43 protein-coding genes, 3 tRNA genes and 2 pseudogenes are annotated in these 50,369 nt (G+C 74.1%); 33 read left to right on the top strand and 15 right to left on the bottom strand.

Annotation, left to right across the window (positions count from 1 at the left end; translation table 11 throughout):
- Positions 1-100: pseudogene (locus ABZ716_RS23685) on the top strand (IS481 family transposase); the annotation flags it as partial.
- 188 nt (positions 101-288) lie between these two features.
- Positions 289-1,503 (top strand): DUF445 domain-containing protein, encoded by a 1,215-nt coding sequence (locus tag ABZ716_RS23680; RefSeq protein ID WP_358961520.1) that lies wholly within the window; start codon positions 289-291, stop codon positions 1,501-1,503.
- Between the two features lie 731 nt (positions 1,504-2,234).
- On the opposite strand, the gene ABZ716_RS23675 is transcribed toward ABZ716_RS23680, so the two are convergent.
- The gene (locus tag ABZ716_RS23675) at positions 2,235-2,534 is read right to left on the bottom strand and encodes a hypothetical protein (RefSeq protein ID WP_358961514.1); all 300 of its coding nucleotides are present in this window, start codon (positions 2,532-2,534) and stop codon (positions 2,235-2,237) included.
- A 778-nt stretch (positions 2,535-3,312) separates the two neighbouring features.
- Here ABZ716_RS23675 and ABZ716_RS23670 point away from each other — a divergent pair.
- The 3 genes from ABZ716_RS23670 (at position 3,313) to ABZ716_RS23660 (ending at position 6,151) form a co-directional block, all read left to right on the top strand.
- Positions 3,313-3,852, top strand: coding sequence for an N-acetyltransferase (locus ABZ716_RS23670; protein WP_358961511.1), 540 nt, complete (start codon positions 3,313-3,315; stop codon positions 3,850-3,852).
- 52 nt (positions 3,853-3,904) lie between these two features.
- On the top strand, positions 3,905-4,909 hold the full coding sequence (locus tag ABZ716_RS23665) for a hypothetical protein (RefSeq protein WP_358961509.1): 1,005 nt from the start codon (positions 3,905-3,907) through the stop codon (positions 4,907-4,909).
- A gap of 108 nt (positions 4,910-5,017) precedes the next feature.
- Positions 5,018-6,151 carry a DUF3578 domain-containing protein gene (locus ABZ716_RS23660; protein ID WP_358961507.1) on the top strand — a complete coding sequence of 378 codons (1,134 nt, stop codon included), beginning with the start codon at positions 5,018-5,020 and terminating at the stop codon, positions 6,149-6,151.
- A gap of 17 nt (positions 6,152-6,168) precedes the next feature.
- On the opposite strand, the gene ABZ716_RS23655 is transcribed toward ABZ716_RS23660, so the two are convergent.
- The gene (locus ABZ716_RS23655; protein ID WP_358810125.1) at positions 6,169-7,173 is read right to left on the bottom strand and encodes an SEC-C metal-binding domain-containing protein; all 1,005 of its coding nucleotides are present in this window, start codon (positions 7,171-7,173) and stop codon (positions 6,169-6,171) included.
- Between the two features lie 47 nt (positions 7,174-7,220).
- Between ABZ716_RS23655 and ABZ716_RS23650 the strand changes: the two genes are divergently transcribed.
- The 4 genes from ABZ716_RS23650 (at position 7,221) to ABZ716_RS23635 (ending at position 10,367) form a co-directional block, all read left to right on the top strand.
- Entirely contained in the window at positions 7,221-8,093 is an 873-nt protein-coding gene (locus ABZ716_RS23650; RefSeq protein WP_358961505.1) for a class E sortase, read from the top strand.
- Between the two features lie 177 nt (positions 8,094-8,270).
- The gene (locus tag ABZ716_RS23645; RefSeq protein WP_358961518.1) at positions 8,271-8,528 is read left to right on the top strand and encodes a DUF6412 domain-containing protein; all 258 of its coding nucleotides are present in this window, start codon (positions 8,271-8,273) and stop codon (positions 8,526-8,528) included.
- Positions 8,529-8,649: 121 nt separating this feature from the next.
- Entirely contained in the window at positions 8,650-9,309 is a 660-nt protein-coding gene (locus ABZ716_RS23640) for a YidC/Oxa1 family membrane protein insertase (protein ID WP_358961503.1), read from the top strand.
- Positions 9,310-9,509: 200 nt separating this feature from the next.
- Positions 9,510-10,367, top strand: a complete 858-nt coding sequence (locus tag ABZ716_RS23635) for a fumarylacetoacetate hydrolase family protein (RefSeq protein ID WP_358810122.1) — start codon at positions 9,510-9,512, stop codon at positions 10,365-10,367.
- Positions 10,368-10,430: 63 nt separating this feature from the next.
- On the opposite strand, the gene ABZ716_RS23630 is transcribed toward ABZ716_RS23635, so the two are convergent.
- Both ABZ716_RS23630 and ABZ716_RS23625 read right to left on the bottom strand, forming a co-directional pair.
- On the bottom strand, positions 10,431-11,636 hold the full coding sequence (locus tag ABZ716_RS23630) for an ALF repeat-containing protein (protein WP_358961500.1): 1,206 nt from the start codon (positions 11,634-11,636) through the stop codon (positions 10,431-10,433).
- An 83-nt stretch (positions 11,637-11,719) separates the two neighbouring features.
- Entirely contained in the window at positions 11,720-12,832 is a 1,113-nt protein-coding gene (locus ABZ716_RS23625; RefSeq protein WP_358961498.1) for a Gfo/Idh/MocA family oxidoreductase, read from the bottom strand.
- 55 nt (positions 12,833-12,887) lie between these two features.
- Between ABZ716_RS23625 and ABZ716_RS23620 the strand changes: the two genes are divergently transcribed.
- From ABZ716_RS23620 to ABZ716_RS23565, 12 genes are all read left to right on the top strand, one after another.
- Complete coding sequence (locus ABZ716_RS23620) at positions 12,888-14,012, top strand: ROK family transcriptional regulator (protein ID WP_358961496.1); 1,125 nt, start codon at positions 12,888-12,890, stop codon at positions 14,010-14,012.
- A 352-nt stretch (positions 14,013-14,364) separates the two neighbouring features.
- Complete coding sequence (locus ABZ716_RS23615; RefSeq protein ID WP_358961494.1) at positions 14,365-15,156, top strand: hypothetical protein; 792 nt, start codon at positions 14,365-14,367, stop codon at positions 15,154-15,156.
- Between the two features lie 343 nt (positions 15,157-15,499).
- Positions 15,500-16,279, top strand: coding sequence for a GntR family transcriptional regulator (locus ABZ716_RS23610; protein WP_358810118.1), 780 nt, complete (start codon positions 15,500-15,502; stop codon positions 16,277-16,279).
- A 142-nt stretch (positions 16,280-16,421) separates the two neighbouring features.
- On the top strand, positions 16,422-17,543 hold the full coding sequence (locus ABZ716_RS23605; RefSeq protein ID WP_358810117.1) for a TIGR03364 family FAD-dependent oxidoreductase: 1,122 nt from the start codon (positions 16,422-16,424) through the stop codon (positions 17,541-17,543).
- A 41-nt stretch (positions 17,544-17,584) separates the two neighbouring features.
- Positions 17,585-18,286, top strand: a complete 702-nt coding sequence (locus tag ABZ716_RS23600; RefSeq protein WP_358961516.1) for a phosphonatase-like hydrolase — start codon at positions 17,585-17,587, stop codon at positions 18,284-18,286.
- Positions 18,283-19,332: an ABC transporter ATP-binding protein gene (locus tag ABZ716_RS23595; RefSeq protein WP_358961492.1), complete on the top strand. Its 1,050-nt coding sequence runs from the start codon at positions 18,283-18,285 to the stop codon at positions 19,330-19,332. Before ABZ716_RS23600 ends, ABZ716_RS23595 begins: the two co-directional genes overlap by 4 nt.
- Positions 19,325-20,317, top strand: a complete 993-nt coding sequence (locus ABZ716_RS23590; RefSeq protein WP_358961489.1) for a 2-aminoethylphosphonate ABC transporter permease subunit — start codon at positions 19,325-19,327, stop codon at positions 20,315-20,317. Before ABZ716_RS23595 ends, ABZ716_RS23590 begins: the two co-directional genes overlap by 8 nt.
- Positions 20,304-21,128 (top strand): ABC transporter permease subunit, encoded by an 825-nt coding sequence (locus ABZ716_RS23585; protein WP_358961487.1) that lies wholly within the window; start codon positions 20,304-20,306, stop codon positions 21,126-21,128. The genes ABZ716_RS23590 and ABZ716_RS23585 overlap by 14 nt, the downstream gene beginning before the upstream one ends.
- 32 nt (positions 21,129-21,160) lie before the next feature.
- Positions 21,161-22,249, top strand: a complete 1,089-nt coding sequence (locus tag ABZ716_RS23580) for a 2-aminoethylphosphonate ABC transporter substrate-binding protein (protein ID WP_358810113.1) — start codon at positions 21,161-21,163, stop codon at positions 22,247-22,249.
- A gap of 308 nt (positions 22,250-22,557) precedes the next feature.
- Positions 22,558-23,337: an HAD-IIA family hydrolase gene (locus tag ABZ716_RS23575; RefSeq protein ID WP_358810111.1), complete on the top strand. Its 780-nt coding sequence runs from the start codon at positions 22,558-22,560 to the stop codon at positions 23,335-23,337.
- 121 nt (positions 23,338-23,458) lie between these two features.
- A complete protein-coding gene (locus ABZ716_RS23570) occupies positions 23,459-24,061 on the top strand; it encodes a hypothetical protein (RefSeq protein WP_358810110.1) in 603 nt (200 codons plus the stop codon).
- Positions 24,058-24,720 carry a class F sortase gene (locus ABZ716_RS23565; RefSeq protein ID WP_358810109.1) on the top strand — a complete coding sequence of 221 codons (663 nt, stop codon included), beginning with the start codon at positions 24,058-24,060 and terminating at the stop codon, positions 24,718-24,720. The genes ABZ716_RS23570 and ABZ716_RS23565 overlap by 4 nt, the downstream gene beginning before the upstream one ends.
- A 77-nt stretch (positions 24,721-24,797) precedes the next feature.
- On the opposite strand, the gene ABZ716_RS23560 is transcribed toward ABZ716_RS23565, so the two are convergent.
- A tRNA-Lys gene (locus tag ABZ716_RS23560) sits at positions 24,798-24,871 on the bottom strand.
- Between the two features lie 218 nt (positions 24,872-25,089).
- On the opposite strand from ABZ716_RS23560, the gene ABZ716_RS23555 reads away from it, so the two are divergent.
- From ABZ716_RS23555 to ABZ716_RS23530, 6 genes are all read left to right on the top strand, one after another.
- Entirely contained in the window at positions 25,090-26,640 is a 1,551-nt protein-coding gene (locus ABZ716_RS23555; protein ID WP_358810108.1) for a peptidoglycan-binding protein, read from the top strand.
- Between the two features lie 1,508 nt (positions 26,641-28,148).
- Positions 28,149-29,885 (top strand): SPFH domain-containing protein, encoded by a 1,737-nt coding sequence (locus ABZ716_RS23550; RefSeq protein WP_358961484.1) that lies wholly within the window; start codon positions 28,149-28,151, stop codon positions 29,883-29,885.
- Between the two features lie 218 nt (positions 29,886-30,103).
- The gene (locus ABZ716_RS23545) at positions 30,104-30,721 is read left to right on the top strand and encodes a lytic polysaccharide monooxygenase auxiliary activity family 9 protein (RefSeq protein WP_358961482.1); all 618 of its coding nucleotides are present in this window, start codon (positions 30,104-30,106) and stop codon (positions 30,719-30,721) included.
- A gap of 26 nt (positions 30,722-30,747) precedes the next feature.
- Entirely contained in the window at positions 30,748-32,511 is a 1,764-nt protein-coding gene (locus tag ABZ716_RS23540; RefSeq protein ID WP_358961480.1) for an AMP-binding protein, read from the top strand.
- Positions 32,512-32,560: 49 nt separating this feature from the next.
- A complete protein-coding gene (locus ABZ716_RS23535; RefSeq protein WP_358961478.1) occupies positions 32,561-33,244 on the top strand; it encodes a hypothetical protein in 684 nt (227 codons plus the stop codon).
- 58 nt (positions 33,245-33,302) lie between these two features.
- Positions 33,303-33,376: transfer RNA gene (locus ABZ716_RS23530), tRNA-Lys, on the top strand.
- A gap of 72 nt (positions 33,377-33,448) precedes the next feature.
- On the opposite strand, the gene ABZ716_RS23525 is transcribed toward ABZ716_RS23530, so the two are convergent.
- The gene (locus tag ABZ716_RS23525) at positions 33,449-34,207 is read right to left on the bottom strand and encodes an IclR family transcriptional regulator C-terminal domain-containing protein (RefSeq protein WP_351885218.1); all 759 of its coding nucleotides are present in this window, start codon (positions 34,205-34,207) and stop codon (positions 33,449-33,451) included.
- 239 nt (positions 34,208-34,446) lie between these two features.
- Here ABZ716_RS23525 and ABZ716_RS23520 point away from each other — a divergent pair, with 239 nt between their 5' ends.
- Positions 34,447-35,634, top strand: coding sequence for an LLM class flavin-dependent oxidoreductase (locus ABZ716_RS23520; RefSeq protein ID WP_358810103.1), 1,188 nt, complete (start codon positions 34,447-34,449; stop codon positions 35,632-35,634).
- A gap of 271 nt (positions 35,635-35,905) precedes the next feature.
- Entirely contained in the window at positions 35,906-37,621 is a 1,716-nt protein-coding gene (locus ABZ716_RS23515) for a glycosyl hydrolase family 18 protein (protein WP_358961475.1), read from the top strand.
- Positions 37,622-37,694: 73 nt separating this feature from the next.
- Here the strand turns inward: ABZ716_RS23515 and ABZ716_RS23510 are convergent, their stop codons facing one another.
- Positions 37,695-39,656, bottom strand: coding sequence for an EAL domain-containing protein (locus tag ABZ716_RS23510; RefSeq protein WP_358810101.1), 1,962 nt, complete (start codon positions 39,654-39,656; stop codon positions 37,695-37,697).
- A 355-nt stretch (positions 39,657-40,011) separates the two neighbouring features.
- On the opposite strand from ABZ716_RS23510, the gene ABZ716_RS23505 reads away from it, so the two are divergent.
- Positions 40,012-41,211, top strand: coding sequence for a M6 family metalloprotease domain-containing protein (locus tag ABZ716_RS23505; RefSeq protein ID WP_358961473.1), 1,200 nt, complete (start codon positions 40,012-40,014; stop codon positions 41,209-41,211).
- A gap of 67 nt (positions 41,212-41,278) precedes the next feature.
- On the opposite strand, the gene ABZ716_RS23500 is transcribed toward ABZ716_RS23505, so the two are convergent.
- The 6 genes from ABZ716_RS23500 to ABZ716_RS23475 form a co-directional block, all read right to left on the bottom strand.
- Positions 41,279-41,352, bottom strand: a tRNA-Lys gene (locus ABZ716_RS23500).
- The gene (locus tag ABZ716_RS23495) at positions 41,343-41,948 is read right to left on the bottom strand and encodes a bifunctional DNA primase/polymerase (RefSeq protein ID WP_358961470.1); all 606 of its coding nucleotides are present in this window, start codon (positions 41,946-41,948) and stop codon (positions 41,343-41,345) included. The genes ABZ716_RS23500 and ABZ716_RS23495 overlap by 10 nt, the downstream gene beginning before the upstream one ends.
- 122 nt (positions 41,949-42,070) lie before the next feature.
- The gene (locus tag ABZ716_RS23490) at positions 42,071-42,415 is read right to left on the bottom strand and encodes a hypothetical protein (protein WP_351885234.1); all 345 of its coding nucleotides are present in this window, start codon (positions 42,413-42,415) and stop codon (positions 42,071-42,073) included.
- Between the two features lie 91 nt (positions 42,416-42,506).
- Positions 42,507-43,838, bottom strand: a complete 1,332-nt coding sequence (locus tag ABZ716_RS23485) for an AAA domain-containing protein (protein ID WP_358961467.1) — start codon at positions 43,836-43,838, stop codon at positions 42,507-42,509.
- Positions 43,835-45,406 (bottom strand): hypothetical protein, encoded by a 1,572-nt coding sequence (locus tag ABZ716_RS23480; RefSeq protein WP_358961465.1) that lies wholly within the window; start codon positions 45,404-45,406, stop codon positions 43,835-43,837. The genes ABZ716_RS23485 and ABZ716_RS23480 overlap by 4 nt, the downstream gene beginning before the upstream one ends.
- Positions 45,394-46,581 carry a hypothetical protein gene (locus ABZ716_RS23475; protein WP_358961462.1) on the bottom strand — a complete coding sequence of 396 codons (1,188 nt, stop codon included), beginning with the start codon at positions 46,579-46,581 and terminating at the stop codon, positions 45,394-45,396. Before ABZ716_RS23475 ends, ABZ716_RS23480 begins: the two co-directional genes overlap by 13 nt.
- A gap of 168 nt (positions 46,582-46,749) precedes the next feature.
- On the opposite strand from ABZ716_RS23475, the gene ABZ716_RS23470 reads away from it, so the two are divergent.
- A complete protein-coding gene (locus ABZ716_RS23470; RefSeq protein WP_351885245.1) occupies positions 46,750-47,346 on the top strand; it encodes a histidine phosphatase family protein in 597 nt (198 codons plus the stop codon).
- 9 nt (positions 47,347-47,355) lie between these two features.
- Here the strand turns inward: ABZ716_RS23470 and ABZ716_RS23465 are convergent, their stop codons facing one another.
- Complete coding sequence (locus ABZ716_RS23465) at positions 47,356-48,678, bottom strand: tetratricopeptide repeat protein (RefSeq protein WP_358810095.1); 1,323 nt, start codon at positions 48,676-48,678, stop codon at positions 47,356-47,358.
- Positions 48,679-48,913: 235 nt separating this feature from the next.
- Between ABZ716_RS23465 and ABZ716_RS23460 the strand changes: the two genes are divergently transcribed.
- The gene (locus ABZ716_RS23460) at positions 48,914-49,348 is read left to right on the top strand and encodes a hypothetical protein (protein ID WP_358810094.1); all 435 of its coding nucleotides are present in this window, start codon (positions 48,914-48,916) and stop codon (positions 49,346-49,348) included.
- 25 nt (positions 49,349-49,373) lie between these two features.
- Positions 49,374-50,273 (top strand): fused MFS/spermidine synthase, encoded by a 900-nt coding sequence (locus ABZ716_RS23455; RefSeq protein WP_358961460.1) that lies wholly within the window; start codon positions 49,374-49,376, stop codon positions 50,271-50,273.
- Here the strand turns inward: ABZ716_RS23455 and ABZ716_RS23450 are convergent.
- Positions 50,270-50,369, bottom strand: a pseudogene (locus ABZ716_RS23450) (IS481 family transposase); the annotation flags it as partial. The gene ABZ716_RS23455 and the pseudogene ABZ716_RS23450 sit on opposite strands and share 4 nt — an antisense overlap.

Raw genomic sequence — 50,369 nt, 5'->3', positions numbered from 1 at the left:
AGACTTCCTCCACACCTACAACCACCACCGCTGCCACACCGCACTCGACGGACACCCGCCCATCACCCGCGTCAACAACCCTGCAGGTCAATACATCTAGGCCGCGGCGCGCCGGGAACTCCCGGAGCCCCCCGGGAGTCGGATGCTATGCAGACAAAACCGGCCATCGGGGGAAGGCAGGAGCAGCACGTGAAGCAATCGGGAGCCACAGCGCCACCGGCACCGCCCGTCCGCGGCACCTTCGTCTTCAGCGAGGCGGACGAGGAACGGCGGCACGGCGTCCGCCGCATGAAGGCCACCGCGACGGGTCTGCTGATCTTCGTCGCCGTGGTCTACGCACTGGCCACCTGCGCCCGTCAGGCATGGGGGGCGGGCGCCTGGGCCGGGTACGTGGCCGCCGCGGCGGAGGCCGGCATGGTCGGCGCGCTCGCGGACTGGTTCGCGGTGACGGCCCTCTTCCGCCACCCCCTGGGGCTACCCATCCCGCACACGGCGATCATCCCCACGAAGAAGGACCAGCTGGGGGTCTCGCTCGGCGAGTTCGTCGGCGAGAACTTCCTCTCCGCCTACGTAGTACGCGCCCGCCTGCACGCCCTCGGCATCGGAGGCCGGCTCGGCGCCTGGCTCGCCGAGCCCGAGCACGCGGACCGGGTCACCGCGGAACTGGCCACCGCACTGCGGGGCGCCCTGACGGTCCTGCGCGACTCCGACGTCCAGGCGGTGCTGGGCGAGGCGATCACCCGGCGGGCGGAGGCGGCGGAGATCGCGCCGGGCATCGGCAAGACCCTGGAGCGCGTCGTCGCCGCCGGCGGCCACCACCGCGTGGTCGACCTGATGTGCGTGAAGGCCCACGACTGGCTGGTCATGCACGGGGACTCGGTCATGGACGCCGTCCAGGGCGGAGCCCCTGGCTGGACCCCGCGCTTCGTCGACCGCAAGATCGGCGACCGGGTGTACAAGGAGCTGCTGCGCTTCGTCACGGAGATGCGCGACATGCCGGGCCACCCGGCGCGCGGGGCACTGGACCGCTTCCTGACGGACTTCGCGGCGGACCTCCAGTCGGACACGGAGACGCGGGCCCGGGTGGAGCGGCTGAAGTCCGAGGTGCTGGCGCGGGGTGAGGTGCAGGACGCGATCGCGTCGGCGTGGACGGCGGTCCGCTCGATGATCATCTCGGCGGCCGAGGACGAACGCAGCGAGCTGCGCCTGCGAGTCCGGTCCTCCCTGCTGTCCCTGGGCGGCAGGCTGGCGACGGACGGCCGGCTCCAGTCGAAGGTGGAGGGCTGGCTCGAAGGCGCGGTGGTCTACGTCGTGACGACCTACCGCGCGGAGATCACCTCCCTGATCACGGACACGGTGGCCGCCTGGGACGCCGAACACACCTCCCGCAAGATCGAGGCCCACATCGGCCGCGACCTCCAGTTCATCCGCATCAACGGCACGGTGGTGGGCGCGCTGGCGGGGCTGCTGATCTACACGACCTCCCACCTGCTGGGCGGGTAGGGCGGCGGCGCTCCGCCCGAGGGCCCGCCTGCCTCACCGCCACCCCATCGCCGGCTCGGCGAAGAGGCGAGGCCGTCGGGGGCCTGGCAGACCGGGCGGACGTGCCCTCTTCGTGCCGCAGGCCCAGGCGGCCGTCCGGCGCCTGACAGCCGCCCCGGAATGAACGAGGAGACCCCCCTCCCCTCCAGCCTCGCCGGCGTCTGAGTCGCGGGCGCGGAGTGCCGTGGGGTGATCTGCGCCAGCGAAACCGGCCGTGAACGACGAGGGGCGTGGCCGCCCCGACAAGTTCAGCGCAACTGGGGGGTGCGGAGTGCCGTGGGGTGACCCGCGCCAGCGAAACCGGCCGTGAACGACGAGGGGCGTGGCCGCCCCGACAAGTTCAGCGCACCTGGGGGGTGCGGAGCGCCGTGGGGTGACCCGCACCAGCGAAACCGGCCGTGAACGACGAGGGGCGTGCCCGCCCCAACAAGACCAGCGCACCGGGGCGGCGCGGAGCGCCGGGCCTTCGGAGCCGCGACGGCGATGGAGTCGGGAACGGTGGAAGGGCGGGTAGGGGACGGCCCCGCGCAGCGGCCCGCACCCGCACCCGCACGGGAACGGACGCCCCCTCCGCCCCGACGGTGCCCGGCGCGGGAAGACCCGCACCGACACGGCCCTCACGCGAGCGACGCCACCCCCCGTGCCTCCCACCCGGACGGGACCCGGCAGCCCACCGCCCCGCAAGGGACGGGTCACCCCCGGTCGGCCACCGCCCACGCCGCGGCGGCCACGACACCCGCAGCCCCGACGACCGCCGGCCACGCGCCGACCTTCTTCGCCAACGGGTGCGCCCCTGCGAAGCCCGCCAGGTACAGCGCACCCAGGCCGGCAGCCGCCGGGACCCCACCGCGACGGTGCCATTCCCGGCCGGCCAGGACCCCGGCGGCGCCGAGCACGACCCCGCCCAGGGGCCGCTTCTTCGTCCAGCGGGCCACGGCGTAACCGCCGACCAGCCCTGCCGCCGCCACTGCCGAACTCGGTACCCGCGCCATGTCGAACTCCCTCGTCGTATCAGCCGTGCCCTCCGTACGCACCGGCGCACGCAGCCACACGGTCACGTCATGTGATGACCGTTGAACCCCCAACGAGGCTAACCCGACCCCCCGAAACCCCGCCGCACCCCCACCACACCACCCCAAAGCCCGCCCCCACGACGCCACCCGCAGGGCACGGCACCAGCACCCCACCCCGGAAGCCGATCCCGCAGCGCACCACCCCCCACAGCGCCGGGTGCGTCAGCAGCACCCACCCTGAGGCTGAACCGGAAGCCGAGCCCGCAGCCCCCACCCGCCACAGCCCCGGGCGCCACCACCGGCACGGGCATCCGCAGCGCCACGCTCCCGAGGACGCGCCGGAAGCCAAGCAGCGCCGCCCCGGCCCGGCGCGACCGACAGGGTGCGGCAGCAGCGCCCACACTGAGGGCTGAACCGGAAGCCGAGGGTGCTACGCACCACCCCCCACAGCGGGCGGCTGTGGCGCCCCGCCCCCAAGGCTGGCCCGGAGCGCGAGCCCACCCGGCTCACCCGCCAGGACGCCCAGCCCCGCCACCCGCAGCACGCGGCCGCAGCGCCCCGACCCCAAACGTCACCCCACCCGCTTCCCCCCTCCCCCCTGCGGCCGATTTGTCGGCACACGCCGGGTTCCTCCCCTCCGTGCCCCACACACCCCCCTCGCCTACTTTCGGTCTTTCACCCACAACGCCCACCCACCCCCACTCACCCAGCCACCCGCACCGCGCCCACCCACTCACCCACCCCACCGGAGCCGCACGTGATCTCCTACGGCCGCGCCGTCCTCGACCTCGCCGACGAACTCGTGGACGCCTACGCCGACGTCTTCTCCGCCCCGCCCTGGAACGAAAACGCAGAAACCATTCGCCAGTTCGCGGCCCGCCTCCAGGCCAACGTCCGCCGCCCCGGATTCCGTACTGCCTTCACCCAGTCCCCCGCCGGCATCGACGGCTTCGCCACGGCCTGGCTGACCCCCGCCCCCTTCCCCCGGGGCCGCGGCTACCCCCAGGTGGCGGCGCAACTGGGCCCGGCCCGGGTGCGCGACCTGCTGGTCGGGGCCCTGGAGGTGGACGAACTGGCCGTACGGGCCTACGCGCGCGGCACCGGCACCGGCCGGGCCCTCCTCACCGAGATCACCGCCGACGCCCCCCAGCAGCGCGCATGGCTGCTGACGTCCCGCCTGGCGGAGGACACCGTCGCCACCTACCACCGCCTCGGCTGGCACGAGGTCCCCCCGCTCCCCGGCACCGCGACGAACGTCGTCGTCTTCCTCGCCCCGGACCACCCCGGCCGCCCCTGACCACCACCCGAACGGGACGACTGGACACCGCCCGGCCGGGCATACCGGGGCCATGATCACCCACCCGGCATCCGCCCCACTCGTCCGCCGCCAGCTCAACCTGGCCACCCGCCACCAGCTCATCACCACCGGCGTCCCGGACGCCACCATCACCTCCCGCACCCGCCCCGGCGGCCCCTGGCAACGCCTCCTGCCCCGCGTCTACCTCCTCCAGACGGGCCCGCCCGACCCACGCCAACGCGCCCTGGCCGCCGTCCTGTACGCCGCCGAACCCACCGCCGACCCGCTCACCGGCGACACCGCGGCCCTCACCGGCGGAGCCGCCCTCACGCTCCTCGGCATCCGCGACGCCCCGCCCACCCCGGCCGACGTCCTGATCCGCAACCCGCGCCGGCTCACCGCCACCCCACGCGTCCGCCCCGTGACGACCTCACGCTGGCCCGGCACCCTGACCGTCGCCGGCGTCCCCACCGCCCGGCCCGTCCGCGCCGCCGCCGACTTCGCCGCCCGCTGCCCGAGCCCCGACCGGGTCCGCTCCGTCCTGGCGCAGGTCGTCCAGTCCGGCTGGTGCCACCCGCACGACCTCCACACCGAACTGCGCGGCGCCCGCCTCCTGTCCCGCCCGGCGGTCCGCGCCGCCGCCGGGGAACTCCTGGCCGGCGTCCGCTCGATCGCCGAGGCCCGCGCCCGCGACGTCCTCACCGGCACGGACCTCCCGACCCCGCTGTGGAACGCCCGCCTCTCCACCCCCGACGGCACCTTCCTGGCCAGCCCGGACGCCTACTGGCCCGACCACGGCGTGGCCCTGGAGATCGACTCGGCCGAGTACCACTACACCCGAGACGCCTGGCACGCCACCCTCCGCCGCCGCCTCCGCCTGGAATCCCACGGCGTCCTGGTCGTCAGCGCCACCCCGTCGATAATCCGCGACACCCCCACAGAAGTCCTCAAAGCCCTCCGCACCCTCCTCACCCTCACCACGACCCGCCCCACCCCACCCACCCTCACAGCAAGGGGCCACGTCCAGCTCCCCCTGCCACTGGAAGGCCGCCTTTGAGGGGAGGCGCTGTCCGGACGTCTGCTACACGGCAGCGAGATCAAGCCAGTTGTAGGTGCAACGTCTAAGGGGGGTTGACTCACGTCGATCTCTTCCTAGCGTCGTGGCATGACAATGCGGGATTTGCTTCTTGATGTTGCGCGGACTTACGACCAGAAGGCGGGCACCGGTAAGGACGTACCGGGCCAGCAGATTCTGCGCGCGATCAACGGCCGTACGGACCTGGGCGTGCTGGACGGCTGGATCGTTGCGGGATTCGGCGGCAAAGGGAGCGCGGCCAGGGCTCCTTGGGTTGGTGTGTTCGATTCGGCCATCAATACGGACCCCAAAGCCGGTCTGTATCTGGCGTACATCTTCAGCACGGACCTGACGTCCGTGACGCTGACCCTGCAGCAGGGGGTCAGCGAGTTGATGGACAAGATCAAAGAGAAGAAAGCTTTCCTCACATTCCTTGAGCGCCAGGCGACCAGGCTCTACGGTTCCCTTCCCCCGACGGTGGCCGAGGAGTGGAACCATCGTCCGTCGTTCGGCCGCGGCGAACGTCCCGAGGCGTACGAAGCGGCCAGCGTGGTGGCTCGCCCCTATGCAGTGGACGACCTGCCCACCGAAGAAGAGCTCCAGCAAGACCTACGGGTCGCGGCCAACCTTCTTCAGCGCGCCGCGGCGGCCGATGTCGCCTGGCGCGCTGCAAGGGATGCCGAACAAGATGACCTGGAGCTTGACCTGCAATCCGATCTGGAGCCAGACCAGGGACGACGCAGGGTGGTGGTCCGGCCGGCAGGCGGCTTCAAACCGCGGAACAGCAGTGGCTACGTGGCCAACATCGCTGCCCGGCAACAGCTGAAGAGCCAGAAGCACGAGGCGCTGATCGAGGACTTCGGCGCGTACATCGTGACTAGGGACTTCACCCCGACGAATCTACGGATCCACCCCAAGGACTTGATTCTTCGGCAGGGCGACGCCATGGGGCCGGGGGCACCGGAATGGCTGGTGGAAGTCAAGATCGTGAGGAACGGCGACCCCACCCGGGCCGTACGTGAAGCCGTAGGGCAACTCCGCGAGTACAGCTACTTCCTGTACCGGGAGCAGGGGGTCGCCACTCCTCACCTCATCGCCCTTTTCTCCGAGGACATCGGTGCCTACGGGCCGTACCTCGAGCACCAAGGCATCGCTGCCATCTGGCGGGACGGCGCAGGCTGGGCAGGGACGAGCACTGCTGCTGCTTGGGGCATGGTCGACTGACCACACAGGCCACGGGGTCAGCTTGCAGACACCCCGTGGCACTCCGCGTACGGCTTGCCCGAGGTGCACCAGCAGGGGGAGGTGGGGGTGGGGGGCCAGGGGGTGGCTTTGCCTCGGGCGGCCAGGGTGGTGGCGTACTCGGCCAGGAGGGACGGGGACGCCGGGGAGGACTTCTCGGAGGCGGCGAACGCCTCGTACGAGGGGACGCTGGCCGTGACGATGCCGAGGTTCGTGGTGCCCGAGGCGGCCAGGGCGCGGAGGGAGGACTCGACCTTCGTCAGGTGCGCCTCGTGGGAGGGGTACTCCGAGGTGAGGGTGGGGTAGCTGGTCAGGAGCTCGGAGAGTTCGCGGGCCGGCCAGTGGAGGATGGCCACCGGGAAGGGGCGCGAGAGGGCGGCGCGGCGGTCGCCGAGTTCGGCGCGCAGGCGGGCGATCTCGGCGCGGAGCTCCGCCGGGTCGTTGGAGCCCAGGGCCCAGATGCGCTTGGGGTCGTGGAGTTCGTCCAGCGGGATCGGGCCGATGTGGCGGGTGTCGGCGACCATGTCCCAGTCGTCGTGCGGGAGGGCGAGGAGCCGGCGGACGCGGTGGCGGCCCGTCAGGAGTGCGGTGGTGGCCTGGGTGAGGGGGGTGTCCTCCGAGGTGAGGAGGGTCGCCGCCTCCGTGAAGCACTCGTGGGAGGCTTCCAGCTCGTCGTGGGCTTCGAGGGCTTCCGCGATCACCTCCCAGGGGGCCGGGTCCGTGGGCGCTGCGGCGCGGATGCCGGAGATCAGGGCACGGGCCTCGGCCTCGTGGCCGTACTCCCACAGGTTCGCGGCCTGGCGGGCCTTGATCAGGTGGGGGTTGGCGGGGGAGGCGGAGAGGAGCCGGTCGTAGAGCGCGCTCGCGCGGTCCCGGGCGTCACCCAGTTCGAGGTGGGCCGCGGCCTGGAGGAGCAGGGGCTCCTGGTCCTCGGGGTAACGGGTCGCCGTGCGGATGAGGCGCTCGGCTTCGGCGATGTGCTCAGCAGGCGTGTCGGGGCGCATGGTTCACACCGTACTGCCGCTGGTCAGTTGAGGGGGGAAGACTTAAGGTGCCCGCCGTGCGGGATCGGGTGCGTGTGGTGGTGCAAGGGCGCGGCCGGCGGGCGGGCCGGGCGGGGCTCGCGCGGCTGCTGTGGGTGGCCGGTGAGGTGCTGACCACGGTGGGGGTGGTGGTGGCGTTGCTGGTGGTGCACCAGGTGTGGTGGACCAATCGGCAGGCCGTGGCCGGGGCGCGGGAGCAGGTCCGGGCTCTGGAGAGGGTGTGGGGGGAGGCAGGAGGGGCGGGGGACGGGGTGGGGGAGGTGGGGGAGGTAGCGCCTGGGGTGGCTGGGGTGGGGGAGGTTCCAGGGGTGGTCGAGGGGGATTTGAGCGGGAGGTCGGGGGGCGGGGCCGGTGGGGGGTCCGGCGGCGGGGGTGCGGGTGGGGGTGGAGGGAAGGGTGGGGCCCCGGGTGTCGTGCCGGTGCGGGATGAGGCGTACGGCGTGTTGCGGATTCCGCGGCTCGGGCTCGCCGTGCCCGTCGCGGAGGGGGTCGAACGGCGGGCCGTGCTGGACAAGGGGTACGCCGGGCACTACCCGGGGACGGCCCAGCCGGGTGCGGAGGGGAACTTCGCGGTGGCCGGGCACCGGAACACGCACGGGGAGCCGTTCCGGTACCTGAACCGGCTGCGGGAGGGTGACGAGGTGCTCGTCGATCTGCGGGGGCGGCGGTACACGTACGTGGTGGGGAAGGTGCTCGCGGAGACGAGCCCGGGGGATGTGGGGGTCATCGCGCCGGTGCCGCGGAGCGCCGTCAGGCCGGGGTACGGGTACGAGGCCGCGGGGTCGTACATCACCTTGACGACGTGTACGCCGGAGTACACCTCCAAGTACCGGCTGGTGGTCTGGGGCATGCTCAAGGGCGTTGTCAGTGCGGGCCGTTAGAGTCGGTGGTGTTGTCGCTCATGTCGATTAGTATCGATCTTGAGTTCGTACGGGACGGGTCTGGCGAGCGGAGTCGAGGGGGTGGTTCGTGTGGGGCGGGTTGTCGTTCGCGCGCGGTCCTTCTTCTCCTCTTCCTGCTCTTCCTCCTTCTCCCTTCCGTCCCTGCTCGCCGTGCTGCTGCTGGTGGGTGGAGCCCTCGGGCTGCTGTCCGGTGAGGCCGGGCTGACGGCCGGGGTGGTCGTGCTGGCCGCGGCGGTCGCCGTGGGCGCGGCCATGCTGGCGGCATGTCTCGTGCGGCCCGTTCCGCCGCACCGAATACGGACCGCGATCCGTGATCGCGAGCAGCGCACGGCGTTCCTGCCGCAGCGCGATCCCGACGCTTCGGGCCGGTCGCGGCCCAGGGCACCCGGCTGTCTGGTCCTGACGGCCGCGTAGGGGCGCGCAGTGTCCGCTGCCTTCTGCTCTTCTTCCGACTGAACGCTGTTGTCGCCCCTCGCGGGTCGTCACGCCGAAATGCACCTTTTCGACGTTTGACGAGACCCCTCGGAGGGCCCGCGTGTCCGTTTTCACTCATCTCGTTGCCCAGCTGGGCCGGCTCCTGGAGCCGGTACTGGCCGAGTCCGCGACCGCTGCCGCGATCGTGCTGTTCACCCTGCTCGTACGGCTCGCCCTGTTCCCGCTGGGCCGTGCCGCGTTCCGTGCCGCGACCCCGGCGGCGGGATGCCTGCCGATGCTGCTCCAGCTGCCGGTGTTCTACCTGATGTACCGGTCGTTCTCCTCGGGGGGCGAGCTGCTGGGCCACCGGCTGTTCGCCGCACCGCTGGGGGCCCGGTGGGCCGGGGCGCTGGAAGAGGGAGGCGTGTTCGGGGCGCAGGGGGTGGTGTTCCTCGGGCTGTTCGCCGGGATCGCGGTGGTGGCCGCGTGGAGCGCGGTGCGCGGACGGCGCGCCGCGGCGGCCGCGCCTGCCGTGCCGCCGGTCCTGCCGGGGGCGAAGGGCGCGGGGGCAGCGGCGGCCGTGCCGAGCGCGGAGCAGCTGGCGGCGATGCGGAAGCTGGGCGGCGTACTGCCCCTGCTGTCGTTCGGGACGCTGATCACGGCCGCCGTCGTCCCGCTGGCCGCCGGGCTGTACCTGCTGACGACGACGGCCTGGTCGGTGGCCGAGCGGGCCTGGCTCCAGCGTCGGTCGCCCCGGCCGGCCGCCGGGGCGGGGGTCTGAGCCGACGCCCGGCGGGGCTCGGAGGGGTAACCGGGGGCCGGGTGGAGGGGGGCGTTCCAGTCTGTGAACAGGGTCTTGCGGATTGATCGGACTTCTTGGAGGATCAGCCAATCCTCCGATGGCCGCAACCCATCGGCCGGCCCTCGGGGCGCTTCTGGCATGCCCGTGGGCCGACCACCCACGACCACGGGAGAATGCCCATGAAGCTGCTGCGTGTCGGACCCGCCGGGTCGGAGCGCCCCGCGCTGCTCGACCAGGACGGCACCCTTCGGGACCTGTCCGGCCTGATCACGGATGTGGACGGGGCCCTGCTGGCCGACGACTCCGTGCTGTCCCGGGTACGGGACGCCGCTGCGGGCGGCGGGCTTCCGGTGCTCGACGCGGAGGGGCTGCGCGTCGGCTCACCGGTCGGCCGGATCGGCAAGGTCGTGGGCATCGGCCTGAACTACTTCGGGCACGCCGCAGAGATCGGCGCGGAGCCGCCGGCCGAGCCGATCCTGTTCCTGAAGGCCGCGGACACCGTGGTGGGCCCGGACGACACCGTGCTCATCCCGCGCGGCAGCGTGAAGACCGACTGGGAGGCCGAGCTCGGCGTCGTCATCGGCAGCACCGCCCGCTACCTGGGCTCCGCCGAGGAGGGCCTCGCGCATGTCGGCGGGTACACGCTGGTCAACGACGTGTCGGAGCGGGAGTTCCAGATCGAGCGCGGCGGCACCTGGGACAAGGGCAAGAACTGCGAGACCTTCACCCCGCTCGGCCCGTGGCTGGTCACCGCGGACGAGATCCCGGACCCGCAGGTCCTGGACGTGAAACTGTGGGTCAACGGCGAGCTCAAGCAGGACGGCAACACCGCGGACCAGATCTTCCCGGTGGGCGAGGTCGTGCGGTACCTGAGCCAGTTCATGACCCTCTACCCCGGTGACGTGATCGTCACGGGGACCCCCGCGGGCGTGGCCATGGGCCAGCCGGAGCCGAAGCCGTACCTGCGGGCGGGTGACGTCGTGGAGCTGGAGATCGAGGGGCTCGGGCGTCAGCGGCAGGAGTTCAAGGGCGCGTAGCGCTGAGGTGTGAGAGGAGGGGCGGGCTGCTTCGGGCGGCCCGCCCTTCCGCGGTGCGGGCGGTCAGCCTTCGGACGAAGCGCGCCGGCGGCGGTTGGCCATGACCAGGCCGGCGCCCGAGGCGAGGGCGGCTGCGCCGGCACCCGCGATCCAGGTGGTCCCGGCGCCGGCGCCGGTGCTGGCGAGCGGGCCGGAGGAGGAGCCGCCGGCCGGGGCGGCGTTGCCGTTGCCCGTGCCGGTGCCCGTGGCGACGGCCGGCTGGACGCCGTCCTTGGCGCCGGTGCCCGTGCCGTTCCCCGTCCCGGTGCCGTTCCCAGTGTCCTTGCCGCCGCCCGTGCCGTGCCCCTCGTCCTTGGCCCGGGCCACGTGCTGGCCGGTCTTCAGGAAGGCGGCGCGGTCCTCCGGCGTGCCCTTGAGGGCGGCCAGGGCGGCCTTCTTCAGCTCCGGGCCGGCCTTGGTGACCATGGCCGAGATCAGCACGCTGTTGTCGTCGTCGCGCAGCTCGTGCTGAGTGGTCGTCACGAACGTGCGCAGCTGTGCGGGGCTCGGGTTGCCTTCGAGGAGCTTGATGATCCCCTCCTTGAGGCCCGGCCCGGCGTCCTTGATCATGCCGAACAGGGCCACCCGGTCGTCCTCGGCCCGGACCTTGTACTGGCCGGTCGCGACAAACTCGCGGATCTGCTCGCGCGTACCGTGGCTCATCAGGTCGTTCACCGCCTTGGTGATGCCGTTGCCGGCGCCCTTCAGCATGCGCATCATCTCGACGCGGTCGTCCTCGAGCCGGGCCGCGTGCTGCCCCTCCTTCAGGAACTCGTTGAACGCCTCCTGGGTTCCCTTGAGGAGAGCCGCCTTCGCCGCCGCCTTCACGGCGGGGCCGCCGCCGTTGTGGATCCGCGAGATGAGGACCTCGTCGTCCTCGTGCTGCTGCTCGGCCCACTCGACCGTCACGAAGTGCCGCATCTGCTCGGCCGTCCCCTGGAGCGCCTTCGTGGCCGCCTCGCGCACGCCGGGGCCGGTCGCGGGGTTGGCCAGGAGCTGCTCGATCGTGGCCCGGTCCTTCGCGGCCTGGGGGTCCTCAGCGGGCTTGTCGGCCGCCTTGTCGGACGTCGGCCTGTCGCCGGTGCCCTGGTCCGGCGTGGCCGGGGACGACGGCGTCGCCGCCGCCGCGTCCGCGGCGAAGGCGGGCGAGGAGAGTAGGACGGCCGGGGCTATCGCGGCGGTGGCCACGATCGATGCGATCCGGGGCAGCTTCACAGGCAGGGTGTCCATTCTTCACATGTGTGATGATCAGCAGCCTGTGCAGGATAGATCGTTTCCGAGGTCTCAAACCGTCGATTTTGCGACAGAGTGAGTCACAGGGCGACGACCGACCCGTCACGGGACGAAAGACGTGCCGCCTCCAGCACCGCCAGGCAGTCCGCCGCCTCAGCCGCCGTGACCGGGGCCGGCCCGCCCGTGCGCAGGGCCTCCGCGACCGCCGCGTAGTACGCCGGATAGTCGCCCGGAACCGTCGCCACCGGGTCCCCGCCGCCGGTCAACGGGGATTCGCCCGACCCGAGCCGGCCCCACAGGTGCTCCGGCTCCTCGCCCCACGCCGGCCCGTCCGTCCGGCCCGGGCGCAGGCCCTCGCGCAACGCGGCCTCCTGGGGATCCAGCCCGTACTTGACGTAGCCGGCCCGCGAGCCGAGGACGCGGAAGCGGGGGCCGAGCTGGGCGGCGGTGGCGCTGACGTAGAGGTGGGAGCGGACGCCGTTCGCGTGCGTGATCGCGATGAACGTGTCGTCGTCGGCCTCGGCGCCCGGGCGGCGTACGTCGGCCTCCGCGTAGACCCGTACGGCCGGGCCGAACAGCACCAGCGCCTGGTCGACGACATGGCTGCCGAGGTCGTACAGCAGGCCGCCGATCTCCTCCGGCGCGCCGGACTCGCGCCAGCCGCCCTTGAGCTGGGGGCGCCAGCGCTCGTAGCGGGACTCGAAACGCTGGACCTCGCCGAGTTCACCGTCGGCGAGGAGGCGGCGCACGGTGAGGAAGTCGTTGTCCCAGCGTCGGTTCTGGAAGACGGAGAGGAAGGTTCCGGTCCGCTCGGCGAGCGCGGCGAGTTCGCGGGCCTCGGCGGCGGTGGCGGCGAGGGGCTTGTCCACGACCACGGGGATGCCGGCGGTGAGCGCGGCGGTGGCGAGCGGGACGTGCGTCTTGTTGGGGGAGGCGATGACGACGAGGTCGAGGGGGTCCTGGCTGTCGCCCGTACGGGCCCACAGCTCGTCCGCGGAGGCGGCGATGCGGACGCCGGGGTACGCGTCGCGGGCCTGGGCCTGCCGGCCGGGGTCGGAGGTGACGACGGTGTCGAGGACGAGGCCCTCGGTCGCGGACACCAGCGGGGCGTGGAAGACGGAACCGGCGAGTCCGTAGCCGATGAGCGCTACGCGGAGGGGGGAGGAGGGGGAAGGGGCTGGGGTGGCGTTCATGCATCCACTTTGGCAACAGTGTTGCGTAAGTGCAAGGAGGGTGGACAATGGGCTGGTGAACAGGGGAAACGCAGGGGGCGGCCGCAGCGAGGGGTCCGGCGGCCGGGGCGGGGTGAACCTGCCGGCGCTGCGCGGGCACAACGAGGCCCTGCTGCTGGACCTGCTGCGCTGCGCGGGCCCGGACGGACTCGGCCGCGCCGAGCTCGCCGGCCGTACGGGGCTCACCCCGCAGGCCGTCAGCAAGATCACCGCCCGGCTGGCGGCGGAGGGGCTGGTGGCCGAGGCCGGCCGTGACGCCTCGACGGGCGGCAAGCCGCGGACCCGGCTCCGGCTGGTCCCGCACGCCCGGCACGCCGTGGGGGTGCACCTGGACCGTGATGCGCTGAGGGCCGTACGGGTCGACCTCGCGGGTGGCGTCGTCACGGAATGGAGCGGTCCGTTGGACTTCGGGGCGGGGCCGGAGGCCGCGGTGGGGGCGGTCGTACGGGCGGTGGCGCGGGTTTCGAGCACTGCGCAGGGTCCGCCGCTGCTCGGGGTGGGCGTGGCCGCGCCGGGTCCGCTGGACTGGCGCAGCGGGGTGCTGGGGCGGGTGACGGGGTTCCCGGAGTGGGAGGGGTTCCCGTTGCGGGAGGTGCTGGTGGGGCGGTTGGGGGTGGCGGTGGTGGTGGACAAGGACACCAACGCCGGCGTCGCGGTGGCCGGTTCCGGCGGGCCGGGCGGTGCGGGGGCGCCGGGGGGCGGCTCGTCGGTGTACGTGCATGTCGGGACCGGGATCGGGGCGGGGCTGCGGCTGGACGGCGTGGTCCACCGGGGTACGCGGTCGGGGGCGGGGGAGTTCGGGCACCAGGTGCTGATGCTGGACGGCCCGCGCTGCCGGTGCGGCGGGCGGGGCTGCCTGGAGGTGCTCTGCCTGGAGGCGGTGGCCCGGGGCGACCTGGCGGGGGCGGCGCGGGTGCTGGGGGAGGGGGCGGCCAACCTGGTCGCGCTGCTGGATGTGGACCGGGTGCTGCTGGGGGGCCGGGTCGTCGCGGGGGCGCCGGAGGTGTTCGTGCGGGGGGTCCGGGAGGTGCTGGAGTCCCGCCGCCTGTCGGCGACCCCGCCGATGGTGGAGGCGGCGCGGGTGGGGGTCGCGGAGGGGGCGGCGGAACTCGTCCTGGGGCCGGTGTTCGGGCGGGGGTGAGGGACGGGGGCGCGGGGTGGGAGGCGCCGGGTTTCGGGCGGTGGGCCGGGGAGTGGGGCTGCTGCGGGCCAAGGGTGGTGCGGTGGGCCGCGCCGCCCGGTGGCGGTGCGGGGTGGGCGGCGTCGGGAGTTGGCCCGGCGGGCTGGGCGGGTGCGTTTCGGTTTGGTGGGCGTTGGCTGGTGGACGCGGGTCCGGGCAGACCTTGGTCCGTGGCGGCCATACGGGCGGAAAGTGGCAGGGGGCGGGCGTGGGGAGGGGATGGGGGCTTGGGGGCGTGGGAGGGTGCGGGCACGGCGGGGTGATTGTCGCCTCGTCCGATCATTACTCCGTCCGGCGAGCAGCGAGGTCTTCCATGCGACTGCGCAACGCCCCCGCCCTCACCGCCCTCCTGCTCGCCCTCGCCGTGCCCCCCGCCACCGCGGACACCGGCACCGGCGGAGCCCCGCACCCCGCGCCCGCCCCCGCGATGCCCGCGCCGGCCCTGCCCTCCCGGGCCCGCGCCACCTGCGGGGACGGCAAGAGCGGTGCCTTCCCGATCGGGGCCCGGATCCGGGGCGGTCCGGCGATCTACCGGGCGGGCGGCGGCCCGCAGAGCTGGCTGCTGGACCTGACCAACACCACCGGCGGCACCTGCACCGCCATCCACCCCGTCATCGTCTTCACCGACCCCGCCCGGGCCCTGCGCCCCGCGCACCTCCGTATGCGGTTCGAGGCCCCCGGCGGCCCCTTCCCCGTCAGCCTGGAGCGCAGCGACCGGGACGAGATCATCGCGGTGTTCGACGGCAAGAACGCCTTCCCCGGCTTCTCCGTGCCGGCCGGCGGTACGGCCACCGTCAAGGTGCAGCTTTCCTTCGCTCCGGACGCACCCCTCGGCGAGGTCGTCGCCGATGCCGCGCTCGTGCAGAGGAAGGGGGACGACGGGGAGTGGGTCGGCGGGACCAGCGGGTACCGGTTCTCGGTGGAGGGCCCCGAGGAGCCGGAGGAGGCGGGGGAGGTGGGGGCGGCGGGCGCCCTCGCGCACACCGGGCCCCGGGAGTGGGCCTACGGCGCCGGAGCAGTGGCCGCCGTGGCCGCGGGCGGCGGCCTGCTGCTCGGCGCCCGCCGCCTGCGACGGGCGTCGCAGGGCCCGAGGTCCCGGCCCTGAACCGCGTCCTCGTCTGACCTGTGCCGCCCGCCCTGTCTCGGGTGCCGCGCGCCCCTGGGGCCCGGCGCGGAGCCGGCCCGGGGTCCTGTCCGGTGTCGGGGCCGGGGCGGGGTGGTCTCCCCCGCGCGGGGGAGACAGTCCCCCCGCATGGGGGAGGAGCGGGCTTTCGGCCGGTGGGACCTTGGGAGTGCGAGCAGGACCCAGGCACCGCCCACCAGGGCCGCGCACGAGGAGGAACCATGAGCGCCCGCCACACCACCACGCACACCCCCGCACGGGACACCCCGCCGCCCGCGGCCCGGCCCCGAACCGGCCGTACACCTGGCGCGCGTACAGTCCGAGCGTGGAAGAACGAACTCCCTCCCCCGCACCTCACCGCCCCGGCTCGCCCGTCCGGTTCGGGATTCCCGAGCATGGGCGTGTCCCCAAGTACTACGCCGTCAAGGCCCGTATCGCCGAGTTGCTCGACGAGCTCGGCGAAGGCGGGGCGCTGCCCACCGAGCGGGATCTCGCCGAGCGGTACGGGGTGGCCCGGGAGACGGTGCGGCAGGCGTTGCGGGAGTTGCTGCTGGAGGGCCGGCTCCGGCGGGCCGGGAGGGGTACCGTCGTCGCCGGGCCCAAGCTGGAGCAGCCGCTCTCCCTCGCCAGCTACACCGAGGGCGTGCGCCGCCAGGGCCGCCGCCCCGGCCGCAACCTCATCGGCCTGGAACGGTTCCCCTGCCCGCCCGAACTCGCCCGCGGTATCGGCGCCGAGACCGGCGAGCCCGTCTGGCACCTGGAGCGCGTGCTGCTCGCCGACGACGAGCGCGTCGGGCTGGAGAGCACGTATGTCCGGGTGGCCCGCGCCCCCCACCTCGACGTCGATTTCCAGCCGGACTCCTCCTTCTACGGGTACCTCCGCGAGAGCCTCGGGATCTCCTTCGGGGACGCCGACGAGAAGCTGGAGACCGTCCTGGCCACCCCCCGCGAGGCCCTGCTGATCGGCACCCCGCCCGCCCTTCCCATGCTGCTCATCCACCGTTTCTCACGGGACCAGGACGGACTGCCGCTGGAGCGGGTGCGTTCGCTCTACCGTGGCGACCGGTTCAGCTTCACGACCCGCCTGCGGCCTGAACAGCCCTAGGAGAAAACGAACAACATGCGCATACCCCACCCCTCCAAGGTCACGGAACGATAACGGGTCTAGTCCAAGCGTCGAGGGCTGTTCACCGCCCCGTATCCCACCGGATCCTCCCGGGTCACGGACCGGCCCGAGCGTGGACGCCGTGAGAGTCATAGTCGTCGGAGGCGGCGTGGTCGGCACCATGCACGCCTGGCAAGCAGTCCAACGCGGCCACGAGGTCGTCCAGATCGAGCGCGAAGCCGAGGCCCGGGGCGCTTCGCTGCGCAATTTCGGCCAGATCTGGGTCAGCGGCCGGGCCGGGGGCGAGGAGCTCGACACCGCCCTGCGGGCCCGCGAGCTCTGGGAGCGGATCGGCGCGGAGGTGCCCGGCCTGGGCTTCCGTGCGATCGGGTCCCTCACCCCCGTCCGCAACGCCCGCGAGTACGCCGTCGCCGAGGCGGCCGTCGCCCGCCCCGACGCCGGCGCCCGCGGCTACAAGCTGGTCACCGCCGCTGAGGCGCGGGCGATCAACCCCGCCCTGCGCGGCGCGTTCGAGGCCGCCCTGTGGTGCGAGCGGGACGCGGCCGTCGAACCGCGCACCGCCCAGCTCCACCTCCGCGAGGCCCTGCGCGCCTCCGGCCGCTACACCTTCCTGCCCGGGCGGGAGGTCCGCGACCTGGCCGGACCCGCCGCCGTCCGCGACGACCACGGCGACGTCCACCGCGGGGACGCCGTCGTCCTCGCGACCGGCGCCTGGCTCTCCGGCCTGGTCCGTGAGCTGGTCCCCGACCTGCCCGTACGCCGCGTCCGGCTCCAGATGATGCAGACCGCCCCCCTCGGCGAGCCGCTCACCACCTCCGTCGCCGACGCCGACAGCTTCCGCTACTACCCCGCCTACCGCTCGCCCGCCCTGGACGAGCTGAACGCCACCCAGGCGCAGACGCCGGTCGCCGCCGCGCACAAGATGCAGCTGCTGATGGTCCAGCGCCAGGACGGCGGCCTGACCATCGGCGACACCCACGAGTACGAGCACCCCTTCGCCTTCGACACCGTCGAGGACCCCTACGACCACCTCACGCACGTCGCCGAGTCCTTCCTCGGGCGCCCCCTGCCGAAGATCAGGCACCGCTGGGCGGGCGTGTACGCGCAGTGCACCGACACCAGCCGCGTCGTCCACCGCCAGCCGGTCGGCGAAGGCGTCTGGCTCGTCACCGGACCGGGCGGCCGGGGCATGACCTGCTCGCCCGCCATAGCCGAAACCACCGCGAACGAACTGGGCTGGTGAGCCGCATGACCGAAACCCCCGCCGAAACCCCCGCCGAAGCCATGACCGCGACGTCCCCCGGCCGCAGGCTCGTCGTCCTCGACATGGCCGGCACCACCGTCGCCGACGGCGGCCTCGTCGAGCGCGCCTTCGAAGCCGCCGCCGAACGCCTCGGCGTCGAGCCCGGCACCCCCGCCCACGCCGAGCAACTCCGTTACGTCCGCGCCACCATGGGCGAGTCGAAGATCTCCGTCTTCCGCCACCTCTTCGGTACGGAGGACCGCGCGCGGCTGGCCAACTCCGCCTTCGAGGACGCCTACGCGCAGCTCGTCGACGCCGGCCTCATCGCCCCGGTCCCCGCCGCCCGCGAGACCATCGAGAAGCTCCGCGCCGACGGCCACACCGTCGCCCTCACCACCGGCTTCGCCCGCGTCACCCAGGACGCCATCCTCGACGCCCTCGGCTGGCACGGCCTGGCCGACCTCACGCTCTGCCCCGCCGACGCGGGCGGCCGCGGCCGGCCCTACCCCGACATGGTGCTGGCCGCGTTCCTGCGCACCGGCGCCGTGACCGACGTGGCCGAGACCGTCGTCGCCGGGGACACCGCGTACGACATGCTCAGCGGCCGCCGCGCCGGCGCGGGCATCGTCGCCGGGGTCCTCACCGGCGCCCACGACCGCGCCGCGCTCACCGCGCACGGCGCCACACACGTCCTCGGTTCCGTCGCCGGACTCCCGGCACTGCTCGGGGAACCGGTCTCGTGAGCGGCATCCGCTTCGACTCCGTCTCGGTCGCCTACCACGGCACGACCGTCCTGGACTCCCTCGACCTGATCGTCGAACCCGGCGAGGTCATGGCCCTCCTCGGCCCCTCCGGCTCCGGCAAGACCACCGCCCTGCGCGCCGTCGCCGGATTCGTACGCCCCGCCTCCGGACGGGTACTGATCGCGGGCCGGGACGTCACCGCCCTGCCCCCGCACAAGCGGGGCATCGGGATGGTCGTCCAGCAGTACGCCCTCTTCCCGCACATGCGGGTCGAGGACAACGTCGCCTTCGGCCTGCGCGCCCAGAAGACCCCGAAGGCGGAGATCCCCGCCCGGGTCACCGGCGCCCTGGAGATGACGGGGATGGCCGCGTACGCCAGGCGCTACCCCCGCGAGCTCTCCGGCGGACAGCAGCAGCGGGTCGCCATCGCCCGCGCCCTCGCCATCCGCCCCGGGGTCCTTCTGCTCGACGAGCCCCTCTCGGCGCTCGACGCGCAGCTGCGCTCCGGGATGCTGGCCGAACTGGCCCGGCTGCACCGCGAACTCCCCGACGTCTCCATCCTGTACGTCACCCACGACCAGGTCGAGGCCCTGACCCTCGCCGACCGGATCGCCGTCATGGACCGCGCCCGCCTCCAGGACTGCGGCACCCCGCAGCAGCTGTACCGGGCACCGCGTACGGAGTTCACCGCGTCCTTCGTCGGCAACGCCAACCTGCTCCCGGTCACGGTCGCCGACGGCGGCGCGCTCTTCGCGGGCCGCCCGCTGACCCTCGACCGGGGCGCCGCGGCCCCCGGCTCGACCGCCACCCTGTGCGTACGGCCGCACCTGCTGGGGCTCGGCGAGGGCCCCAACGCCCTGCGCGGCACCCTCACGGAGGTGCAGTGGCGCGGCTCGACGCACCGGCTGTACGTCGACGTCGCCGGCCACCGCGTCAAGGCGGACCTGCCCGAGCTGCGGGAGACCCCGGCACTGGGTGACGAGGTCACCCTCCACTTCGAGCCCCGCGACGGAGTCCTCCTGGCGGCGGGAGTCACCGATGCCTGACCCCGCCCACCCCCGGTCGGCCCTCGCCCCGCCGGCCCCCGCCCGGCCTCCGCACCCCTGCCCCGCCCCGGACCCCCTACCGCCCCCGCACCGCCCCGTACCGCCCGCGGCCCCCGCCGCCCCCCAGCCCGGTTCCCGGACACCCCCCGAACCCCCGGAGCCCTCCCGCCGTCTCCCCCCGGCCCTCTGGGCCCTGCCCCCCGTCGCCGCGCTCGGGCTGGTGTTCCTCTACCCCCTCGCCCTGGTCGTCCGGCAGTCCCTCACCCCCGACCACGGCGGCGCCCTCGACGCCTACTCCGCCGTCTTCGCCTCACACGCCTTCCGCGAAGCCCTCGGCACCACCGTCTGGCTGGCCCTCGCCGCCACCGCCGGCTGCCTCCTCCTCGGCTTCACCCTGGCCCTGATCATCGCCTTCGTCCCCTTCCCGGGAGCCAAGGCCGTCGCCAAGTTCATCGATGTCTTCCTCTCCTTCCCCTCCTTCCTCATCACCCTCGCCCTCCTCTTCCTCTACGGCACCGTCGGCATGGCGAACGGCCTGTGGACGGACGTCTTCGGCGGCGCCGAAGGCCCGTTCCACTTCCTCACCACCCCCTGGGGCGTCCTCCTCGCGGAGATCACGTACTTCACCCCCTTCGTGATACGCCCCCTGCTCGCCGCCTTCTCCCAGCTGGACACCGCCCAGCTGGAGGTCGCCGCCGGTCTCGGCGCCCGCCCGGCCCGGATCGTCCGGCAGGTGATCCTCCCCGAAGCGCTTCCTGCCCTCGCGGCGGGCGGCAGCCTCGTCCTCGTGATGTGCCTCAACGAGTTCGGGATCGTCCTGTTCACCGGCGCCAAGGGCGTCACGACCCTGCCGATGCTCGTCTACGGCAAGGCGATCCTGGAATCCGACTACCCGGCCGCCTGCGTGGTCGCCGTCGTCAACATCGCCATATCCCTCGGCCTGTTCGGCCTCTACCGGGTGGTGGGCAAGCGTGCTGGTGCATAGCAAGGGCGGCCGCTGGGCCGCCTGGAGCCTGTTCGGGATCCTCTTTGTCCCCCTCTTCGCCCTGCCCCTCCTGGTGGTCGTGGCCGCGTCCTTCTCCACCCACTGGTCCGGCGCCTTCCCCTCCGGCCCGACCACCGAGAACTACGCCTCCGCCGTACGGGGCGAATCCCTCCAGGCCCTGACCACCTCCCTGGTCACCGCCCTGGCCGCCAGCCTCCTGGCCCTCACCGCCGGCACCTGGGCCGCCCTGGCCGCCGCCGGACTCGACAAGACCGGCAGGAGCGCCAAGCTCGGCAGACGCGGAAAGCGAGCCCTGGACGCCCTGTTCATGCTGCCGGTGGCCGTCCCGTCCGTGGTCGTCGGCCTCGCCGTCCTCGTCGCCTTCAGCAAGCCCCCGCTGCTGCTCAACGGCACCAGCACGATCGTCGTCCTGGCCCACACGATCCTCGTCACCGCCTTCGCCTACCAGTCGGTCTCGGCGGCCCTCGTGCGCCTCGACCCCGCATACGAACAGGCGGCCGCCTCCCTCGGGGCCCGTCCCGCGTACGTGCTGTGGCGGGTCAGGCTCCCGCTCCTGCTGCCCTCCCTCACGGCGGCCGCCGGACTCTGCTTCGCCCTCTCCATGGGCGAGCTGAGCGCCACGATGATGCTCTACCCGCCGGACTGGATGCCCCTCCCGGTCCGGATCTTCACCGCCACCGACCGCGGTTCGCTCTTCGCCGGATCCGCCGTCGCCGTGGTGCTGATGGCCACCACCCTGCTGGTCCTCCTGGCGGTCTCCCGCATCCGCACCCGCGCCTCCTACCGCTGACACCCCCCGTCCCGTCCCCGTAAGGAACCCCCATGCCCAGACCGCTCCCCCTCCGCGCCGCCGCCACCCTCACCGGCGGCCTCGCCCTCGCCGCCACCCTCACCGCCTGCGGCGGCTCCTCCACCACCGGCCAGGGCGGCGACGCCCAGGGCGGCGGCGGGAAGACCGTCACCGTCTACAGCGCCGACGGCCTCAAGAGCGACAAGGGCGACGGCTGGTACGACAAGGTCTTCGCCGACTTCACCAAGAAGACCGGCATCGAGGTCAAGTACGTCGAGGGCGGCTCCGGCGAGATGGTCCAGCGCGCCGTCCGCGAGAAGACCAACACCCAGGCCGACGTCCTGATCACCCTGCCGCCCTTCATCCAGCAGGCCGACGGCAAGGGCCTGCTCCAGTCCTACGCCCCGCAGGGCTCCGACCAGGTCAACGGCGCCGACAAGTCCGCCGACGCCAAGTGGACCTCCGTCGTCAACAACTACTTCGGCTTCGTCTACGACAAGAAGGAGCTCAGCACCGCACCCCGCACCTGGGAGGAGCTCCTCGACGCCCGCTACAAGGGCAGGCTCCAGTACTCCACCCCCGGCGTCGCGGGCGACGGTACGGCCGTCCTCATCAAGGCCATGCACGACTTCGGAGGCAAGGACCAGGCCATGGACTTCCTCAAGAGGCTCCAGGCCAACAACGTCGGCCCGTCCTCCTCCACCAGCAAGCTCGCGCCCAAGACCGACAAGGGCGAACTGCTCGTCGCCAACGGCGATGTCCAGATGAACTTCGCCCAGGCCAAGTCCATGCCGAACCTGGGCATCTGGTTCCCCGCCAAGGACGGCGGCAAGCCCACCACCTTCGCCCTCCCCTACGCCGCGGGCCTGGTGGCCAAGGCCCCGCACACCGAGAACGGCAAGAAGCTCCTCGACTACCTGCTCAGCGAGGACGCCCAGAAGCTGGTCAGCGAGGTCGGCGGCGGCTTCCCGGCCCGGAGCGACGTCAAGCCCACGGACGCCAACGCCATCGAACTCACCAAGCTGATGTCGGGCGTCGAGGTCTTCGAGCCGAACTGGGCCGACATAGACAAGAACCTCACGGACTACGTCGACGCCTGGAAGACCGCCACCGGCAGCTGACCCCGCAGCCCCTGCCGCCACACCCACTTGCTCCTTGGAGTGCCCCCTGCCCTGCGCGGACGCACCCCCGCCCTCCGGCTGGTCCGTGGACAACTCCGCGATGGGCACCGGCGGCGTCACATAGTGGGCCGGACGGGCCTTCACCACCGACGAGTTCCGGACCCAGACCCAGCGCGTGCCACGGACCGCGCGCGCCGGGCCAGTCCGGGCCGTGGACGCCCCCCGCGTCCACGGCCCGCGCCCGCTAGGGTGGTGGTACAGACCACAGACCCACAGGTCAGCGGCCATCGAAGAGCGGAGAGAAATCCGTGGCAGAGCGCAAGCCGATCGAATCCTGGCTCACCGACATGGACGGGGTCCTCATCCACGAGGGCACGCCGATCCCCGGAGCCGATGCCTTCATCAAGCGGCTGCGCGAGTCCGGCAAGCCCTTCCTGGTCCTCACCAACAACTCCATCTACACCCCCCGCGACCTCCAGGCCCGGCTCAGCCGCATGGGCCTGGACGTGCCCGTGGACAACATCTGGACCTCCGCCCTCGCCACCGCGAAGTTCCTGGACGACCAGCGCCCCGGCGGTACGGCGTACGTCATCGGCGAGGCGGGCCTGACCACCGCCCTGCACGACATCGGCTACATCCTCACCGACCACCAGCCCGACTACGTGGTCCTCGGCGAGACCCGCACCTACAGCTTCGAGGCCATGACCAAAGCCGTCCGCCTGATCAACGGCGGCGCCCGCTTCATCTGCACCAACCCCGACGAGACGGGCCCCTCCACCGAGGGCCCGCTCCCGGCCACCGGCGCGGTCGCCGCGCTGATCACCAAGGCCACCGGGAAGAAGCCGTACTTCGCCGGCAAGCCCAACCCGCTGATGATGCGTACGGGCCTCAACGCGATCGGCGCCCACTCCGAGACCAGCGCGATGATCGGCGACCGCATGGACACCGACGTACTGGCCGGGCTGGAGGCGGGTATGCAGACCTTCCTCGTGCTGACCGGGCTGACCACGGTCGAGGACACCGAGAAGTTCCCCTACCGCCCGACCCGGACGGTGAACTCCATCGCGGACCTCGTCGACCTGGTGTAGCGGCGGGACGGCCGTGCGGGCGCGCGTTGGTGCGTACGGCTGACACGTACGGGCCAAGAGAGCGCCGCTCCGGATGCGGAGCGGCGCGCCGCGCGTGAATCTCCTAGTGAGGAGGTTCACCATGCGCAGTTCTCTCATCGCTCTCCGTGCCGCAGCGGTGGCCGTGACCCTGGCGGCCTGCACCGCCGTGACCACCCCCGCGGCCCTCGGAAACGAAGGGGACCGCGGGGGTGTCTCCGTCGAGCCGAACCCGGCCTGGCCGGGCGGCCGGGTGAAAATCCGCGTCCGGGCCTGTGAGGGTGACTGGGCGGTGGCCCATTCCCCCGTCTTCGACTCCGAGGTCCGGCTGCACAAGGGCCATGAGGACCCCCGCACCCTGTTCGGCGAGGCCGAGATCCGCTCGCACGCCGACCCCGGCTGGCACGAGGTCCGCGTCAAGTGCGAGGGCCGGGACAACGGCCTGCGCGGCTCCCTGGAGATCCGCCACCGCGACCACCAGCCCGACCCCCACCACTCGCCCGTCTGGCCGGTCCACGCGGGCGGCGGCGCCATGGCCGAGCAGGTCGCCCAGACCACCCGGCTGGCCGCCGCGACGAAGAAGAGCCACCACGGCGACGGGCCCGGCCTGCCGCAGACCGTGGTCGGCGCGGTCCTGGCCGCCGTGGCCACCCTGGCGGTGGCCGGCCGCGCCCTGACCCTGCGCCGCCGCCGCAACGAGGGATGAGCGGGTCCGGGCCCTCCGCCGGCGGCCGGCTGGTGACCTTCACCGCCTGGTCGGTGCTGGTGTTCGGCCTGTGGGTGTGGGGCAAGGAGATCACCGGGGTCCCGGCCGGCCCGCTCTCCGGCCGGGCCGGCGGCCAGTCCGGCCCGGGCCTGCCGGCCGCGCGGGCCCCGCTGACGGCGGCGATGCCCGCGCGGGTCGACGTACCGTCCCTGGGGGTGCAGGCGCCCGTGATCGCCCGGGGTCTGGACCGCCAGGGGGCGGTCGAGCCGCCGCCGTACGAGCTGCCGGGCACGGTGGGCTGGTGGGGCGCGGGTCCGGCGCCGGGCGCGGCGGGGGCTGCGCTGATGGTGGGGCACGTCGACACGAAGTCCAAGCCGGCGGTGTTCTTCGGCCTGAGCACCGTCAAGGCGGGGGAGAAGATCCGCGTGGCGCGGGCGGACGGGACGGTCGCCGAGTTCACGGTGGAGGACGTACGGGTCTACGAGCGCGCGGGCTTCGACCCGCACAAGGCGTACGGGCCGCGGGTCGCGGGGCGGGCGGAGCTGAGGCTCGTCACGTGCGGCGGGACCTACGACAAGGCGGCCGGACAGTACTCGGCGAACGTGGTGGTCTCGGCGTACCTGACGGGCGCGGGAGCCCGGCCGGGGGCGGCGGCGTAGGCCCGTCGCCGACGGCCTCCGGGTGAAAACGAGGAAACCCCCCGCAGCTTTCGCTGCGGGGGGTTTCCCCTTGTCTGTGCGCCGCCAGGGACTCGAACCCCGGACCCGCTGATTAAGAGTCAGCTGCTCTAACCAACTGAGCTAGCGGCGCTTGCTGACAGGGAAAACTCTACCCCACTTCCGGAGGTGCTCGTGACCAGCCGCGCCCGTGCTGTCCGATTAACCCATGTTTGAGGGGTTTGTCGTGCACGATATGTCTGGGCCGCACCGATCTGACGCTCCGTCGGATGCGGGGGCGGTCCGGGCCGACGACGAGCAGGAGCGATCGGGACCGGTCGGGACCCGATCAGGGGAGTGGACGGATACCGCATGACGACGCAGCCTCCGGTGCGAGTACAGATGCCGATGCCTGTCTTCGAGGAGTACGAGCCTCCCGGCGACTGCGGGTGCCCCGGGTGCGTGCGGCGCCGCCGGGCGCTGGTGCGCGGGCGGGCCATAGCGCTGCGGGACCGCGGGCTGCCGTGCGTACGCGGGGCCCGCCGGGCGCTGGTCCTGGCCACGGCGGCCGGAGTGGTCCTGGGTGGCGCCGGCTCGGCCGCCGCCCTCACCCCGGCCCACCCGTCTCCGCCGGACCCCCGGCCCGCCGAACCGGTGCCGGGGCATGTGACGGGCGCCGGGACCGGGAGCGGCCACGCATCCGGAGCCGCCCACGAGGGCGGTGCCGTCGCGGAGGCCGCCCGCGAACCCGGTGCCGGGCGGCGGGCGGACGGACCCGGTCCGTCGGCGCGGGACACCCCGGGCAGCCCGCAGGGCGGACGGGCCCCGCTGCACGGCCGCCCGCGCCCCTCCGGGCCGGGCCGGCCGGGCGCCCCGTCCCTGGCGCGGCGCATCGACCGCGCCACGATCATCAACCGGGCGAAGCTGTGGCTGGAGGCGCAGGTCCCGTACAGCATGTCCGAGTACTGGACCGACGGGTACCGGCAGGACTGCTCGGGATACGTCTCCATGGCCTGGAACCTCGGCACGAACGAGTGGACCGGCAGCCTCGACACCTTCGCCACGAAGATCACGAAGGAGGAGCTGCTGCCGGGGGACATGCTCCTCTTCCACAACCCGGCGGACCCCAACAACGGCTCGCACGTGGTCCTCTTCGGCGGCTGGGTCGACGAGACGCACACCAGCTACATCGCCTACGAGCAGACCCGCCCGAACACGCGGCGGGCGGCTACCCCCTACGGCTACTGGAGCAACGCGGACAAGTACGTCCCGTACCGGTACAACGGGGTGACCAGCGCGGTCGTCCCGGGCGACTCGGTGCCGCCCGCGCCGCAGCCCTCGGAAGCCTTCCCGGGGGCGTCGAAGTTCGGGCCGGGCGCGGACAACAAGTACGTCGCGCAGCTGGGCCGGATGCTGATCGACCGGGGTGCCCTGCGGTTCTACCCGAAGGGGCCGAGCACCAAGTGGAGCGAGGCCGACCGGCAGGCCACGGAGGCGTTCCAGCTGGCGCAGGGCTGGACGGGCGCCGACGCGGACGGCATCCCCGGCGAGTACACCTGGCGGCTGTTGGTCCGGCGGGAGGGCAACGACATCGTGCCGACGAGCCGTACGACGCCGCCGCCGGCCCCGATGCCCCCGCCGGCCCCGGCCGCCCCGGCCGCCCCGCGTCCGGGTTCCGCCGGAGTGCCCGCCTACCCCGGTCCGGGGGTCTTCCGGCCGGGCCAGTCGCACCCGGAGATCGCCGCGCTGGGCCGCCAGCTGGCGAGGAAGGGCTTCGGCACGTACTACACCTCCGGCCCGGGCCCGGCCTGGACGGAGGCCGACCGGCGCAACGTCGAGGCGTTCCAGCGCGCGCAGGGCTGGCGCGGCGCCATGGCCGACGGTCACCCGGGCCCGGAAACCTGGCGCCGGCTGTTCGCATGACGGAGGCAACGATGCACCCCACCCACACCACGACCACCACGGGCACCTTCCACCCCGCCCCTCCGCCCGCCGCCCCGACGGGAGCCACCCGCTTCACCTCCGGGCCCGTCGTCACGGCCCTCCCGCCCGTCCGCGAACCGCGCCCCTCCGCCGCGCCCCGGCGACCCGCCGAGGCGGCATCCCCCGCAGCCGAGGCCCGACCGACGCAGCCCCACGACCCCGCCGGGACGCCCCTACCACACCCCGCCACCACCCCGGCGGCCCGGCCCGAGGCCCACGCAACCCGGCCCCACGGCGGGCCGGCCCTGCCGACCCACCCCGCCGACCCGGCGGCCCGCCCCGCAGGGTCCATGCCCCGGCCCCACGCCGGTGACCCTGCCGGGACGGACCTGCCGGCGCGTGACGCCGGCCCGGCGGCCCAGTCCCGGCCCGGGGGATCCGTGACCCCGGCTCACGCCGGCCACCCCGCCGGGCCGGACCTGTCGGCTCGATCCGCCGACGCGGTGGCACGACCCGAAACCCCCGTGACCGGGACCCACGCCGGTTACGTCGGGGCAGACCTGCCGCCGCGCACCGCCGGCCCGGCGGCCCAGCCCCGGCCCGAGGGACCCGTGACCTCGGCCCGCGCCGGTGACCCTGCCGGGGTGGACCTGCCCGCGCGATCCGCCGACCCGGCCGACGCGGCGGCCCGATCCGAAGCCCCCGTGGCCCGGGCCCACGCCGGTGACCCCGCCGGGCCGGAACCGTCGGCGCGCACCGCCGGCCCGGTCGGCCCGCCCCGGCCTGAGGGGCCCGTGGCTCCGGCCCGCACCGGCCACCCCGTCGGGCCGGACCTGTCGGCTCGATCCGCCGACCCGTTGGCCCGCCCTGAGGCCCCCGTGGCCCGGACCCACGCCGGTGACCCCGTCGGATCGGACCTGCCGGTGCACAACGCTGGCACGGCCGACCCGGCAGCCCAGTTCTGGTCCGCGGCCTCGGCCCGTACCGGTCACTCCGCTGGGGAGGAGCTGCCGGCGCGTGCCACCAGCATCACCGACCCGTTGGCCCGGCCTGAGGGACCCGTCGCTCCGGCCCACGCCGGTGACCCCGGCGGGACGGAACTGCCGGCGCGCGCCGTGAGCCCGGTCGGCCCGGTGGTCCGGTCCCGGTCCGAGGCCGCCGTGACACCGGCCTACGCCGGGCACCCCGTCGGCAGCGACCCCACGCACGCCACCGCCACGGCCGACGCCCCCGCCCCGCGCCGGGCCGGCGGGGCCCCGGAGGCGGTCGTCGGTGAAGCGCCGGGGATCCCTGGCCGGGCGGGCGGCGGGGAAACACCGGCCCCCCGGACCGAGCCGCACCCCCTGGCGGCCCGGGTGGAGCCCCTGGTCCCGACCGCGCCGCCGCGATCCAGAGAGCAGCCCCCGGCCGAACGCGCCCCCCGAGCCGGGACGCCGCACGGCCAGGCGGGTCCCCAGGCCGGGCCGCCCCCGGCCCGCCCGGGGCAGCAGCCCCCCGCCCCCCGGCCGGTGCCCCTGACCCCACCCGCACCGCCACGCTCCGGCGGACAGCCGCCGACCGCCGCCCGGGCGGTGGCCCAGGCCCACGCCCCCGAGTCCGGGCAGCAGCCCCCCGCGCCCCGGGCGGTGCCACAGTCCCAGGCCCCTCAGGCCGGGCAGCAGCCCCCCGCCCCCCGGGCGGTGCCGGAAGTCCAGGTCCCCGAGGCCGGGTCGCAAAGTCGCACCCCTCGCCCCGGGCAGCAGCCCCCCACCGACCGGCCGGAGCCGGCGGCCCCGGCAGCGCTGCCGCGCTCCGGCGGTCAGCCTCCCGCCGAACCCGCCTCCCAGGCCGGGCCGCCGGCCACCACGGCTCACGCCGGCTCGCCGCACGGCCAGGCCGCCCCCCAGGCCGCCCCGCCCCATGCCGGGGCGAGGCACGGCCAGGCCGGCACCCCGGCCGCCCCGCCCCACGCCGGCTCGCCGCACGGCCAGGCCGCCCCCCAGGCCGCCCCGCCCCACGCCGGAGCGAAGCACGGCCAGGCCGGCGCCCCTCCCGGGCAGCAGCCCCCGGCCCCCCGGCCGGAGTCGGCGGCCCCCGCCGCCCCCCGGGAAGCGGCCGTGCCCGCCGCGCGGGGTGGGGTGCCCGGGCCCGGGGTGGTCGAGAGGGTGGCGCAGGCCGTGGCGCGGGGGATCGAGGGGCGGGACCGGGGGCGCGGGGACGACGGGCCGAGGGGGCCCGTGCGCGGGGCCGCCGTGACCGAGGTTCCGGTGCACCTGCCGTTCCGGCCCAGCCCCGCCGCCCCCGCCGCCCCCACCCCCGCCCGGCGTCCCGCCGAGCCGGCGGCGGCGCCCGCGCGACGGGTGCCCCGCGGGGACGAGCGGCTGCGGGAGCACCGGGGGCCCGTACTGCCCGGCTGGATCGCCGTGGCCGTCGGCGGACTGGCCCTCACCGGCTGCGCGGCCGTGCTGTGGCGGGCCGGGGTGGTCCCCGCCGTCCTCGTTGCCGCCTTCGGGGTGCAGCCCCGCCCCTACCACGGGCTCAGCGTCACCCTCTGGCCCCCGCTCGCCTTCCTCGGCGTCGTCACCCTCCTCGCCCTCGGCGGCCTCGGCCGGGCCAAGGCGGGCCACGCCTGGGTGCTCACCCTCTTCGGGCGCTACCGCGGCACCGTCCGCCGTACCGGCCTGACCTGGGTCAGCCCCCTCCTGCTGCGCCGCCGCGTGGACGTCCGGCTGCGGCACTGGCGCAGCGAGCCGATGCCGGCCGTCGACTCGGGCGGGCTCGCCCTCCAGGTCGTCGTCCAGGTCGTCTGGCAGGTCCGGGACACCGCCCGGGCCACCCTCGCCGTCGAGGACCACATCGAGTACCTCGCCCAGCAGGTCGAGTCGGCCACGGCCCGGGTCCTCTCCCGGCTCCCGGCCGACGCCTTCCACGACGACGCGCCGACCCTGCGCGACGCCGAAGCCGTCGGCGAGGCGCTGACCCGGACCCTCGCCGCCGAGACGGAGGCCGTCGGCGTCGAGGTGTTCTCCGCCCAGCCGACCCGCATCGAGTACGCCCCGGAGGTCGCCGAGGCGATGCGCCGCCGCCGGATCGCGGCGATCGACGCCAAGCACCGGGACTCCGTCCTCACCGCCGTCGTCGACGCCGTGGACGACACCGTCCACCGGCTCACCTCGCGCGGGATCGTCGAACTCGACGACTACGAACGCAAGGCGCTCGTCAAGGACCTCACCGTCGCCTTCTACACCGGCAGGTCCGACCAGTAACCACCGACCCAGCAGCGTTCAATCGGGAAACGGGTGGCCGGCAAGGACCGGACCACCCGTTTTCGCATGGGGATGGACAGCGCCAAGTCACGTCAATACTGTGGGACTTGGGCTTGGTCTAGACCTACTCCGAGCCCCCGGCTCCTCAGCCCCACCCCGCGCCCGTTCCCCACACGGGCGCACGCCCCGCCAGGCACCCCCCACACCCAAGGAGCATCATGCGCACCTTCCGCATACCCAGACGCCCCGGAACCGTCGGCGCCACCGTGCTCGGCGCCGCCCTCCTCGCCGCCGCGACCCTCTTCACCGCCCCCACGGCCAGCGGCCACGGCTACACCGACACCCCCATCAGCCGCCAGAAGCTCTGCGCCAACAAGACCGTCCCCGACTGCGGTCCCATCCAGTGGGAGCCCCAGAGCGTCGAGGGCTACAAGGGCTTCCCTGCGGCCGGCCCCGCCGACGGCCAGATCTGCTCCGGCGGCCACGGCGAGTTCGCCCAGCTCGACGACCCCCGCGGCGGAACCTGGCCCGCCACCCGCGTCAACTCCGGCCAGAGCTTCGACTTCCGCTGGCAGTTCACCGCCAACCACTCCACCACCGACTTCAGGTACTACGTCACCAAGAACGGCTGGGACCCCACCAAGCCCCTCACCCGCGCCTCCCTCGACCCCCAGCCCTTCCTCGTCGTCCCGTACAACGGCGCCCGCCCGGAGATGACCACCATCCACCGCGGCACCATGCCCAGCGGAAAGACCGGCCGGCACATGATCCTCGCCGTCTGGACCGTCAACGACACCGCGATGGCGTTCTACTCCTGCTCCGACGTTCAGTTCTGACGCTACGTCAGCTACCCTCCGGCGGCATGCGGACGACGCCCACCACCGAAGCCGGAACGGGAACCGGAACCGACGCCCGGACCGTCGCGGAGCTCATCGCGCGCCAGTGGGGCGACCACCGGCCCGGCCTGAAGCACGGCGCGGAGGCCGGCCCCGGGGCCACCCGGGCGCCGGCCACCGTCCTCAGCCGCCACCGGACCGCCCAGGAGGCCGCCGCCCGCGCCGCGCTCCTCGCCGACCTCCTGCCGCCCGGAGCCGAGCCGCACGTCGGGGTGCTGCTCGACAACAGCCCCGAGTTCCCCTTCTGGCTCGGCGCGGCGGCCCTCGCCGGGGCCGCCGTCGCCGGGATCAACCCCACCCGGCGCGGCCCCGAGCTGGCCCGCGACATCCTCCACACCGACTGCCGCCTCCTGGTCACCGAGCCCGCCCACCTGCCGCTCCTGCGGGGCCTCGACCTGCCCGGCGTACGGGTCCTCGTGACCGGCACCGAGGAGTACGAGGCCCTCCTCGCCCCCTACGCCACCGCCACGCCGGGCGAAGCCCGCCTGCGCCCCGGCGGCCCCCGCCCGGACACCCGGCTGCTCCTCTACTTCACCTCCGGCTCCACCGGCGCCCCCAAGGCCGCCGTCTGCAGCCAGGGCCGCCTCGCCGCCGCCGGCCATTCCCTGGCCCGCCACTTCCGCCTCACCGCCGACGACGTCCACTACCTGTGCATGCCCCTCTTCCACGGCAACGCCGTCATGGCCTGCTGGCTCCCCGCCCTCGCCACCGGCGCCCCCGTCGCCCTGCGCCGCCGCTTCTCGGCCTCCGCGTTCCTGGACGACGTACGCGCCTACGGGGCCACCTACTTCACCTACGTCGGCCGGGCCGTCCAGTACCTCCTCGCCACCCCGCCCCGCCCCGACGACCGCGAGCACGCCCTGCGCCTCGGCTTCGGCACCGAGGCCGGCGCCGTCGACGCGGCCCGCTTCACGGAGCGGTTCGCCGTCCGGCTGGTCGAGGGGTACGGGGCCACCGAGGGCGGCGCCTCCGTACAGAGGACGCCCGACACCCCGCCGGGCGCCCTCGGCCGGGCCGGCGCCGGTGACGACCTGGCCGTCATCGATCCGGAGACGGGCCGCGAATGCCCCCGGGCCGTCCTGGACGCGCGGGGCCGCCTGTGCAACGGGGAGGAGGCCATAGGGGAACTGGTCAACCGCGGCCGCAGCCACTTCGAGGGCTACTGGCGCAACCCCGAGGCGGAAGCGGCTCGCACGCGTCACGGCTGGTACTGGACCGGCGACCTGTTCTTCCGGGACGCCGACGGCTTCCTCTACTTCGCGGGCCGCACGGACGACCGGCTGCGCGTGGACAGCGAGAACCTCGCCGCCGCGATGATCGAGAACATCCTGGCCCGCTGGGAGCCCGCGGCCGCCGTCGCCGTGTACGCGGTCCCGGACGAGGTGGCGGGGGACCAGGTGATGGCCGCTCTGGCCCTGCGCGCAGGCGCGGCCTTCGACCCGGACGCCTTCGCCGCCTTCCTCGCCGCCCAGCCGGACCTGGGGACGAAGATGGCCCCGCGCTACGTCCGGATCCTCGACGCCATGCCCGTCACGGCGACGAACAAGGTCCACCGCGCCGCCCTGCGCCGCACCGGCTTCCTCCCCGGGCCGTCGCGGGGAGGGGCCCCCGGCCCCGAGCCCGTCTGGCACCGCGTCGCCGGCGCCTACCGCCCGCTCGACGGACCGGCCCTGGAGGCGCTGCTGTCGGCGTACGAGGACCGGGGCCGCCGGGACCTCCTGGACCGCTGAGCGGAACCACCGGGGGCGCGAGCCCCTCTTCACCGAGGAGGGGGTTCCCATGACGACCACGACGCCCACGACGACCACACCACCCGCCATGCCGTCGCCCGCGAAGACATGGGCGGCCGCGGCGGTCCTGGCCCTGAGCCTCGCCCTGGCGGCCTGCGGCACCCAGCCGGGAGGCGCCCGGACGGCCCCGCCCGCCCCCCTCCCGCCCTCCACGACCTGCGCCCCACCCACCCAGGGCCTCCCCCCACAGCAACCCCCCACGACCCCCCAGCCCCCCACGGAGGACGAGCCTCCGGGCGCTCCCCAGCCGCCGACGGAGGACGAGCCCCCGAGCACCCCCCAACCCCCCACCGAGGACGAACCCCCCGGCACCCCCCAGCCCCCCACCGACGACGAGAGCCCCAGCGCCCCCGGGCGGCAGCCCTGCCCCGTCGTCGTGGACGGCTGGTACGACATGACCCGCGACTTCGACGCCTACTACGCCCGCCACCGCACCGGCGCGGACACCCTCATGCCCCCCGGCAGCCTCAAGGAGGTCCGGGTCCGCAAGGCGGGCGGGACCTCCGAGGCGAGCGTGGCCTTCACCACCGGGTCCGTCGGCAAGGGTCTCGGCGAGGACGCCCGCCGGGTCGCACAGGTCTTCGCGGACTGGCGCCACGAGGTCTACGGGGACACCGGCACGGTCCGCGTCCGCACCGCCGACGGCGAGGAGCGCGCGGCCCTCTCCTGGTGACCTCCGGACCTGGTTTGGAGCACCCCTCGGGACCAGGTAGTATTTTCTCTGTCAGCAAGCGCCGCTAGCTCAGTTGGTTAGAGCAGCTGACTCTTAATCAGCGGGTCCGGGGTTCGAGTCCCTGGCGGCGCACCTGATCTTCGGGCGGTTTCCGGTTCACCGGGAACCGCCCGAAGTGCATGACGGGCCACCCCACGGGCACCCTCACAGCGTGAGCGACAGCAGCAGCGGCGCGGCCTTCCGGTTCAGCGCGTCGGCGGCGGCACGCAGCCGGTGCGCGTGCTCGACCGGCATCGACAGCGCCAGGCACCCCACGGCCGCACCCGCCGTGATCGGCACCGCCGCGCAGACCGTGCCCACGGCGTACTCCTGGAGATCCAGCACCGGCACGGTGGCCGGCTGGCTGTCCAGCTTCGAGAACAGCACCCGCTCGTTGACGATCGTCTTCGACGTCAGCCGGGCGATCTTGTGCCGGGACAGGTGGTCGCGCCGGCCGTTCTGGTCGAGCTGGGTGAGCAGGCACTTGCCGACCGCGCTGGCGTGCGCCGCCGAGCGGAAGTCGACCCACTCATGGACCTTCGGCGTGCGCGGGCTGTCCGCGAACTGGGTGATCCGGACCTCGCCGTCCACATAACGGCTGATGTAGACGGCGGCGCCGACCGAGTCGCGCAGCCGGTCGAGGGTCTCCTGGAGCTTCTCCTGGAGCGCCTGCTGCCGGTCGCCCCCTGATCCGAGCAGCACGAGGGAATCCCCTATGGCGTAGGCGCCGTCGGAGACCTGAAGGACGTACCCCTCGCGGCGCAGCATCAGCAGCATCGGGGCGAGATGGACGGCGGGCAGGCCGGTCTCACGCGCGATCTGCGCGTCGGTCACACCTCCGGTGTGCCGCGAGATCGTCTCCAGCACGCGCAGGGCGTACTGCACCGAATGGAACGGCGCGGTCGGCTCGGGCTTCAGCGCCACGGTCTCCCCCTACCAGGTTGTTACCGCTTGCTCTACCACGATAGCCATCAAGGGACCCAAGTGGAGCGTCTGTTGAGGAGATTGATGGCTTGATCATGCCCTTGGGGCTGGGCCTATCCATCTGGCATATGCCACGGTCACGGGCCTATCCCGGCCCTGTCCCGGTCTGCCGGGAATGCCCCACGGGCGCCCGCCGTTCCCCTTCTCCATACGAGCCGGACGGAACGGGAGCGACGACGATGAGCGACAGCGAGGCCACGGGCGCCGACGGTACGGGCGCCGAGCCTACGGGGCACGGCGCGGCCCGAGAAGGCGTACGGGGAGCGGAGGCGGACGCGGCCGGTGCGCCGGGGTCCGCCGGAGCCGACCCGGTGCGCGGGACCGTCCAGGGGACGGCGCCGGTACCGCTGTCGGTCCTCGACCTCGTCACCGTCGGCGCCGGCAGCACCGCCCGGGACTCCCTGCGCACCAGCGTGGAGATATCCCGGCTCGCCGAGTCCCGCGGCTACCACCGCCACTGGGTCGCCGAGCACCACTCCATGCCCGGGGTCGCCAGTTCCTCCCCGGCGGTGATCCTGGCCCACCTGGCCGCGCACACCTCCCGCATCCGCCTCGGATCGGGCGGGGTCATGCTGCCCAACCACGCGCCGCTGGTCGTGGCCGAGCAGTTCGGCACCCTGGAGGCCCTCGCCCCGGGCCGGATCGACCTCGGGCTGGGCCGGGCACCCGGCACCGATCCGCGCACGGCCGCCGCGCTGCGCGGGCCCGGACGGCTGGACGAGGCGGCGGACGAGTTCCCCCGCCGGCTGGCGGAGCTGATCCGCTTCCTCGACGACGACTTCCCCGACGGGCACCCGTACGCCCGCGTGCACGCCGTGCCCGGCCCGGTGCAGGGGCCCGCCGCCCGGCCCCAGGTCTGGCTGCTGGGCTCCTCCGGCTTCAGCGCCCGCCTCGCGGGGGAGCGGGGGCTGCCGTTCGCGTACGCCCACCACTTCTCCGCCGCCGGCACCCTGCCCGCCCTCGACCTCTACCGGCAGAGCTTCCGCCCCTCGGCGGTGCTGGACGCCCCGTACGCCGTGATCGGGGTCTCGGCGCTCGCCGCCGGCACCGCGGCGGAGGCCCGCGCGCAGGTACTCACCGGCGCGCTGTCGATGCTCCGGCTCCGCAGCGGCCGGCCCGGGCTGGTCCCGACGCCGCAGGAGGCGGCCGCGTACGCCTTCTCGCCGCTGGAGCGGGAGTTCGTGGACGGCTGGCTGGCGAACATCGTCCACGGCACCCCCGACGAGGTCCGCTCCGGGCTCGACGCGCTGGTGAAGCGGACGGGCGCGGACGAGCTGATGCTGACCGCCAACGGGCACAGCGGGGAAGCCCGGGTGCGCTCGTACGGTCTCGTCGCGGATGCGTACGGCATGCCCACACTCGCCTAGACACCCCCTGGCCGCTGGTTCGGCTGGTTTGTTGCCGAAACCTTGCCGGAGCATGAATCAAGGGAACCTTAAACCGCTCGTCACCCGGGGTGGCGGGCGGTTTCTGCTGTGCGCGCACGTCTCTGACTAGGGCATTTACGCGCTCAGTGGTCTAGTCCTTGTTTGGTCCAAACCATTGACTGGGGCGTGCCGTGATCGCTATCCCTTCTCTCACCCGAACCGCCCGGCCCCGAGCCGATGCCCTCCCCTCCCACCCCCCAGGAGGCAGTACATGCACATCCGTAAACCCCTCGTAGCGGCCGCCGCCACGGCCGCGCTGGCAGCGGGCGCGCTGGGCGCCTTCACCGCGACCGGGACCGCCCGGGCCGCGGGCACCGCCACCACCGCGGGCACCGCCGCCGGCGGTGTGCGGATCGCCTACTACGACCAGTGGAGCGTGTACGGCAGCGCGTTCTACCCCAAGCAGCTGGACACCCGGGGCATCGCGGGCAAGCTCGACGTCATCAACTACTCCTTCGGCAACATCCACCCCACCGACCTCACCTGCTTCGAGGCGAACAAGGCGGCGGGCGACGACAACAACCCCAACGCCGGTGACGGGGCGGGCGACTCGTACGCCGACTACCAGAAGTCCTTCAGCGCGGCCGACAGCGTCAGCGGGGTCGCCGACAAGTGGGACCAGCCGATCGTGGGCGTCTTCAACCAGTTCAAGCAGCTGAAGGCCAAGTACCCGAACCTGAAGATCAACATATCGATCGGCGGCTGGACCTACTCGAAGTACTTCAGCGACGCGGCGAAGACCGACGCCTCCCGCAAGAAGCTCGTGTCCTCCTGCATCGACCAGTACATCAAGGGCAACCTGCCGACGGCCGACGGCTACGGGGGCCCCGGCTCGGCGGCCGGAATCTTCGACGGCATCGACATCGACTGGGAGTACCCGGGCTCGCCCAACGGCCACCTCGGCAACCACTACGCCCCCGAGGACAAGCAGAACTTCACGCTCCTGCTCAAGGAGTTCCGCACCCAGCTCGACGCCTACGGCCAGGCCAACGGCGGCAAGAAGTACCTGCTGACGGCGGCCCTCCCGGCCGGCCAGGACAAGATCGCGCACATCGAGACCGACAAGATCGGCGCGTACCTCGACTACGCGAACATCATGACGTACGACATGCACGGCGCCTGGGACGGCACCGGTCCCACCTACCACCAGTCCCCGCTGCTGAACTCTCCGGCCGACCCGACCGACGTGGTCAAGCCCGGCACCCAGAAGTACAGCGTCAAGAACGCCATCGACTCCTGGATCGACGGCAACCCGGCCTACGGCGTCGCGGGCGGCTTCCCCGCCAACAAGCTGACCCTGGGCTACGAGTTCTACTACCGCGGCTGGAAGGGCGTCCCCGCCGGAGCCGCCAACGGCCTCGCCCAGACCGCCACCGGCCCCTCCGGCGCCCGCCCGACCTCCCAGCAGGCCGGCATCGCCAACTACCGGGAGCTCGGCGGCATCGTCGACAACCCTGCGACCACCTTCTGGGACGACCAGGCCAAGGCGTCCTACTTCTACAAGGACGGCGAGTTCTTCACCGGCCTGAACCAGAAGTCCATCCAGGCCCGGGCCGACTACGGCAAGAGCCGCGGTCTGGCCGGCGCGATGATGTACTCCCTGCTCGGCCTGGACGACAACGCCACCCTGCTGAAGCAGATCAACGACGCCCTCGGCGGCACCACCACGCCGCCCACCACGCCCCCCACCACCCCGCCGACGACGCCCCCGACCACCCCGCCCACCACGCCTCCGACCACCCCGCCGACCACGCCCCCGAGCACCGGCTGCGGCAGCACCCCGGCCTATGTCGCGGGGCAGATCTACACCGCCGGCAACGAGGTCGCGTACAACGGCCACAAGTGGAAGGCCCAGTGGTGGACGCAGAACGAGGTGCCCGGCACCACCGGTGAATGGGGCGTCTGGAAGGACCTCGGCGCCTGCTGATCCCCCCACCCGAGCGCCGAGCGCCGGCCGCCCCCGCGCCTCCCACCGGAGGCCGGGGGCGGCCGTGCGCCCGTCAGCTGTGCCGCACCCCCGGGCGCGCGCTGATCATCTCGGCGATCCGCTCGGGGGCCACCGCACGCGAGTACAGCCAGCCCTGCCCGGTGTCGCACCCCACCCGCCGCAGCCGGGCCGCCTGCCCGGCCGTCTCCACGCACTCGGCCGTCACGGTCAGGCCCAGCCGGTGGGCGAGCTGGACCAGGGCCTCCACGATGGTCTCGTCGGCAGGGTTCGGATGCGTGCCCTCGTCGTAGCGGAACCCGCGCACGAAGGATCCGTCCAGCTTCAGCACCGACACCGGCAGCCGTGACAGATAGGCCAGGTTCGAGTACCCGGTGCCGAAGTCGTCGATGGCGATCCGCACGCCCATGTCGCTGAGCGCCTGGAGGGCCTGGAGCGGCCGCCCCGCCGAGCCCATCACCGCGGACTCCGTCAGCTCCAGCTGGAGCAGCTGAGGGGCCAGCCCGGTCTCGGCGAGGATCTCCGCGACGTCGCCGACCAGGTCGGAGTCCCACACCTGACGCACCGCGACGTTCACCGACACGAACACCGGCGCGTCGCTGGGCTGCTCGATCTGCCAGCGCCGCGCCTGCCGGCAGGCCGTGCGCAGCACCCACTGGCCCAACGGCACGATGGAGCCGTCCTCTTCGGCGATCCCGATGAACCGATTCGGCGTCAGCGTGCCGAACTGCGGGTGGTTCCAGCGCACCAGGGCCTCCACCCCGCGCACCACCCCGCTCTCCAGGTCGACCAGCGGCTGGTACTCCAGCGCGAACTCGCCGCGCTCCACCGCGGGGCGCAGGGAGCTGGAGAGCGCCTGCCGGGTCATCCGGTGCGCGTTGCGCTCGGGGTCGAAGAGGGTCCAGCGGGCCTTGCCGTCCGCCTTCGCCCAGTACAGGGTCGTGTCCGCCGCCTGCATCAGGCCCGTCGCCGAGGTCCCGGCCGCGTCCCGCTCGACCACGCCGATCGACGCGGACACCGACAGCCGCTGCCCTGCCAGGTCGAAGGGCTCCTGCACGGCGGCCAGTACGCTGCGCGCCAGGTCCGTGAGCTGCTCGGTGCCGGTGGAGTCCTCGACCAGCAGCGCGAACTCGTCACCGCCGAGCCGGGCGACGAGGTGCCCGCCCGAACGCCCGTAACCGCTCTGGTCGGCGCAGTGGGTCAGCCGGGCCGCGACGGCGCTCAGCAGCCGGTCGCCGACCCGGTGGCCGAGGGTGTCGTTGACGGCCTTGAACCCGTCGAGGTCCAGGTAGCACAGGCCGATCCGGCCGGTGCCGCCGCTGCCGTAGGCGGACGCCTCCAGGGCCGCCGAGAGCCGCTCGAAGAACAGCGCCCGGTTGGGCAGCCGGGTCACCGGGTCGTGCATCTGGAGGTGGCGCAGCCGGGCCTGGAGGTCGCGCCGGTCGCTGATGTCGGCGACCGACAGCAGGACGTCGGCGGTGCCGGGGACCGGGCCCAGGGTGACCTCGGTCCACAGCGAGTGCCCGTCGGGGTGCTTCAGGCGCCGGGTGCAGCGCAACCGGGCCTGCCGTCCGCGCAGCACCTCTTGGTACGCCTGCCAGGTGCGGGCCTCCGCGGCGAGGTCCACCAGGTCGGCGGCGCTCTGGCCGGCGAGCTCGTGCGGTTCGCCGCCCAGCAGGGTGGCGAGGGCCCGGTTGGCGGCGATGACGTCACCGCCGCGGCCGACGAGGGCCATGGCGAGGTGCGCCGCGTCGAAGGCGGCGCGGTAGTCGCCCGGTCCGGCCGCCGCCCCGCCGCTGATCACCTCAGCCGCTCTGACGTCTGCTGCTCTGGCGTCGGCCGCTCTGGCGCGTGCCGGCGGTGCCGACATGCCCGGCACCGCCGGCACTGCTGGGTGACGCTCCGTAAGGGCCGATCGGATGCTGTCGGCCGCCGAACCGGTTCCCTCTGAGCTTCCGCTCACCGTTGGCTCCCGCAGTGTTCGTGAGTGTTCGGTGCAGGAAAGTGTGCCGATCATAGAGGCTGACGGGGGCCCTATCCAGCGGCGTCGCCGTGTGGGGCACGGGCCGTCGCCGTGCTGACGCGCCATCGGCCCTTCGCTGACGCCGTGTCGGCCCGGGCCGCGCGACCGGTTCCGCGCATCTGTGCGCGCGGCGCGCCCGACTCTGATCTCCGGTGACCGTTCGTGACGATCCGTAAGGAGGCGCGTCCACCCCGGGGGTCACCGGCTTGCCGTAGTGCTCACTCGTGTGGGGCAGGGGAACGGTGCATAAGTAAGACAATCACCTCAAGGTGGATGGAACAGGACGAATCCACTACCGGAGGTCGATGTGACGCGTCAGCTGACACCCGGGGGAGTGGACCACTCCCGCATGCGAAGTACGGCGGCCATCCTCACCTCGATGACGGCGCTCGCCGCCATGTCGCTCGTCGCGGGACCCGCCGTGGCCGCCGGCTCCGCCCCCGGCGGCCCCTGCGCGCTGACCCGCACGGCCGCCCACCACTCCCTCGGCCTGGACACCTGGAACGCGTCCTACCCCAAGCCGGTGCGCACGCTGAACGCGGTCATGGTCTTCCTCTCCTTCCCCGACCACCAGCCCGCCGTCACCCCCGGGGAACTGACCGCTGACTACTTCCCCGCCACCAGCGACTTCTTCGAACGGGCCTCGTACGGCCGCTTCCGGCTGGTCCCGCACCCGCAGCAGCAGTGGATCCCGATGCCCCGGCCGTCGGCCGCGTACGGGATACAGCGCGACTGGGCCCCGGACGCCCGGGCCGCCTACCTGCGCGACGCGGTCGCCGCCGCCGACCCGCAGGTGGACTTCAGCGCCTACGACATCGTCTACTTCGTCGCCGACCCCAACGCCCCCGGCGTGGACTCCGACGCCACCAAGGTGGTCAACTTCGACCGCCCCCTGCGCGCCGACGGCACCGATCTGCGGCGGATCGTCACCGTCTTCGAGCGGCACCCCCCGGACCGCAACGTGCTGGCGCACGAGACCGGGCATGTCTTCGACCTGCCCGACCTCTACCACCGCCCCGCGGACGGCAAGGGCGACTGGGACACCTACGTCGGCGACTGGGACGTCATGGGCAGCCAGTTCGGGATGGCCCCGGACCTGTTCGGCTGGCAGAAGTGGAAGCTGGGCTGGCTGGACCCCTCCCAGGTGGACTGCGTCCGCTCCGGGACCTCCCTGCACACCCTCCAGCCGCTCTCCGAACCCACCCGGCCCGGCGGCACGGGCGGCACCCGGCTGGCGGTGATCCGTACGGGCCCCGGCAGCGCCATCGCCGTCGAGGCGCGCGGCTCAGCCGGGAACGACGGGGACACCTGCACCGAGGGGGTCCTGGTCTACCGGGTCCGCAACGAGGCGGCCTCGGGCGGCGGCCCCATCGAGGTGGTGGACGGCCACCCGCGCACGGAGGCGTGCTGGGACCGCTCGGTGTACCCGCCGCTGGCGGACGCGCCGCTGGAGGTCGGGGAGACCTTCACGGTCCCGGGGGAGCGGATCACGATCGAGGTCGCGGACCGGACGCCGTCGGGCGCGTACACGGTGAAGATCACCACCTGACCCGGCCCGGCCCTCGCGCGGCAACGAAGAAGGCCCCCACTCGATGAGTGGGGGCCTTCTCCCGCTGTGCGCCGCCAGGGACTCGAACCCCGGACCCGCTGATTAAGAGTCAGCTGCTCTAACCAACTGAGCTAGCGGCGCCTGCTGACGTCGTAGACATTAGCAGGCGATTGAGCCGAACCAAAAATCGATACCGGGGCCGGCCCCCGTGTGGCGTGCAGGAACGCCCACAGCAGGCAGTCCGGGCCGGGCAGCCAGGGCAGCCGGGTGTCGGGGGCCACCAGCCAGCGGGAGGGACCGGCGGCGGGCCGCAGCGGGGGCACCATGACGGCGTCGCCGTGGCCGTGGCACAGCGGCGCCGGGGCCGGGGCGCCGGGACCCCACTCCTCCCAGGCGAGCAGCGCGGGGAGCCGCTGGGCGGTACCGGGCGAGGCGAAGAGCAGCATCCGCCCCCGGTGCACGGCGGCGGGCCCGGAGCCGGGTCCGCGCTCCCAGAGCAGGTCGAGCATGCGCCGGCCGAGGACGAGCGGGACGTTGACGACGTCGAAGGCGGTCCCGCAGGGCAGTACGGCGGGCGCGTGGGGCCGCGCCTCCCACGCGTCGAGGGTGTTCCCCGGCCGCGCGGAGGCGGAGGCCAGCCAGGCGGCTCCCTGGCGGGTGACCTGGGTGGCGGGCGCGGTGCGCGCGTCGATGCCGTCGAGGGCGGGGCGGGGGGCGGCCGTCGTCAGGATCGTCATATGCCAATGTCTACCGCGCGTGATGTGCCGATTCCCACGAGTTACCGAAAACCGGGACGCGGGCGGGTTGGCTGCGCTATCTTGCGCGCCGCATATGCCGGGGGCGTGGACGGCCCGGCCCCTCAGGAGTCGGCCGGGGCGCCCCGCTGGAGGTCCTCGCCGAACTCGATCATGCGGCGGGCGTAGTCCTCCGTCCACTCCGCGGCCTCGGCGATCGCGGACGCCGAGAGGCGGTCGAAGCGGCGCGGATCGGCCAGCTGCGCCGCCGCCAGGGCCTGGAACTCCTCCGCCCGGTTCTGCGCGGCCCGGAACGCCAGCGTCAGCTCGGTCGCGCGCGTCAGCAGCTCCCGGGGGTCCTCGATGGACTCCAGGTCGAAGAAGTGCTCGGGGTCCGCGACCGCTTCCGAGGGCTCGAAGAGCAGCGGGGCCGGCCGCTGCCTCCGCTGGGTCCGCTCGGGCTCTGCCATGCGTATCCTCCTGCGCGTACGGGGTTCTCGGGGGCCACCCTCCATTGTCCAATGCCGCGCAAGGGTGCGGGGGCGGCTGCGGGGCGCCGGCTCACGGCCGCCAGGTGACGCGGTGTTCGGCCAGGTGGGAGAGGACCGAGTGGTTGGCCTCCCAGCCGTCCGGGAACTTGATCGTCGTCCCCAGCTGGACCGGTTCCGTGGACGGGTGGTCGTCCAGGAGTTCCGCTATGCCCGCCCGGGCCACCACCACGCAGGCGTGCCGGTGGCGGGAGGCCAGCACGCACAGCCGGCCCGTCTCCAGGTGGAAGGCCGTCGCGTCGGGGCGGCCCGACAGCGGGTGCAGGACCACCGTCAGGTCGTACTCGCGGCCCTGGAGGCGGTTGGCGGTGTCCACCGTGACGCCCGCGACGCCCAGGGACGCCAGCGCCGAGCGCACGGCCGCCGCCTGGTCCCGGTGGGCCGTGCCCACCGCGATCCGGGCCGGGGTCAGCGGGACGGGGGCCGGGGTCTGCTCGTCCGAGGTCACCGCCCCCCGGTCCAGGGCCCGGCGGACCACCAGCGCCACCGCCCGGACGGCCTCCGGATCGGTGCGCGGGGTGTGCCGGGCGGGCAGCTCCAGCAGCCCCCAGCCCGCCTCGGCCGCCTCGTCCAGCACCCGGTCCGGGCCGGAGCCGTCCGAGGGGACCCCGTACGCGAGCCGCCGCTCACCGGGGCCGGTGCCGCTGCGGAACTGCGAGTACGGGTAGAAGGCGCGCGAGACCAGCGGCGCGGCCGTCGCCGGGAGCCGCCACGACACCGGCAGCCGGTGCTGCGGCAGCTGCGGGTTGTGCGCCAGCAGGGTGGAGACCGCGGAGGCGGAGGGGTCGTAGGAGAGCCCGGCCCACTGCTCCGCCCCGACCACGCTGAAGGGGTCCAGCTGCCCCGGGTCGCCCACGAACAGCGCCCGCTCGAACAGCCCGGCCACGGCCAGCAGCGCGTCGGAGCGCATCTGGTACGCCTCGTCGACGATCGCGTGCTCCCACGGCTCCGCCTGGACGTAGGCCCACTTCGCGGCCGTCGCGACGGTGACGGGCAGCTCCGCCAGATCGGCCGGCTTCGCGGAGAGGGTGACCGAGGGCAGCTCCCGCAGCGCCGGGTCGTAGGCGTCGGCCTCACTGCTGTGCAGCCGGCCGACCTTCAGCTCCGGATCCTTGGCGGCGAGCCGCAGCACCAGGTCGTCCACCTGCGCGTTGGTCTGCGCCACCACCATCAGCCGGCGCCCCGCGGCGGCCAGTTCCCGGGCCGCACGCACCACCAGGGTGGACTTCCCGGCCCCGGGCGGGGAGTCGACGACCACGCCCCGCTCGGTGCCGTGCAGGGTGTCGTGGAGGATGGCGGCGGTGGCCCGGTCGGCGGCCGCGCCCGGGTCGAAGGCGGTGGTCACAGGAGGTCCTCGTCGGTCACGGCGTCCAGGGCGGGGGCGGTCGCGGATCCCGGCGGACCGCCGTGCGTCCACGGGGTGTTCTCCGGGTCGGGCAGCTTCGGGCCGCCGCGCGCGTCATGCTCGAACAGGGTCCAGCACACCCGGTCGCCCTTCTCCGGCACCGATCCGGCCACCGGCTCCCGTCCCGCGCCCATCTTGTCCAGGACGCGCAGCACCAGCTGGCCGTCCTCCTCGCGGCGCACGAACTCGAACGCCTGCTGGCGGCCGTCCAGCGAGCGGTACACCCGGCCGCCGCCCTCGTCCGCCAGCTGCGGCCGGTCCTCGGTGGCCACCGTCAGCAGCGGGCGCGGGCGGGGCCGCCGGCCCTCGGTCCACTCCATCACCACCTCGGTGACCTCACCGGCGAACGCCTCGCCCGCGAACCGCCGGCCCGCCATGACCAGGGGGTCGTCCAGCGCCTCCTGCGCGTCGAGGCGCACCTGTTCCGTCTCCCGGGTGGCCAGCTTCTGGGCCGCCGTCACCGCGTCGTCGCGGCGCGGCTGCGGGGGCTCGCCCGCGCGGACCCGGTCGCGGTGGCCGGTGAAGGACCAGCGGTCGCGGGTCCAGCGCTCCTCGGTCCGCTCGCCCGGCGGCAGGGCGCGCAGCAGGTCGAGGGCCTCCCAGGTCTGCGACCAGGTGTGCCGCATCTGGTCCGCGACCAGCCGCCGGACCTCCTGCTCGGCCCGCCGCACGGTGTCCCCGTCGCGGGGCCCGCCCGCCGCCCGGGCGGCGTCGAACCGGGCGATCGCCGGGGCCAGCAGCTTGTTGTCGAAGGCCGGGTCGGTGGCCGGGCCGGCCGGCGGGAACAACAGCTGTCCGTCGCGGTCCCGTTCGAGCTCCACCCGCAGCGCCCACTCGGCGCCCGACACGCCCTCCGGCGGGGCGATCCAGCCGAGCAGGGAGCCCAGGTGCTGGTCCTCCAGGTTGCTCTGGCCCGTGGCCCAGTGCCGCGAGAGCAGGTCGGTGGCGGACAGCAGCATCGAGGAGCCGGGCACCCGGGAGCGCTCGGCGAGGTGGGTGAACCAGCGCCCCAGCAGGGGCACTTGGGCGGGCGCCGGGTAGGGGTTCTCCGGGTCCTCCTCGGCGGTGCGGCGGAACCGCATCGAACGCCCCAGCAGCCGTACGTACTCGATGCCCGCCCGGCTCGGCACGACGATCTGCGGCGCGTCCACGCACAGTTCGGCCTCGACCTTGGTCTTGCGGCCCGTCTCCGGGTCGGTCTCGGTGCGCTCGGCGGGCTCGACGGCATCCGTGTACGACTCGATGTACGGCATCAGCAGGCGGGCCAGCTCGCCGAGGAACTGCCAGCGCAGGTCACGGTCGCGCGGCTGCGGTATGACGAGGATCCGCGGCTCGTGCCGGTCGGTGCCCAGCATCGCCCCGAGCGGGGCCCCGGCCTCACCGGCTGTGGTCAGCGGTACGAGGACCAGCGGGCGCGCGCTCAGGTGCCGGTGGCGTACGGTCGCCAGCGGCCGGGCGCGGCCCGCGCGGACCGCCTCCAGCCGGGCGAGGGTGCTCAGCAGGGGCATGACGGGCTCTCCGGGGCCTGGTGCGGGGGGCGGGTGGCGGCCTGCTCCTCGGCGGCGGCCTGCTCCAGGGCCTCGGCGCGCAGCCGGGCCGCCTGGCGCAGCGCCTCGGCGGTGGGATCCCCGTCGGGCCCCGCCCCGCAGGCCGCGGCGAGGGCCTCCTCGACGGTGGCCAGCCCGCCCAGCTCACCGCGTACGGACCTGCCCAGCGCGGCGGGGTCCCCGGCGTCCCGGGAGCGCTCCCGGCAGTGGAAGGCCAGCTCACAGGCGGCCAGGCACTCGGGGGCGTAGGCGGCGGAGACGGCGGAGACGGCCTCGGCCAGCTCCTCGGCGGGGCGGGCGGGGTCGAAGCAGAGCCCCTCGGGCAGGCCGGCGGTCAGCTCCTCGATCCGGGTCAGCCGCTCCAGCTGGCGGCGGGTGACCGACCGCTCGCGGCGGATGTCGACGGGTTCGGCGGTGGGCAGGTTGGAGAAGTCCTTCGGGCAGACCAGCAGGACCCGGTGGTCCACGACGGCCCCCGCCAGCTTCCCCGCGGTCTGCTCCAGGGCCAGGACGTAGACGGCGGCCTGCCGGGCGGCGGCCCCCACCTTCGCGGCGTCGGCGGCCCCGTCGATCATCGGGAACGACTTGATCTCGACCACCGTCCAGCGGCCGTCGGGGTGCACCACGACGGCGTCGGGCTCCAGGTAGGCGGGGGTGCCCGCCACCTCCAGGGCCAGCATCGGATGGTCCAGCAGGGTCCACGTCCGCGCGGCGGTGGCCTCCCGCAGGGCCAGCGCCGTCCGGGCGGCCCGGCCCTCCGGTCCGGCGGCGGTCAGGTCGGGCACCCGGGCGTCCGGCCCGGGCGGCTCGCCGCCGGCGCCGAGACGGGCGTGGACCAGGCGCAGCAGCTCGGCCCCGCCGTCGCCCTTGACCTTGGCCTCGAAGGAGTTCCCGCGGATGATCGCGAACTGCGACTGGCCGAAAGTCGCCGGTGTACCGAGGGCGGCGGCCAGGGCGGTCTTGTCCACCCCGGCGCCGTCGAGGACGGCCCGTCTGCCGCAGCCGGGGTTGGCGGCGAGCGCGGCGAGCGCCCGCGCGTCGAGCGGACGCGGCGGCACGGCGGGGCCGCGCAGGCCGGCGAGCCGCTGCCGCAGTGTCGTGGTCGGGGGCGGGCCGCTGGGCGGGTAGGAGCTCACGGGCGGAAGTGTCCCATCCGCGACTGACAATCGTGGACTTACGGCTGAAACGGTCCCGTTCCCGCCTCCGCGCCCGGCCCGGGCCGCCCGCTGTTCACGTCGGCGATGATGGACGGACGACGGATTCGCGCATCCCACGTGAACCCCCACGGACCGGGAGAAACACAGATGGCCCCCCGCATCCTGCTGGCCCGCCACGGCCAGACGGCATGGTCCCTGCTCGGCAAGCACACCGGACGCACCGACGTGCCCCTGCTGGAGGAGGGCAGGCAGGGGGCGAAGCGGCTGGGCGAGCGCCTCGCCGGCGAGCCCTGGGTCTCGCTGCGCGGCCTGGAGGTGCGCACCAGTCCGCTGGTCCGCGCCAGCGAGAGCTGCGAGCTGGCGGGCTTCGGGGTGCGGGCGGACCCGTGGGACACCCTGATGGAGTGGGACTACGGCGACTACGAGGGCATGACCCCGGCCGAGATCCAGGCGGTGCGCCCGGGCTGGCTGATCTGGCGCGACGGGGTGCCCGGCGGCGAGTCCGTCGCGCAGGTGGCGGCCCGAGCGGACGAGGTCATCGCCTGGGCCCGCTCGGCCGAGCGGGACGTGCTGCTCTTCGCGCACGGCCACATCCTGCGCACCCTGGCCGCCCGCTGGCTGGGCTTCGAGGCGTCCTTCGGCGCCCGCATCCGCCTGGACCCCACCTCCCTGTCGGTCCTGGGCTGGGCGTACGGGGACCCGGCCCTGGAACGCTGGAACGACACCGGCCACCTGGAGGGGTAGCCGGCGCGCCTACACCTGGGCGTGACGGGTGAGGAAGGCGCCCACGCGCGGGGAGCGCTGGTGCGGGACCAGGGTGTGGGCGGTGCCCGCGAGCATGGAGCGGATCCGGGTCGACTGGACCTCCGCCAGCAGGTCCAGCACCCGCCCGCCCGCCCAGGCGGCCTCGTCGGGGGCCCCGGCGCGGGCCAGGTCGTCGGCGAGTTCGGCGGTGTACAGGGCCACGTTCCGCGCGAAGTGCGGGTCCTGGAGGTCGGAGGCCCGGCGGGCGTGCCGGGCGGCGCGGGCGTACTCCCCGAGCGCCGCCCAGCAGCGGGCCTCCAGGAACTCCAGCTCGGCCTCGCCGAAGAAGGACATCCACTCCGGGTCGGCGGCGCAGGCCCCCCGCGCGAACTCGGCGTGCGCCCGGGTCAGGGCCTCCTCGCAGGCCCTGCGGTCGCCGAGCCCCGACCAGCCGCCGGCCTCCCGCAGCGCGAGCAGCGCCAGCAGCCGGGGGGAGCCCAGCGGGCGGGCCGCGCGCAGGCCCGCCTGGGCGGCCCGTACCGATTCGCGGGGGCGTCCGCAGTCCCGGGCGAGGAAGGCCATGTTGCTGAAGGCGTGCGCCTCCAGGCCCGCGTCCCCCGCCACCCGGGCGGTGGCCAGGGCTTCGGCGTAGTGCGAGCGGGCGTCCTCGAAGCGGCCCGAGTCGTGGGCCAGCCAGCCCACGGAGACGGCCAGCTCCCCGGCCCCCGAGTGCAGCCGGTCCTCGGTGGACTGCCGGGTGGCTCCCGCGTCGAGCAGGGCGTAGGCGGTGCGCAGGGGCTGGGCGGCCCGGCGGTAGAGGGCGTCGGCGCCGTGCCGGTCGTCCAGCAGCCGGATCTGGCGTACGGCGTCCTCGACGGCGGCGGCCTCGGCCTCGCCGGCGCGGGAGGGGATCCGGCGGCTGTCGCCGAGCAGGGTGAGGCTGAGCGTCGCGGCCGCCACGGTCGCGGAGCCGCCCGCCATGAAGGCGCGCCGCAGCACGTCGCTCTCCTTGGGACGGTGGATGGGGTGGGTGAAGGTGGCCGGGGCGGGCCGGGGGCGCTGGGCGGCCCGTCCGCGGACCGCCTCGCGGGGGGAGAAGCCGAGGTCGGCCAGGGTGCGGCCGGGGAACATATGCAGGAAGACCCGTTCGTAGGCGTAGTTGGGGCAGCGGATCTCGCCCGACTCGACGCGGCCGATGTAGCGGGCGTCGCAGGAAACCGTTTCGCCGATCTCGCGTGCGGCCCGGCGCACCATGGCCGCGAACTCGGCGGGGGAGTGGGCTCCGCGCAGCCGCCGGAAGCTGGAATTGGGTGAGTGGGGTGACGCCGCCATGGACGCTGCCTCTCTGGACACGCTCGCCCCGGAGTCGAGCGCTCCGGCGCGCATGAACGTACCGCCGGTGAGGGGGGCTTCATACGGTGTTTGGCTACAAAACGGATATCTCACCCGCGATCCGCCATGAACTGCCATCCTTTGCGGCGTCTTGCCGCCGCACCTGTTGACGCTTCGCCGCGTTGAACCCATGCGGATACGGATCGAGGAGGGGTTCCCCTTGGTGGAGACCGGCATGGACAGCATTGGTACGAACACCGCGCCCGAGGCCGGCGCGATCGCCCTCACCGTGCAGGTTCCGGAGGTCCTCGCCCCGGACCTGGTGACCGTCTCCGTCCGCCAGGGGCTGGAGGCCGTGGACATCATCCGCCGTGGCGCCGGGCGGGCCGTGCCCGCGGTGGGGCCCGTGCTGCACGACGGCTCCGGCGACACCCTGGGCTTCCTCGTCCCGCCCGGCACCGCCGATGCCTGGGACCTGCCCGGCAGCGCCTGTACGCAGACCAACGGCCGCGGGATGCGCTTCGACGACCTGGCCGGCGCGCCCACCGCGGGCGGCACGGGCTGGCTGCTGCCGCCCGAGGCCGTGGGGCCGGTCACCGATCCGGAGGTGCTGCGGGCGGCGCTCGGCGAGGCGGCCCGGCTGATCGAGGCGGCCGACAACTGCCGGTGAACCTCTGGCCAGCGATAATGGCGGGGTGGCAGGCAAGGGCAGCAGTACGGGCAGGGGCAAGGGCGGCAACCGCGACGCGGGACGGCGGGGGGCCGCCGAACCGGTCGAAGCCCCGGTGGGCGGCGGCCTCGCCGAGCTGTCCCCGGACCGGGAGCGGACCCGGGCCTGGACCCTGCTGATCGACGGGGCCCCGCAGTCCCACGTGGACCTGGACGACCCCGGGCACCTGGACTTCGCCTACCAGCGCCGCATCGGCCACCTCATCGACCTCATCGCCCCCGCCCGGCAGCCCCTGAACGTGGTGCACCTGGGCGGCGGCGCCTTCACCCTGGCCCGCTACACCGCCGCCGCCCGCCCCCGCTCGGCGCAGCAGGTGGTGGAGCTCGACGCGGCCCTGGTGGCCTTCGTACGGGAACACCTGCCGCTGGACCCGCAGGCGCGGGTCCGCGTCCGGACGGCGGACGCGCGGGCGGGGCTGGCGAAGGTGCCGGACGGCTGGGCGGACCTGGTCATCGCGGACGTGTTCAGCGGGGCGCGCACCCCGGCGCACCTGACCAGCGCCGAGTTCCTGGACGACGTACGGCGGGCCCTGTCGCCCACCGGGTGGTACGTGGCCAACCTGGCGGACGGGCCGCCGCTGGCGCACCTGCGCGGGCAGGTGGCGACGGCGGCCTCGCGGTTCGAGCGGCTGGCGCTGGCCGCGGATCCCGTCGTCTGGCGGGGGAAACGTTTCGGCAATGCGGTGCTCGTCGCCTCCGACGGGGAGCTTCCGGTGGCGGAGTTCACCCGGCGGGTGGCGAGTGACCCGCACCCGGGCCGGGTGGAGCACGGCCGGGCCCTGGCGGACTTCACCGGCGGCGCGGCACCCGTCCGCGACGCCACGGCGACGGCCTCCCCGCAGCCCCCGCCCTCGGTGTTCCGCTAGGTGTATTGACCTGCAGGGTTGTTGACGCGGGTGATGGGCGGGTGTCCGTCGAGTGCGGTGTGGCAGCGGTGGTGGTTGTAGGTGTGGAGGAAGTCT

The organism is Streptomyces sp. NPDC006687, from assembly GCF_040636215.1.
GTDB lineage: Bacteria > Actinomycetota > Actinomycetes > Streptomycetales > Streptomycetaceae > Streptomyces.
Note: the sequence above shows the minus strand (reverse complement) of the source record. Positions and strands in the feature narration are given on the sequence as shown.

Coding starts and splice junctions, on each gene's coding strand:
- ABZ716_RS23510 (WP_358810101.1), bottom strand. CDS start 39,656: ATGATCGGCACACTTTCCTGCACCGAACACTCACGAACACTGCGGGAG.
- ABZ716_RS23615 (WP_358961494.1), top strand. CDS start 14,365: ATGCGACTGCGCAACGCCCCCGCCCTCACCGCCCTCCTGCTCGCCCTC.
- ABZ716_RS23630 (WP_358961500.1), bottom strand. CDS start 11,636: ATGGACACCCTGCCTGTGAAGCTGCCCCGGATCGCATCGATCGTGGCC.
- ABZ716_RS23495 (WP_358961470.1), bottom strand. CDS start 41,948: ATGACGATCCTGACGACGGCCGCCCCCCGCCCCGCCCTCGACGGCATC.
- ABZ716_RS23590 (WP_358961489.1), top strand. CDS start 19,325: ATGCCTGACCCCGCCCACCCCCGGTCGGCCCTCGCCCCGCCGGCCCCC.
- ABZ716_RS23580 (WP_358810113.1), top strand. CDS start 21,161: ATGCCCAGACCGCTCCCCCTCCGCGCCGCCGCCACCCTCACCGGCGGC.
- ABZ716_RS23470 (WP_351885245.1), top strand. CDS start 46,750: ATGGCCCCCCGCATCCTGCTGGCCCGCCACGGCCAGACGGCATGGTCC.
- ABZ716_RS23555 (WP_358810108.1), top strand. CDS start 25,090: ATGACGACGCAGCCTCCGGTGCGAGTACAGATGCCGATGCCTGTCTTC.
- ABZ716_RS23625 (WP_358961498.1), bottom strand. CDS start 12,832: ATGAACGCCACCCCAGCCCCTTCCCCCTCCTCCCCCCTCCGCGTAGCG.
- ABZ716_RS23515 (WP_358961475.1), top strand. CDS start 35,906: ATGCACATCCGTAAACCCCTCGTAGCGGCCGCCGCCACGGCCGCGCTG.
- ABZ716_RS23665 (WP_358961509.1), top strand. CDS start 3,905: ATGATCACCCACCCGGCATCCGCCCCACTCGTCCGCCGCCAGCTCAAC.
- ABZ716_RS23600 (WP_358961516.1), top strand. CDS start 17,585: ATGACCGCGACGTCCCCCGGCCGCAGGCTCGTCGTCCTCGACATGGCC.
- ABZ716_RS23655 (WP_358810125.1), bottom strand. CDS start 7,173: ATGCGCCCCGACACGCCTGCTGAGCACATCGCCGAAGCCGAGCGCCTC.
- ABZ716_RS23680 (WP_358961520.1), top strand. CDS start 289: ATGAAGGCCACCGCGACGGGTCTGCTGATCTTCGTCGCCGTGGTCTAC.
- ABZ716_RS23465 (WP_358810095.1), bottom strand. CDS start 48,678: ATGGCGGCGTCACCCCACTCACCCAATTCCAGCTTCCGGCGGCTGCGC.
- ABZ716_RS23535 (WP_358961478.1), top strand. CDS start 32,561: ATGACGACCACGACGCCCACGACGACCACACCACCCGCCATGCCGTCG.
- ABZ716_RS23480 (WP_358961465.1), bottom strand. CDS start 45,406: ATGCCCCTGCTGAGCACCCTCGCCCGGCTGGAGGCGGTCCGCGCGGGC.
- ABZ716_RS23570 (WP_358810110.1), top strand. CDS start 23,459: ATGCGCAGTTCTCTCATCGCTCTCCGTGCCGCAGCGGTGGCCGTGACC.
- ABZ716_RS23490 (WP_351885234.1), bottom strand. CDS start 42,415: ATGGCAGAGCCCGAGCGGACCCAGCGGAGGCAGCGGCCGGCCCCGCTG.
- ABZ716_RS23540 (WP_358961480.1), top strand. CDS start 30,748: ATGCGGACGACGCCCACCACCGAAGCCGGAACGGGAACCGGAACCGAC.
- ABZ716_RS23675 (WP_358961514.1), bottom strand. CDS start 2,534: ATGGCGCGGGTACCGAGTTCGGCAGTGGCGGCGGCAGGGCTGGTCGGC.
- ABZ716_RS23520 (WP_358810103.1), top strand. CDS start 34,447: ATGAGCGACAGCGAGGCCACGGGCGCCGACGGTACGGGCGCCGAGCCT.
- ABZ716_RS23660 (WP_358961507.1), top strand. CDS start 5,018: ATGACAATGCGGGATTTGCTTCTTGATGTTGCGCGGACTTACGACCAG.
- ABZ716_RS23565 (WP_358810109.1), top strand. CDS start 24,058: ATGAGCGGGTCCGGGCCCTCCGCCGGCGGCCGGCTGGTGACCTTCACC.
- ABZ716_RS23545 (WP_358961482.1), top strand. CDS start 30,104: ATGCGCACCTTCCGCATACCCAGACGCCCCGGAACCGTCGGCGCCACC.
- ABZ716_RS23460 (WP_358810094.1), top strand. CDS start 48,914: ATGGACAGCATTGGTACGAACACCGCGCCCGAGGCCGGCGCGATCGCC.
- ABZ716_RS23635 (WP_358810122.1), top strand. CDS start 9,510: ATGAAGCTGCTGCGTGTCGGACCCGCCGGGTCGGAGCGCCCCGCGCTG.
- ABZ716_RS23505 (WP_358961473.1), top strand. CDS start 40,012: ATGCGAAGTACGGCGGCCATCCTCACCTCGATGACGGCGCTCGCCGCC.